The 57,671-nt window shown below is 56.7% G+C and carries 51 protein-coding genes and 3 tRNA genes (2 of these 54 only partly in view); 12 read left to right on the top strand and 42 right to left on the bottom strand.

All coding sequences use genetic code 11. The annotated features are described in order from the left end of the window. A protein-coding gene (gene pfkB / locus ACYZT7_RS05270; RefSeq protein ID WP_462040223.1) for a 1-phosphofructokinase crosses the window boundary here: on the bottom strand, window positions 1-588 show its 5' portion. 354 nt of this gene lie to the left of the window's left edge; the window shows 588 of its 942 coding nt (coding positions 1-588); the start codon lies at window positions 586-588; its stop codon lies beyond the left edge, outside the window. Further along, the gene (gene ptsP, locus ACYZT7_RS05265; protein ID WP_462040222.1) at window positions 588-3,449 is read right to left on the bottom strand and encodes a phosphoenolpyruvate--protein phosphotransferase; all 2,862 of its coding nucleotides are present in this window, start codon (window positions 3,447-3,449) and stop codon (window positions 588-590) included. Before ptsP ends, pfkB begins: the two co-directional genes overlap by 1 nt. Before the next feature lie 302 nt (window positions 3,450-3,751). Here ptsP and cra point away from each other — a divergent pair, with 302 nt between their 5' ends. Both cra and ACYZT7_RS05255 read left to right on the top strand, forming a co-directional pair. Next, complete coding sequence (gene cra, locus ACYZT7_RS05260; protein ID WP_462040221.1) at window positions 3,752-4,747, top strand: catabolite repressor/activator; 996 nt, start codon at window positions 3,752-3,754, stop codon at window positions 4,745-4,747. A gap of 3 nt (window positions 4,748-4,750) precedes the next feature. Beyond that, window positions 4,751-5,530 carry a TatD family hydrolase gene (locus ACYZT7_RS05255; protein WP_462040220.1) on the top strand — a complete coding sequence of 260 codons (780 nt, stop codon included), beginning with the start codon at window positions 4,751-4,753 and terminating at the stop codon, window positions 5,528-5,530. On the opposite strand, the gene ACYZT7_RS05250 is transcribed toward ACYZT7_RS05255, so the two are convergent. The 4 genes from ACYZT7_RS05250 to ACYZT7_RS05235 form a co-directional block, all read right to left on the bottom strand. After that, the gene (locus tag ACYZT7_RS05250; RefSeq protein WP_462040219.1) at window positions 5,531-7,561 is read right to left on the bottom strand and encodes a methyl-accepting chemotaxis protein; all 2,031 of its coding nucleotides are present in this window, start codon (window positions 7,559-7,561) and stop codon (window positions 5,531-5,533) included. 280 nt (window positions 7,562-7,841) lie between these two features. Beyond that, the gene (ampE, locus tag ACYZT7_RS05245) at window positions 7,842-8,678 is read right to left on the bottom strand and encodes a regulatory signaling modulator protein AmpE (protein ID WP_461976915.1); all 837 of its coding nucleotides are present in this window, start codon (window positions 8,676-8,678) and stop codon (window positions 7,842-7,844) included. Further along, window positions 8,675-9,235: a 1,6-anhydro-N-acetylmuramyl-L-alanine amidase AmpD gene (gene ampD / locus ACYZT7_RS05240; RefSeq protein WP_462040218.1), complete on the bottom strand. Its 561-nt coding sequence runs from the start codon at window positions 9,233-9,235 to the stop codon at window positions 8,675-8,677. The genes ampE and ampD overlap by 4 nt, the downstream gene beginning before the upstream one ends. Before the next feature lie 64 nt (window positions 9,236-9,299). Next, entirely contained in the window at window positions 9,300-11,510 is a 2,211-nt protein-coding gene (locus ACYZT7_RS05235) for a DUF1631 domain-containing protein (protein ID WP_462040217.1), read from the bottom strand. A gap of 285 nt (window positions 11,511-11,795) precedes the next feature. Between ACYZT7_RS05235 and nadC the strand changes: the two genes are divergently transcribed. Further along, window positions 11,796-12,644 (top strand): carboxylating nicotinate-nucleotide diphosphorylase, encoded by an 849-nt coding sequence (gene nadC, locus ACYZT7_RS05230; RefSeq protein WP_462040216.1) that lies wholly within the window; start codon window positions 11,796-11,798, stop codon window positions 12,642-12,644. A 100-nt stretch (window positions 12,645-12,744) separates the two neighbouring features. Here the strand turns inward: nadC and ACYZT7_RS05225 are convergent, their stop codons facing one another. Both ACYZT7_RS05225 and ACYZT7_RS05220 read right to left on the bottom strand, forming a co-directional pair. Next, the gene (locus tag ACYZT7_RS05225) at window positions 12,745-13,050 is read right to left on the bottom strand and encodes a DUF6388 family protein (RefSeq protein WP_462040215.1); all 306 of its coding nucleotides are present in this window, start codon (window positions 13,048-13,050) and stop codon (window positions 12,745-12,747) included. 567 nt (window positions 13,051-13,617) lie between these two features. Next, window positions 13,618-14,439, bottom strand: coding sequence for an abortive infection family protein (locus ACYZT7_RS05220; protein WP_462040214.1), 822 nt, complete (start codon window positions 14,437-14,439; stop codon window positions 13,618-13,620). Between the two features lie 356 nt (window positions 14,440-14,795). Between ACYZT7_RS05220 and ACYZT7_RS05215 the strand changes: the two genes are divergently transcribed. The 3 genes from ACYZT7_RS05215 to ACYZT7_RS05205 all read left to right on the top strand — a co-directional run bounded on the left by ACYZT7_RS05215 (window position 14,796) and on the right by ACYZT7_RS05205 (window position 18,376). Then, the gene (locus ACYZT7_RS05215) at window positions 14,796-16,781 is read left to right on the top strand and encodes a DEAD/DEAH box helicase (RefSeq protein ID WP_462040213.1); all 1,986 of its coding nucleotides are present in this window, start codon (window positions 14,796-14,798) and stop codon (window positions 16,779-16,781) included. Next, a complete protein-coding gene (locus ACYZT7_RS05210) occupies window positions 16,778-17,422 on the top strand; it encodes a hypothetical protein (protein ID WP_462040212.1) in 645 nt (214 codons plus the stop codon). Before ACYZT7_RS05215 ends, ACYZT7_RS05210 begins: the two co-directional genes overlap by 4 nt. A 387-nt stretch (window positions 17,423-17,809) precedes the next feature. Continuing rightward, window positions 17,810-18,376 carry a recombinase family protein gene (locus tag ACYZT7_RS05205; protein WP_462040211.1) on the top strand — a complete coding sequence of 189 codons (567 nt, stop codon included), beginning with the start codon at window positions 17,810-17,812 and terminating at the stop codon, window positions 18,374-18,376. 94 nt (window positions 18,377-18,470) lie between these two features. Here ACYZT7_RS05205 and ACYZT7_RS05200 read toward each other — a convergent pair whose 3' ends face one another. From ACYZT7_RS05200 to ACYZT7_RS05180, 5 genes are all read right to left on the bottom strand, one after another. Beyond that, window positions 18,471-19,292: a hypothetical protein gene (locus tag ACYZT7_RS05200; protein ID WP_462040210.1), complete on the bottom strand. Its 822-nt coding sequence runs from the start codon at window positions 19,290-19,292 to the stop codon at window positions 18,471-18,473. A 92-nt stretch (window positions 19,293-19,384) separates the two neighbouring features. Further along, window positions 19,385-19,600 (bottom strand): hypothetical protein, encoded by a 216-nt coding sequence (locus ACYZT7_RS05195; protein ID WP_462040209.1) that lies wholly within the window; start codon window positions 19,598-19,600, stop codon window positions 19,385-19,387. Then, a complete protein-coding gene (locus tag ACYZT7_RS05190; RefSeq protein WP_462040208.1) occupies window positions 19,587-19,757 on the bottom strand; it encodes a hypothetical protein in 171 nt (56 codons plus the stop codon). Before ACYZT7_RS05190 ends, ACYZT7_RS05195 begins: the two co-directional genes overlap by 14 nt. A 648-nt stretch (window positions 19,758-20,405) precedes the next feature. Then, window positions 20,406-22,343, bottom strand: coding sequence for a hypothetical protein (locus ACYZT7_RS05185; RefSeq protein WP_462040207.1), 1,938 nt, complete (start codon window positions 22,341-22,343; stop codon window positions 20,406-20,408). Then, on the bottom strand, window positions 22,340-22,669 hold the full coding sequence (locus tag ACYZT7_RS05180) for a hypothetical protein (protein ID WP_462040206.1): 330 nt from the start codon (window positions 22,667-22,669) through the stop codon (window positions 22,340-22,342). Before ACYZT7_RS05180 ends, ACYZT7_RS05185 begins: the two co-directional genes overlap by 4 nt. 635 nt (window positions 22,670-23,304) lie before the next feature. Between ACYZT7_RS05180 and ACYZT7_RS05175 the strand changes: the two genes are divergently transcribed. From ACYZT7_RS05175 to ACYZT7_RS05165, 3 genes are read left to right on the top strand one after another with little or no spacing between them, the layout of a single operon-like run. Then, window positions 23,305-23,547: a hypothetical protein gene (locus ACYZT7_RS05175; RefSeq protein WP_131060772.1), complete on the top strand. Its 243-nt coding sequence runs from the start codon at window positions 23,305-23,307 to the stop codon at window positions 23,545-23,547. Between the two features lie 2 nt (window positions 23,548-23,549). After that, the gene (locus ACYZT7_RS05170; RefSeq protein WP_462040205.1) at window positions 23,550-24,479 is read left to right on the top strand and encodes a site-specific integrase; all 930 of its coding nucleotides are present in this window, start codon (window positions 23,550-23,552) and stop codon (window positions 24,477-24,479) included. 32 nt (window positions 24,480-24,511) lie between these two features. Next, entirely contained in the window at window positions 24,512-24,811 is a 300-nt protein-coding gene (locus tag ACYZT7_RS05165) for a hypothetical protein (RefSeq protein ID WP_462040204.1), read from the top strand. Between the two features lie 337 nt (window positions 24,812-25,148). Here ACYZT7_RS05165 and ACYZT7_RS05160 read toward each other — a convergent pair whose 3' ends face one another. The 20 genes from ACYZT7_RS05160 to rlmE form a co-directional block, all read right to left on the bottom strand. Continuing rightward, the gene (locus ACYZT7_RS05160) at window positions 25,149-26,102 is read right to left on the bottom strand and encodes a replication initiator protein A (RefSeq protein WP_462040203.1); all 954 of its coding nucleotides are present in this window, start codon (window positions 26,100-26,102) and stop codon (window positions 25,149-25,151) included. A 6-nt stretch (window positions 26,103-26,108) separates the two neighbouring features. Further along, window positions 26,109-26,312 carry a helix-turn-helix transcriptional regulator gene (locus tag ACYZT7_RS05155; protein WP_169881232.1) on the bottom strand — a complete coding sequence of 68 codons (204 nt, stop codon included), beginning with the start codon at window positions 26,310-26,312 and terminating at the stop codon, window positions 26,109-26,111. A 121-nt stretch (window positions 26,313-26,433) separates the two neighbouring features. Continuing rightward, a complete protein-coding gene (locus tag ACYZT7_RS05150; protein WP_462040202.1) occupies window positions 26,434-27,177 on the bottom strand; it encodes a hypothetical protein in 744 nt (247 codons plus the stop codon). After that, complete coding sequence (locus ACYZT7_RS05145) at window positions 27,174-28,391, bottom strand: tyrosine-type recombinase/integrase (protein ID WP_462040201.1); 1,218 nt, start codon at window positions 28,389-28,391, stop codon at window positions 27,174-27,176. Before ACYZT7_RS05145 ends, ACYZT7_RS05150 begins: the two co-directional genes overlap by 4 nt. A gap of 165 nt (window positions 28,392-28,556) precedes the next feature. Further along, a tRNA-Thr gene (locus tag ACYZT7_RS05140) sits at window positions 28,557-28,632 on the bottom strand. Between the two features lie 140 nt (window positions 28,633-28,772). After that, window positions 28,773-30,878, bottom strand: coding sequence for a polyribonucleotide nucleotidyltransferase (gene pnp / locus ACYZT7_RS05135; RefSeq protein ID WP_462040200.1), 2,106 nt, complete (start codon window positions 30,876-30,878; stop codon window positions 28,773-28,775). Between the two features lie 195 nt (window positions 30,879-31,073). Further along, window positions 31,074-31,343 (bottom strand): 30S ribosomal protein S15, encoded by a 270-nt coding sequence (gene rpsO, locus ACYZT7_RS05130; protein ID WP_282374990.1) that lies wholly within the window; start codon window positions 31,341-31,343, stop codon window positions 31,074-31,076. Window positions 31,344-31,462: 119 nt separating this feature from the next. Beyond that, a complete protein-coding gene (gene truB, locus ACYZT7_RS05125; RefSeq protein ID WP_123405159.1) occupies window positions 31,463-32,380 on the bottom strand; it encodes a tRNA pseudouridine(55) synthase TruB in 918 nt (305 codons plus the stop codon). 3 nt (window positions 32,381-32,383) lie between these two features. Next, window positions 32,384-32,785 (bottom strand): 30S ribosome-binding factor RbfA, encoded by a 402-nt coding sequence (gene rbfA / locus ACYZT7_RS05120; RefSeq protein WP_007942872.1) that lies wholly within the window; start codon window positions 32,783-32,785, stop codon window positions 32,384-32,386. A gap of 159 nt (window positions 32,786-32,944) precedes the next feature. After that, window positions 32,945-35,470, bottom strand: a complete 2,526-nt coding sequence (gene infB / locus ACYZT7_RS05115; protein ID WP_462040199.1) for a translation initiation factor IF-2 — start codon at window positions 35,468-35,470, stop codon at window positions 32,945-32,947. Between the two features lie 27 nt (window positions 35,471-35,497). Beyond that, entirely contained in the window at window positions 35,498-36,979 is a 1,482-nt protein-coding gene (gene nusA, locus ACYZT7_RS05110; RefSeq protein ID WP_201194346.1) for a transcription termination factor NusA, read from the bottom strand. 47 nt (window positions 36,980-37,026) lie between these two features. Further along, on the bottom strand, window positions 37,027-37,485 hold the full coding sequence (rimP, locus tag ACYZT7_RS05105) for a ribosome maturation factor RimP (RefSeq protein ID WP_010463487.1): 459 nt from the start codon (window positions 37,483-37,485) through the stop codon (window positions 37,027-37,029). Window positions 37,486-37,623: 138 nt separating this feature from the next. Beyond that, window positions 37,624-37,700: transfer RNA gene (locus ACYZT7_RS05100), tRNA-Met, on the bottom strand. Window positions 37,701-37,796: 96 nt separating this feature from the next. Next, window positions 37,797-37,882, bottom strand: a tRNA-Leu gene (locus ACYZT7_RS05095). A 22-nt stretch (window positions 37,883-37,904) separates the two neighbouring features. Beyond that, entirely contained in the window at window positions 37,905-38,288 is a 384-nt protein-coding gene (secG, locus tag ACYZT7_RS05090; RefSeq protein ID WP_010463489.1) for a preprotein translocase subunit SecG, read from the bottom strand. A 4-nt stretch (window positions 38,289-38,292) separates the two neighbouring features. Then, a complete protein-coding gene (gene tpiA / locus ACYZT7_RS05085; RefSeq protein WP_462040198.1) occupies window positions 38,293-39,048 on the bottom strand; it encodes a triose-phosphate isomerase in 756 nt (251 codons plus the stop codon). A gap of 66 nt (window positions 39,049-39,114) precedes the next feature. Continuing rightward, window positions 39,115-40,452 carry a phosphoglucosamine mutase gene (gene glmM / locus ACYZT7_RS05080; protein WP_462040197.1) on the bottom strand — a complete coding sequence of 446 codons (1,338 nt, stop codon included), beginning with the start codon at window positions 40,450-40,452 and terminating at the stop codon, window positions 39,115-39,117. A gap of 16 nt (window positions 40,453-40,468) precedes the next feature. Then, window positions 40,469-41,320, bottom strand: a complete 852-nt coding sequence (folP, locus tag ACYZT7_RS05075) for a dihydropteroate synthase (protein ID WP_462040196.1) — start codon at window positions 41,318-41,320, stop codon at window positions 40,469-40,471. 8 nt (window positions 41,321-41,328) lie between these two features. Continuing rightward, window positions 41,329-43,242 carry an ATP-dependent zinc metalloprotease FtsH gene (ftsH, locus tag ACYZT7_RS05070; protein WP_462040195.1) on the bottom strand — a complete coding sequence of 638 codons (1,914 nt, stop codon included), beginning with the start codon at window positions 43,240-43,242 and terminating at the stop codon, window positions 41,329-41,331. Between the two features lie 203 nt (window positions 43,243-43,445). Further along, window positions 43,446-44,075, bottom strand: a complete 630-nt coding sequence (gene rlmE / locus ACYZT7_RS05065) for a 23S rRNA (uridine(2552)-2'-O)-methyltransferase RlmE (protein ID WP_008005470.1) — start codon at window positions 44,073-44,075, stop codon at window positions 43,446-43,448. Window positions 44,076-44,180: 105 nt separating this feature from the next. Here rlmE and ACYZT7_RS05060 point away from each other — a divergent pair, with 105 nt between their 5' ends. Beyond that, window positions 44,181-44,489 (top strand): YhbY family RNA-binding protein, encoded by a 309-nt coding sequence (locus ACYZT7_RS05060; RefSeq protein ID WP_282374969.1) that lies wholly within the window; start codon window positions 44,181-44,183, stop codon window positions 44,487-44,489. 9 nt (window positions 44,490-44,498) lie between these two features. Here the strand turns inward: ACYZT7_RS05060 and ACYZT7_RS05055 are convergent, their stop codons facing one another. From ACYZT7_RS05055 to grpE, 8 genes are all read right to left on the bottom strand, one after another. Then, on the bottom strand, window positions 44,499-44,882 hold the full coding sequence (locus tag ACYZT7_RS05055; protein ID WP_462040194.1) for an MFS transporter: 384 nt from the start codon (window positions 44,880-44,882) through the stop codon (window positions 44,499-44,501). Window positions 44,883-44,931: 49 nt separating this feature from the next. Then, window positions 44,932-45,408: a transcription elongation factor GreA gene (greA, locus tag ACYZT7_RS05050; protein WP_046045786.1), complete on the bottom strand. Its 477-nt coding sequence runs from the start codon at window positions 45,406-45,408 to the stop codon at window positions 44,932-44,934. Further along, window positions 45,405-48,626, bottom strand: coding sequence for a carbamoyl-phosphate synthase large subunit (gene carB / locus ACYZT7_RS05045; protein ID WP_462040193.1), 3,222 nt, complete (start codon window positions 48,624-48,626; stop codon window positions 45,405-45,407). Before carB ends, greA begins: the two co-directional genes overlap by 4 nt. A gap of 117 nt (window positions 48,627-48,743) precedes the next feature. Beyond that, window positions 48,744-49,880, bottom strand: coding sequence for a glutamine-hydrolyzing carbamoyl-phosphate synthase small subunit (carA, locus tag ACYZT7_RS05040; RefSeq protein WP_449643159.1), 1,137 nt, complete (start codon window positions 49,878-49,880; stop codon window positions 48,744-48,746). A 259-nt stretch (window positions 49,881-50,139) separates the two neighbouring features. Further along, window positions 50,140-50,946: a 4-hydroxy-tetrahydrodipicolinate reductase gene (gene dapB / locus ACYZT7_RS05035; protein WP_462040192.1), complete on the bottom strand. Its 807-nt coding sequence runs from the start codon at window positions 50,944-50,946 to the stop codon at window positions 50,140-50,142. A gap of 9 nt (window positions 50,947-50,955) precedes the next feature. After that, window positions 50,956-52,080: a molecular chaperone DnaJ gene (gene dnaJ, locus ACYZT7_RS05030; protein ID WP_282374958.1), complete on the bottom strand. Its 1,125-nt coding sequence runs from the start codon at window positions 52,078-52,080 to the stop codon at window positions 50,956-50,958. 297 nt (window positions 52,081-52,377) lie between these two features. Then, complete coding sequence (gene dnaK, locus ACYZT7_RS05025) at window positions 52,378-54,294, bottom strand: molecular chaperone DnaK (protein WP_131060791.1); 1,917 nt, start codon at window positions 54,292-54,294, stop codon at window positions 52,378-52,380. A 102-nt stretch (window positions 54,295-54,396) separates the two neighbouring features. Beyond that, the gene (gene grpE, locus ACYZT7_RS05020) at window positions 54,397-54,963 is read right to left on the bottom strand and encodes a nucleotide exchange factor GrpE (RefSeq protein ID WP_449643156.1); all 567 of its coding nucleotides are present in this window, start codon (window positions 54,961-54,963) and stop codon (window positions 54,397-54,399) included. Between the two features lie 241 nt (window positions 54,964-55,204). On the opposite strand from grpE, the gene recN reads away from it, so the two are divergent. Further along, window positions 55,205-56,878: a DNA repair protein RecN gene (recN, locus tag ACYZT7_RS05015; protein ID WP_462040191.1), complete on the top strand. Its 1,674-nt coding sequence runs from the start codon at window positions 55,205-55,207 to the stop codon at window positions 56,876-56,878. Window positions 56,879-56,953: 75 nt separating this feature from the next. Here recN and fur read toward each other — a convergent pair whose 3' ends face one another. Then, entirely contained in the window at window positions 56,954-57,358 is a 405-nt protein-coding gene (gene fur, locus ACYZT7_RS05010; RefSeq protein WP_003197684.1) for a ferric iron uptake transcriptional regulator, read from the bottom strand. A gap of 97 nt (window positions 57,359-57,455) precedes the next feature. On the opposite strand from fur, the gene ACYZT7_RS05005 reads away from it, so the two are divergent. Further along, window positions 57,456-57,671: the beginning of an outer membrane protein assembly factor BamE gene (locus tag ACYZT7_RS05005; protein WP_461976875.1), read on the top strand. It continues 312 nt past the right edge of the window; only the first 216 of its 528 coding nucleotides appear in the window; its start codon is at window positions 57,456-57,458; its stop codon lies beyond the right edge, outside the window.

Here is a 57,671-nt window from a genome sequence, read left to right as displayed (position 1 = left end):
GCAGCCCAGCACGTCGGCCAGCTCTTCGGTGTTCGGCTTTATCAACCACGGACCGGCCTGGAGCGCGGCCCGCAACGCTTCGCCGCTGGTGTCCAGCGCCACGTTCAAACCGAGATTTTTCAAACGCACAATCAACGCCTGCAACCATTGCGGGCTGATGCCTTGAGGCAGGCTGCCGGCAACGACGACCGCGTCATGCCCCGGCGCAATCTGGTCGAGGCGATCGAGCAACGCCTGCTGCGCTGCCTCACTCACCAAGGGTCCGGGACCGTTGATGTCGGTGATGCGCCCATCGCTTTCCGCCAGTTTGATGTTGCTGCGAGTCTCACCCGGAACACGGATGAACGCGTCGATAAAACCGCGTTTGGCGAACAGGGTTTCGAACGCTTGAAGGTTGTCCTCCCCGAGGAAACCGCTGACCGTGAGCTGATGCCCGAGGTCCGTCAGCACCTGCGCCACGTTCACGCCTTTACCGGCGGCGTGGGTGTGCATCTCGTCGCTACGGTTGACCTGACCGGGTACAAGAACCGGCAACTGGACGGTGAGGTCCAGCGCCGGGTTGAGGGTCAGGGTTAGGATCTTGGCCATTACAGGGCCTCCACTAATGCGCGCACTTCGTTTGCGCTGCCCACGGCCAGGGCCTGCTGGGCAAGGATTTGGGTCTGGGCCAGGTTGAGTTCGCGAATCCGCGCCTTGACCTCGGCAATGCTGCGACCCGACACACTCAACTCATCCACACCGAGACCGACCAGCACCGGCACCGCCAGCGGATCGGCCGCCAACTCGCCGCACACGCCGACCCACTTGCCGTTGGCATGCGCCGCGCGCACGGTGATGTCGATCAGTTGCAACACCGCCGGATGCAAGCCGTCAGCCTGGGCCGACAAGGTTGGATGACCACGGTCGATGGCCAGGGTGTATTGGGTCAGGTCATTGGTGCCGACGCTGAAGAAGTCGACCTCTTTGGCCAGCACCGGCGCCAGCAATGCAGCCGACGGCACTTCAATCATGATCCCCAGTTGCAGGTCGGCAACCGGAATTTCCAGACGCAGACGTTCGGTCATGTCCCGAGCCTGGCGCCATTCGTCGACGCTGCCGACCATGGGAAACATGATCCGCAGCGGGCGGTTGTCGGCAGCACGCAGCAAGGCACGCAATTGCGCTTCCATGATCTGCGGACGTTGCAGGGTCAGGCGAATGCCGCGCACGCCGAGGAACGGGTTTTCTTCTTTCGCAATCGGCCAGTACGGCAGCGGTTTGTCGCCGCCGACGTCGAGGGTGCGAACGACCAAGGGACGACCGGCCAGGCCATCAAGGACGCGGCGGTATTCGACTTCCTGGGTCGCCTCGTCCGGCGCTTGCGAGTGGGCCATGAAAATCAGTTCGGTGCGCAGCAGGCCAATCCCTTCGGCGCCTTGCTCTACCGCGCTGGTGACACCCGCGCTTTCACCAATATTGGCGAACACTTCGACCGCATGACCGTCGGTGGTCAGCGCCGGTTGATGGCGTTGTTCGGCGGCCGCTTTGAGACGTTGCTCGCGGGTGTCGCGCTCTTCGGTAGCGCGCTGCAAGGTCGCCGCGTCGGCGTCCACGTGCAGGCGGCCGCGTTGACCATCAATCAGTAATGGCGTGCCCGGCGCCAGCAGCAACACGGCCGGGCCGGCACCGACCAGCGCCGGAATCCCCAGGGCTCGGGCGACAATTGCGCTGTGAGCGGTGGCGCCGCCACGGGCGGTGAGAATGCCGGCGACGCGGGCCGGATCAAGGCGGGCGACATCGGACGGACCGACTTCATCCATCACCAGAATGTACGGTTGCTCAGGCTCGCTCGGGGTTTGGACGCCACTCAACTGCGCCAATACCCGACGACCGATATCACGCAAGTCGGCGGCGCGCTCCGCGAGCAAGGCGTCCTGCAGCGACTCCTGTTGTTTGGCCGCCGCTTCAATCACCGCCATCCACGCCGCTTCGGCGCTTTCGCCTTGCTTGAGACGGGTGTCGACTTCATCGGTCAATTCCGGGTCGTCGAGCATTTCCTGGTGAGTGATGAAAATCTCGCGAATGGCCTTGGACTTGCTGCGTTCGATCAGGCCTTCAATGTCGCGACGCACGTCCGCCAACGCCTGTTTGAGGCGCTCTCGCTCGATGGCGGCAGACTCACCCCGCAGCGGGTAATCAATGGTTTGCAGCACTTGAATGTGCGCCGGGCCGATGGCGATGCCCGGTGCGGCGGCAATGGCCTGAACCAGACTGCCGGAGGCTGGCGCGAGGATCACCTCGGCCACATCGGCGATCACTTCGCGCTGTTGACTCACGGCTGGCAGCGGTTCGACTTCTTCACCGAGGCCTTCTTCAATAGCGGCCAACAAGGCGGGCAAGGCATCGGCGGCGATGCTCGGTTCCGCGATGAACTCCAGCACCTGACCGCGACGGGCGCCGAGGCTGAGCAGTTTGCTCAAGCTCTTCACTGACACGGCGCTGTCCTGGCCATCAACGATGCGTACGCGGATTTCGCCTTCAAAACTCTTCGCCAGTTGCGCGAGGATCTTCGCCGGGCGCGCGTGCAACCCGTGGGCGTTGGCCAGCGCGATGCGAGCGCTGGGCCAATCGGCCGGCAGCTCACCGCCCAGGACTTCGAGGACTTTGCGGCTGCTGGTGGCGCGGCCCAATTCATGGCCGCGACCTTCGATCAGCAACGCACAAAGGCGTTCGAGCAATGCCTGATGGGCTTCACCGAGGCTGGCCAGGCAGAACAGGCCACTGAGCGGCTGGCCGAGGTAGCGTATGGGTTTGTCCGGCGTAACGAAGGCCAGACCCGGACGCTTGACCGTTTGCTCACTGTGCAACCACCACAGGCCATCGCCCAGCGGCAGCGCTTCGACTTGTTGCAACACAGCAGAGAAACCGTTGCTCACACAGTCGGCCTGACGCAGCAAACGTGCACCGCGCCAAACCAGTTCCTCGAAATCATCGGCGGATACACCGAGGCCGATCATCTGCGCATCCAGCGCCAGTTCTTGCGGCGCGCCTTGCAACAGTTTCAACAAGGCTTCGGCGGAACTGGCGCGGCGCAGCGCCTGGCCCAGGTCGGTTTCACCGAGGGCACGGGTCAGCAGTTGCAACAGGCGCAGGTGCTCATCGGATTTGGCCGCAATACCAATCGCCAGGTAGACGATCTGGCCGTCGCCCCAATCCACACCCTCGGGGAACTGCATCAGCCGCACGCCGGTGGAAAACACCTGATCGCGGGTTTCCGGCGTACCGTGGGGGATGGCAATACCTTGACCGAGAAAGGTCGAGCCCTGTACTTCGCGCGCCTGCAACCCGGCGAGATAACCGTCGTCCACCAGGCCATCGGCGACCAGATGCTGGGCCAGCAGGTGCAACGCTGCGGACTTATCCACAGCCGACTGGCCCATGGAAATCTGCTCTATGGTGAGCTCGAGCATACTTTCTCCTTTTTGGCGTCTTGTGACGCCAGGTATTGTTTTGAATGATTCAGCTTAGGCTCAATAAGCAAACCTTTTCAGGAGGCAGATTTGGCGGTTTCACGGCAGAACCGACAATGGAGCCTAGAACGTAGAAAATACGCCTGCTGAAACGTTTAATCTAGAATGATTGGCACGTTACTCGATAATGTCTCATCCTTGAAGTCCAATTGTCGGATGCGTTGCGACAATGGTCGTCTGCCTGAATCGGGTAGGATTGGTGAAAATGTCGGACAAGCTCGAAAAAACAAGGAAATCCCGGGTTGAAACTCAGTGATATTGCCCAGTTGGCCGGTGTGTCCGTTACCACCGCCAGCTATGTCATCAATGGCAAGGCAGAACAGCAACGTATCAGCAGTGCCACCGTCGAGCGTGTGCGCGCGGTCGTCGAACAACATGGCTTTACGCCCAATCCCCAGGCTGCCGGGCTGCGCAGTCGGCACACCCGCACCTTGGGTTTCATTCTGCCGGACCTGGAAAACCCCAGTTACGCACGAATCGCCAAACTGCTGGAACAAGGCGCCCGGGCTCGCGGCTATCAGTTGCTGATCGCCAGTTCCGACGATGCGCCGGACAGCGAACGGCAGTTGCTGCAACTGTTCCGGGCTCGACGCTGCGATGCGTTGATCGTTGCCAGTTGCCTGCCGGCCGGCGATGACAGCTATCGCCAATTGCAGGCCAAGGGCACTCCAATCATCGCGATCGACCGGGTCATGGCGCCTGAGCATTTCTGCTCGGTGATCAGCGATGACCGCGAGGCCAGCCTGCAACTGACCCGCAGTCTACTGGACCCGCTGCCCAAGCAGATCGCACTGATCGGCGCACGCCCCGAACTGAGCATCAGCCAGGAACGGGCGGCGGGTTTCAAAGAGGCTTTGGAGGGGTTCAATGGCGAGGCGCTGATCGAGCACGGCGAGTCGTTCAGCCGTGAGTGCGGCAAGCAGTTGATGAACGAATTGCTACAGCGTCTGGGCCATTTGCCGGATGCGCTGGTGACCACGTCCTACGTGCTGCTGCAGGGCGTATTCGATGCGTTGCACGATTTCCCGCTCAAAACCCGTCCGCTGCGCCTCGGCACGTTCGGCGACACGCAGTTGCTGGATTTCCTGCCGCTGCCGGTCAATGCCATGGCCCAGCAGCATCAGCTCATCGCCGATAAAGCCCTGGAACTGGCCCTGGCTGCCATCGAGCAATCAGATTACCAACCCGGCGTGCAGGCCATCGCGCGGACCTTCAAGCAGCGTATTCGCCAGGACTGAACCGTGGAGCTGATTGACAGCCACACTCATCTGGATTTTCCGGTCTTCGACGCCGATCGCTCGGCGCTGCTGGCCGAGAGCCGCGCCCTCTGCGTGCGGCGGATGGTGGTGCTGGGGGTTTATCAGGGCAATTGGCAGCGGGTCTGGGATCTGGTGCAAAGCGATCCCGACCTGCATGCGGCATTCGGTTTGCACCCGGTGTATCTGGATGATCATCGCCCTGAAGACCTGATGGAACTCGGCGACTGGCTGACTCGGCTGGCCGGCCATCGGCAACTGTGTGCGGTGGGCGAAATCGGTCTGGATTACTTCATCGAAACCCTCGATCGCGAGCGCCAGCAGGCGTTGTTCGATGCGCAGCTGCAACTGGCGGAGGACTTCAATCTGCCAGCGCTGGTTCATGTGCGACGCAGCCATGCGGCGGTGATTGCCGCGCTTAAACGGTTCAAGTTGAAACGCGCGGGGATCATCCACGCCTTCGCCGGCAGCAAGGAAGAGGCTCGTGAGTACATCAAGCTTGGTTTCAAGCTTGGTTTGGGCGGTGCTGCGACTTGGCCGCAGGCGCTGCGCATGCATCGCGTACTTGCTGAACTGCCGCTTGAATCGGTAGTGCTGGAAACCGACTCCCCGGACATGGCGCCCGTCATGTTTCCCGGTCAACGCAACAGTCCGGCTCACTTGCCGGCGATCTGCTCCGCATTGGCCGGGATCATGGCGATCACGCCCGAGCAATTGGCCGCTGCCAGCACGGCCAATGCCTGTGAGCTGTTCAACTGGCGTTGATCACACCCGAAACGCGCTGATCAGCTGTTTGAGCTCCACCACCTGAGCCGACAACGCACGACTGGCATCCTCGGTCTGATGCGCCCCTTCGGCGGTGCGTTCACCCGCGCGGTTGATCTCGACAATATTCTGGTCAATGTCGTGAGCCACAGCAGTCTGTTGCTCCACCGCCGCGGCGATTTGCTGGTTCTGATCGACGATCATGCCGACGGCGCCGAGGATGTTCTCCAGCGCTTGCTGAACCTTCTCCGACTGCCCCACGGTACCGTTGGCCATCTGATGACTGGTACCCATGGCCTTCACCGCAGCGCCGACACCGCTGTGCAGCTTGGCGATCATTTGCTCGATTTCTTCGGTCGATTGCTGGGTACGTTTGGCCAGGGTCCGGACCTCATCCGCCACCACCGCAAAACCACGCCCCTGCTCACCGGCCCGAGCGGCTTCGATGGCCGCGTTGAGCGCCAGCAGGTTGGTTTGCTCGGCGATGCTTTTGATGACTTCCAGCACGCGGCTGATGGACTGGCTGTCACTCGCCAGTTGATTGATCACCAGCACCGACTGATCGATCTCAGTGGCAAGGGCTGCGATGCTGCCCTGCTGAGACTGCACCAGACCGCGACCGCTGATGGTCTCGTCATTGACGCTATGGGCACTGCTGACCGCTGCCGCGGCACTGCGTGCAACTTCAAGCGAGGTGGCCGACATCTGGTTCATGGCCGTCGCGACCTGCTCGATCTGCGTGCGCTGCCCCGCCACGGCCTGGTTGCTCTGGGCGGAGACGTTCTGCACCTGCCCGGCTTGGCGCTCGACCTCGCCGACGGTCTGCCCCACTCGCTCGATCAGGTCATGGATTTTCTTCACGGTGCCGTTGAACACCTCACCCAACTCGCCCAATTCATCGCGGCTGTTAGCGCTGAAGGTCTGCGTCATGTCACCCGCCGCCACCTTGTCCATCACTGCGCCAAGACGCTTGAGGGTGGTGCGGGTCGAGGCGTAGAAGCCGCCGTAAAGGTAAAAAATCAACACAAACACCACCGACAACGCAACCGCCTGCAAGACCATGTGGGTGCGGTTCTGCTCCAGTCGCTGTTGTAACTGGGTGCCGAGAAAGCTCAGGGTGGCTTCATTAAGTTGGTAGGTCTGGTCCATCAAGCCCGTGACCTGGTCGTAAAAGCCCTGCCAAGGCGTATCGAGCGTGTCGGCCATCACAACCTGCTCTTCGAACAGTTCACTGGCCTTTTTCAACGACGCCTTGCTGCTATCGGCCTGAGCAGCCAGGATTTCCCGTGCCGCTTTGCTGGAACCGAGCGCGTCCTGCAACTTCAGCGCATATTCGGCCTGCAGTTTTTCGATCTGCACTAGCAACTCATCAAAACGGGTACTCGATGCCGAGTTGAGAAAGCCCTGCCCCAGCGAAAAAGAACCCATCGCCCGGCCTTCGCCCAGAAGCTGGGTAACGGGCGGGGTGACATTGGTAATGAGTTCGCTCAGCTGGCGCATGTCGCTCTGAGTGTCGCGGCTGAGGCCGGCCTGACTGGCGATGATCTGACTGAAAATCTGCGCATTGCCGAGCAACTTGCCGATCATCCCACTTTTACTTTGCAGGGAGCTTTCTGCTTGTTGGGCCTTGAACGCGGCGATCATTTCATCGCGTTTACCCTCGAAAACGATGATCTGCTCGGGGTCAGTGGTCATCGCCGTCAGCCCTTGCAAACGGGTCAGCACACTTTGCTCCAGGGTACTGATCTGCGACTCGACATTGCCGGCCTTGCCGGACTGACCGAGGGTGACGTTGATCTGTACCAGGTTGTTCAGGGTTTCCAGATCGCGCCGTAACGTCAGGCTGCTACCCAGCAGGTCGAGGCTTTGCAGTTCGACGCGGGTGCCCTGGAATTCTCGATAAGAATCGCGCACCAGATAGAAGTTGGTCACCAGCATCGGCACAAGGAACAGCACGCTGATCAGGCTGAACTTCATGCCAAAGCTCAGGCGGTTCATCAGCGCGACAGCGGGATAGAGCAAGCTCTTCACTGGAGATCTCCCTTTGATTTCTTATTTTTATTGGCAGGCGCGGATCGAAAGCAGATAGCCACTATTCGGCGCTAGCTCTGTATAGCTTAAATCGGCGGGAGGTTTTGTAACTTAAGGTTAACGGGGGGTGCACTCGGTCATAGCAGCTGCCGAAGGCTGCGTCCGGCTGCGCAGCAGTCGTAAATCCTGATCACGCGGTGAGTCAGCCAAACCGCGGTGACTGAGTTGGCGACTGCTGCGCAGCCGGACGCAGCCTTCGGCAGCTGCAGGGTCAGTGTGCTTACGGAAGGACGGTCCACAACGCAAAACCGGCGTACCAGAGCACCGCCGCGCGCAGCAGCAGTTCCCAGATCCGGTCGAGGCTGTTGATGCCGTCAGGCCCGACCACCGGCGCTGGAATTTCACCGGCCACCAGCCCGACCTTCTCGATCAATTGGGCAGCGCTGATGTTCCAGTTCAGCAGCTCGTGCACCATCACCCGGCCGACGGCGACAAAGTTACCGACCAGCGCAAAACTTGCCGCCAGCAGACGCACCGGCACCCAGTCGAACGCATGACGCAGTTGTGCGGCGCGCTCGACCACGGCAGGGTTCTGCCCGTGTTCTTCGGCCAGGGCCAGCAGTCGATAGCTCAGGGCAGCGACCGGACCCAACAGGAAGTACCAGAAAATCACCGCGAAAAAGCTCTGATAGGCCTCCCACAGCAGATGCCCTTCGACCCGTTCCAGCAGTTGTTCGCCGCTATCGGCGCAGATACCCAGGTCGCGGTCCGCTACATGAGCGGCAGCTTGCAGGTCTTCCCGGCGCCAGGCATCGCGAAACGGCCCAAGACCGGCCAGCAGATCGCCGCGGCCCAAACTGTAAATCACCACCAGCAGGTGCACCGGCAACGCCAGCAGACCGTAAGCCACCGGGTCCAGCACGAGCAGCAGCAAACCCAGCAGTGCCACTGGCAACAACACCAGTATCACCAAGATCAGCCACGGACTTTTCGCCAGACGCGGACTGACCTCAAGCTTGTTCAGCTCGCGGACCCAACCGCCATCGCGCTGAACCCGATGACGCAGGGCCGAGAACTTCTCGATCCAGACCGCCAACAGCAACACCAGAAAACTCATTGTTGTTCCTCTTTTGCCAGGGCAGCGCGATAGCGTGCCCAGTCGAACGCGGGCCCCGGATCGGTTTTACGCCCGGGTGCGATGTCGCTATGCCCGCAGATGCGCTGTGCGGTGATGGCCGTGAAGGCGCTTTGCAGCTGCCGGGTCAGGGTCGTCAATGTTTGATACTGAGCGTCGGTGAACGGCAGATCATCCGTGCCCTCAAGTTCGATGCCCAGGGAAAAATCGTTACAGGTTTCCCGCCCTTCGAAACTCGAAACGCCAGCATGCCAGGCACGCTCAAGACAAGAGACAAACTGAGTGACTGTGCCGTCACGTTCGATCAGAAAGTGCGCAGACACACGCAGATCGGCGATCCCTTCAAAGTAGGGATGCTCCGTGACATCCAGACAATTCTGGAAAAATTCCTGCACCTTGCCGGTGGCGAATTGCGCTGGCGGCAAACTGATGTTGTGGATCACCAGCAGGGAAATTTCGCCCGTGGGGCGCGCATTGAAGTTGGGCGAGGGGCATAAACGCACACCCTGACACCAACCGCTCGCGGGGTCCAACTGCATACAGGCTCCTTCAACGACGACTGTGATGGCGCCCAGTATGCCGTGATAGACCCTCGGGGCGCGATCACTTGCCGCGATTGAGGCGCCGCAGGTTACCGATCACCGACTCCAGCGCCCGGTCGAACAGCAACGTGTCGTCCAGCGCTCGCACCGCGCCACGATGGAATTCCAACGCCAGACCGGTGCGACTGCGCTCCAACACTTTCATTCCGGTGCGGCTGACGAAAATGTACTTGCCGGTGGCTTCAATGATCGCCGCCAGCTTGCAGCGAAGGGTGTTTTCCTCGTCTTCCTGAAACTCGACCCAGCACCCCAACCGCAGCTGATCGACCTGAAGCAGACCGGCATCGTTCTCCGGCACACGCACTGACGCCGTATCGACCGGCCCTTCGTCGGCGGTTCGCAGGACGACTTCCTGCAGCACTTCGACCATTACCGGCGTATCGACAGACTGTTCAAGCTTTTGCCCTCGACGTTCGAACAGATGAACGTGCAAGGCTTCCAGCTCACTGAAGAACTCGCTGGTGGCGAACGGATCGAATGCCGAACTGCTCAGCCCGTCTCGCAACGACTTGAGCAACCCCGGCACCAGCGCCAACAAGCGCAGGCTCGCATCGGGCTCGTCATGGCGTTGTACGCTCCAGATCAATTGCTCCATGGTCTGCACATCGGCGTGCCACTCGGCCGACTGATCGCCGTGCTTGAGGCACGTCAGCAGCAACACTGTGCTCCAGGCTTCCTGGACAAACACCACCACCCGTTGCGGCAATATTTTGCCCAACAGGGCCTGATTCAGCACCTGTTCGACGCACTGGCGGGCCAGTTCAGTCCTGGCGCGGCCTTCTTCGGCATCACGGGTTCGTTGCTCCAGCAGCTCACTGCGACGGCGCTCGTCGCTGGTGAAGGCGAGAAAATCCGCCAGCAATTCGGAAAAGACCGCCGGGTCATCGACAAAATCGTTCAGCAACCGTTGCACCACTTGCTCGATGCGCAGATACAGACTGTCGCGCTCATGGTCATCGCACTCGCCCCAGCCCATGGCTGCGGTCGCGATTTCGTTGAGCAGGCGCCGGGCCGGGTGGCTGCTGCGGCTGAAGAAGCTCTTGTCGAGCACCGCCACTTTCAGCATCGGGATCTGCAAACGGCCAATCAGCGCCTTGAGCGAATCCGGCAGGTTGCGGTCATCGAGGATGCATTCGAAGAGCATCGCGATCAGGTTGATCACGTCTTCGTCAGCCACCCCGACCACGCGTGACTTGCCACTTTTAACGCTGACCCGGGTCAGCAGTTGTTCGAGCTGGTTTCGCAGATCGAAGTCGTCCTGGGCTGCCGGTGCCGGCACGTATTGCTGCAAGTGCGAGAGCAGGCGCAGCAGGTCGCGGGTGGAAATCGGCTGTGTCTGAGCACTGGCTTCAAGCGTCGGCGCGACACTGCCCCGCACGTGAAACAGCAATTGCTGCAATGCGGCGAAGACTTCCTGCACGCTGTCGTCGACCGGCGGGGTACCGGCGCGGGTGCTGGCCGACGCGGATTCAACACCGACGTTGGCAGCCGCACGATCCACGGCCCGACGTGCAGGAGCAGGTTTGAGGTCGGGCAGAACACCGGTGGCAATCAGCAACTGATTGGCTTCGGCGTAGAGCTGATTGGCGTCCCTGAGCACGTAACGTTCGAACAGTTTGAGGATGATCAGCTTGACCTTGATCTCCACCCCCAGGCTGCGCCCGGCCTGCAAAAAGTACTCGCAGAGCATCGCCGGCCCCATGGGATTGTGTTGATCGAGCAGCTCCCTGCCCAGCAGGGCGCTGAGTCGGGCAGTCAGTTGGTCCAGCGCGAAGCCGCCGCGGTTCAGCACTTTGTTGACCATCGCTTCCACTGCCACGCTGCGCTCCATGTCGTCATTGGACAGCGCCGCCGCGGCGTCGAAGGCCAGCGCCTGGGAGAAGGCAGACTGGGTGGTGTCGTACTGTGTGAGGCGAACAAAAGCCTCGACGAATTGTTCGAGAAAGCCGCGTTCGATGTTTTTTCGCTTGAGGCGCAAGTCGCGCATGGCTTCGAAGAAGAGACTCTGATCGACGTCATTGCGGGCCCGGTCGGCCATTTCGAACAGCGTGTCGTCGGCGTTATCGAACAGTTCCTGCAATCCATGCCTGAGCTGTTGAGCGGCCTTGTCGCGAACCTGAAGCAGAATCACAGGCAGGCGGGCGAGCGGCGAGTGAGTCGCCTGGTCGGTAGTCACCTTGTGCAAAGGCACTACATTCCCGTCGTTGTGCATTCAGGCCTCCTGAAACGGTGAGTCTTCGAATGGTCGACAATTCAAATCCACGTCAAAGCCATGACGTCAAAAGCAAGGCGGATTATCTTGCAAAAGATGTCCCCTGTACCAGCAGACTCTGCGTTTCCCATTGAAATAGACGCTTATGGAAGGCGTTGACTTAGTGCCGATTGCCCAAGCGAATCGACCAAATGCAGGTTTCACAGCGATGGGAAAGCGTCTGATGCCTTGGGTTGCCCAGCGCCATGGCCCTATAATCGGGCCACTTTGTTTGTGGAGTCCGTTATGCCGAATCTACGTCTCGCCGATTTGACCGCCGAAATCGAAGCCAACGTGCGCCGTGCGTTGCTCGAAGACATCGGCAGCGGCGACATCACCGCACAGCTGATCCCGGCCGAACGCCTGGCCAAAGCCACCATCATTACCCGCGACGCTGCCGTCATCTGCGGCACAGCCTGGGTTGAAGCAGTGTTTCGGCAGCTGGACCCACGTGTTGCGGTGCACTGGCAGGTGCGTGATGGCGAGCGGGTGAAACCCAATCAGGCGCTGTTCCACCTCGAAGGCCCGGCGCGCTCGCTGCTGACGGGCGAACGCAGTGCACTGAACTTCCTGCAATTGCTTTCTGGCGTGGCCACACGCGCGCAGTACTTGGCGGATTACGTTGCCGAGACTCAGGTGAAGTTGCTCGACACCCGTAAAACCTTGCCGGGGCTGCGTCTGGCGCAGAAGTACGCCGTGACCTGCGGCGGTTGCCACAACCACCGCATCGGTCTGTACGACGCGTTCCTGATCAAGGAAAACCATATTGCAGCCTGCGGCGGCATCCCGGAGGCCATCAAAGCCGCGCACAAGATTGCCCCGGGCAAACCGGTGGAGATCGAAGTGGAAAGCCTGGAGGAGCTGAAGGAAGCCCTGGCAGCCGGTGCCGACATCATCATGCTCGACGAGTTGAGCCTGGATGACATGCGCGAAGCCGTGCGTCTGAACGCAGGCAAGGCGAAACTGGAGGCCAGCGGCGGTATCAACGAAAGTACGCTGCTACCGATCGCCGAAACCGGTGTGGATTACATCTCGATTGGTGCAATGACCAAGGATGTGAAGGCTGTCGATCTGTCGATGCGTCTGAGTCTTTGATTGAAAAATGTGGGAGCGAGCTTGCTCGCGAAGAGGGCGTATCAGTCGACGTAATTGTCGCCTGACTCATCGCTTTCGCGAGCAAGCTCGCTCCCACAGGTCAGACCACCAGATTATTCATCTCGCAGTACTCTTCCCACTCGACGCCCAACACCTCGGCAGCCTCCTTGTGCAGGACAAGGCGCGCAGCCTCGAACTCTTCGGGGGGCGAGGTGTACTTGAGCGTCAGCTCCCACGGCTGCAAGCCCTGAGACTCTGCCTCATCCTCGAACGCCCACTGGATCTGATCTTTCTGATCATCGGCTGGCAAGTCCTTGATCTCTTCGGCTAGCTGGGGCGAATCCAGCAAGTACTTTTTCAGCGCTTCTTCGTGTCTGGCTTCTTGGGTCAATTCTTTAACGGTCATGGCGTTCTCTTTGATCTGGGGAATGGAAGATGGATCTGGATCATCAAGGATCTCTCTGACGCAAAAAACCGTTGGAAAACCCGGCTTATCTGGCCTTCAGAACCATTCGGGATCATCTGAAAACAACGTGTCGCTCGTGCCCGAGACAGGAATCGAACCAATCGACCCAAATCCCGTATAAACGGAGAACCTTAAAGCTACAACAATCAAAAAGGTACTCATTAAGGAACTCAGTAAAAACCGAAGCTAGCGTCGGCATCTAACTACGGTGACGTCTCAGCTTAGCCCAAGCGCTGCGCTTGAGCCACTGCTCGGAAAGCCTAGATAATGTGGAGAAAACCATTCTCACTAACCATTGACGACGCAGCGTGCCAGTGAGATTACGGACCTGTTGCCGCACCGGTGATGCCCTCTAGGCTGTGCAACCTATGGCTGATCACGACATCGAGATTCGCCTCGGCGCCCAAGCATAAGGCTGATCCTAGACGCGTCGAAAGCCCGTTTCTGGCTGACTCCAGCCCCTCGTGTCAGGCAGGGAGCAGCGAGGAGACACATGCTCTTCCTGTTTTAGAGGTTATCCAGCATCAGGCTAGCGATATTGCCCATAGATTCTATTGCAAACCGTGCCTGGCTAGGTGTGACGCTATCAAGCCACGGCCGACCATGCCCAGTCCCCTCTTTATTGCGAAGCGCGTTGAGTGCACACCCCAGCTCATAGGCTGATCTCTCCACGCGTTTTTTCGCAGGCTCCCCTTTCTGCACCGGATCCGTCGGGGTTGCCAAGTTCAACGCGGTAAACGCCTGTCCCAGCAGTGTTGGAAAGTTAGAGTGGGTCGGATAGTTGCCCCACTTTTCAACCAATACATGGGCAGCAGTAGCCTCCAAAAGATCTTTAGCTGTACCTGCCAACAGCGGGCTGTCCAATGCACCCCGCCGAGCCCTATTCGCATAGGACTCAAGAGCGACTGTGAGCTGTCGCCCTCCCATTGCCTCAAGGACTCGGGGCGCCAGATTGCCGTCTGATGACAGGTCCCATCCATGGTTGGCAATCGCAGCAATAAGATTTGTTACGGCCTCTGACCCACAGTAATTGGCGGATTGAGGTCTAAAACCACCGTAACCCTGCACTGTAGAGATCAGCGCCTGGACGAACGCTTCGCCTCCTTGTTGGTTGTTGGCTAGCGCCCAACCCAGCGCCCCGCGGATGCGCTTCGCTTTACCCATAGGCCTGCCCCCAGGGCCAGGTTTATCGCCTGCCGTCATATTAGCTTGAGCAAACAACACATCGAGGTCGTAGTGGGTAGGTTCGCGCTTATCCAACTGAGAGTCGTCTATCAATCGTGCTAAAGCCACAATAACTGTATCAGTGAGCGGTGGATTGTTAGCCATTTCCCTGTACTTCCTTTTCTGTGGACATGGTTGACGTACGGCTGGGTGACTGGGGTGACGCAGATTATAGCCGGGGGATTTTAACTGTGAGCTGTCAGGCAGATTCGTTTGTGAAAATACGGTTTCCGCCAGATTCTAACTTGCCTACAGGTAGCTAACGGTCGATTGGGGCCTTTCGCGACGTGAAGGAATCGGCCAGAGTCAGCCACTGACATGTCTATACATTTCGGAGCACTCAGTTCGCTGGGCTGCACACGTCGAAGGCGGAAGCTCCCGCTAACGACAAATCTAGGACTTTTAAGTATGCTCAGTCAGGTGCTTGATTATGATGATGGAATGATAGGGAGACGTTGAAAATGTCCGGTTATTGCTTTTACGCTCCTGATGCTCAGGACCTGGTAGAACTAGCGGGAATCAAGGAGATAATCGAAAGTTTTGCTGAGTCGAATAAGAGGCAGACATATGTGCTCCGCAAACCATTATCAAAGGACGATGCACAGTATGACTATGATGAAGCCGTAGCGATTTTCTCCTCAGGAATGAAACCGTGCTTCATTAATATTGGTGCCGATGATGAATCATTTGAGGACTATGTTGAGTTTTTTGTTGAAGATATTGCGTACCTCTCGGAAAAGTTTAAGTATCGAGAAAAAATCGGTCGTAAACGACACTGGCTTCCATTGTTTGAGCAATGCAACGCTGCGGGTCTTGACTTCGAAAATTTAGAAATAGACACCCCTGCCGAAAGGCGACTGGTTGACCTTATAACCTCACTAGTTGTTGGAAGCATTAACGACGTCTCCAAAATAAATTTGGAGGCAAGCGGCCTTTTAGACACAATCAAGTCCAAAATCATCTTATTTGACACAGATCAGACCAGCTTCGTATTCCGATCCGGCGCGGCGAAGAAATTCGTGATCCAAGGGCTTGCAGGCTCAGGAAAAACAGAGCTTTTACTTCATAAAATGAAGGAAATCTATTCGCGGGATTTTGAAGCTAGAATTGCTTTTACTTGCTTCAATAAAATCTTAGCTTCATCAATGAAGAGCCGTATTCCTAATTTCTTTGATTTCATGCGCGTTGAGCGTCAAATCGACTGGAGCAATAAATTATTTTGTTTCCACTCTTGGGGTAGCGGAAAAGAGCCGTACTCCGGAATGTATCGCTATATCTGCCACTACTACGGGATACCTTTTCAAAGCTTGCAGGCTGGAAGCTTCGACCAAGTCTGCCGAACAGCTATTGTCGCGATAAGACAGCTATCTGGTGAAAGAAAATTTGCGTTTGATTATGCGTTTGTGGATGAGAGTCAAGACTTCGCAAGCAGCTTTATTGAACTTTGCGAGTTAGTTACGGAAAAAAAGGTTTTCGTTGCTGGGGATGTGTTCCAAAACATATTTAGGCCAATCGATGAAGGCGTAAACCGTGCGGACATGGTGCTAAAAAAATGCTACCGCACAGACCCAAAAAATCTTATGTTTTCGCATGCCTTAGGGATGGGTTTATTTGAAAGCCCTGTCCTCAGGTGGCTTCAGCCACATGAATGGGATGCGTGCGGATATATATACAACGAGCAAAATGGAAGAGCGTTGATCTCCCGTGACCCGCTACGTCGTTTCGAGGATATACCCGCAGACTTTAAAAGCACCACCGTTCACCAGTTTACTGACGGGCTATCTATAGCTAAAAATTTAGTGCAAGTAGTAAAAGATATTCGGCGCCGACATCCAACCGTTGAGCAGGGAGATATAGCAGTAATACTATTAGATACAGCCAGCTATATTTATGACGTTATTGCTCAGTTGAAACCACTGATCGCTGAAGAGATGGGTTGGGGTGTGAACGTTTCATTTGAAACCAAGCGAAGCGATCCGGACAAAATTTTTGTTTCGAACATCAATAATGCAAAAGGCTTAGAATTCCCATTCGTGATTTGCTTTTCCTTGAACTTGCATCGACATCCTTCATTTCGAAATGCTTTGTACACGATGATGGCCCGATCTTTCTTGGAGAGCCACTTAATACTTGGAAAGAACGTAGACCAAGACGTCTTGAATAATGTCAATCAAGGGCTAGATTTTTTATCCAAAAATTCATGCATGAATATTCGAGTACCATCCCCACTTGAAATTCAACAAAGAGAGTTTATCGTCCTTGATGAACTCCCATCAATAGAAGAAATAGTACGCGCATTTTGCACGGAGAAAGAGACCAGTCCAAGCCCTCGCCTAATAGCAAAACTTATCGACAGGATGAGTTCAATTGTAGGGGAAACGGATTATGACCAAGAGTACCTTGAGGCATTATTGAACGCTGAATATCAAAGGAACAGAATGATATGAGCGCATTCTTCTTCAAGGGCATTCCTGATTACTATATGAATAAGTTCTGTGCTGTACGCGACACTTTAGACAACTTAAAGAACGTACTTCAATTAGCAGAACTTATTAATTCGTGCGGCCACTGTCGAGTAGCCGCCCATACTCAAGACTTTGATTTGGCGATATTTTCTGGCGAGTACTGCCGGGCTCTTATTAGAAAAAGTGATGGTTTTTTTTCAATGACCATTCCTTTTCAAATTATTGACGACGGGGATAATATATACTTCAATTATGACTCACTGAAAGAAGAAGTAAGCGGCCGATTTATATCAATCTTAAAGAACGCAATCCTTACCTCTAAGGGCGGATCTCATTCGCATGAAGAGATAATTTGCTCGATAGTTGATAGTTTTGGCTTAGACGTCAATGAAGCTATTCCCTACTATGATGCATTTGCAGCGCTCCTAACTGATGATCACGGCTATTTTAGATTCGATGATGACGAGCCTAATGCGAACGGCGACATACACCCAAGATACCACTTCGATTTCTTCTTCAAGAATACCTCATCCATAAAAATCGGGTCTGACGCTCCTGTCGGCATTCAGTGCTTCTATTCATTATTTGATGGCGGGCTTCCTAAGCACTATCTCAGAACCTAGGCATCTCCACAAAAAGAGCCATGGACATTTTTAAAAGTCGAGAGCTACGTGGCCGCTTTTTGGAGCTATCGTATGCCTCGACAAAGTTACTGCAAGGGGGGGGATAGTCCGGCTTAATAATCGTCAGAAACTCTCGACACTATAACATCCCATATTGCGCTTTTTTCAAACAACTGTTCAAAGCAAATTCCCTGCAAAATATTGACCGGAAGCAGCATGGATCGGACATGCGCTGTTGCTAAAAGCTGTTCTCTGCTCCAGGTCTTGTCGCTTTATTCCTAAGTTATGCGACACGCGTCATGGACCTTGATCTTCTAGCTCTGAGCTGTCGCATAAGTATGTCGCAAATGGCAATTTACCTGCGACAAGTTATGCGACAGGTGCGAGATGCAAGCCTCAGGACAACTCATTGGATACGCCAGGGTTTCGACGCAAGCTCAGGACCTGGAGCAGCAGCGACTTGCCCTAGGACAAAGCGGATGTAAGCGGATTTTCGAAGAAAAGGTCAGTGGGGCTAATCGAGACCGTCCGGAGCTGAGTCGACTGCTTGATCATCTGCGGCCAGGCGATGTTCTGATCGTAACCAGGTTGGATCGCTTGGCTCGGTCAACAACGGACCTGCTCCATATTGCAGAGCGACTCAAAGGCATAGACGCGGGCCTGCGCTCTATAGCAGAGCCTTGGGCCGATACCACCTCACCAGCTGGCCGCATGGTGTTAACGATCTTCGCGGGGATAGCTGACTTTGAGCGGTCGCTGATTGGTGAGCGCACCAGCGCCGGGAGAGCAGCTGCCAAAGCTCGCGGCGTTCGGTTTGGGCCTAAACCGGTATTAACACCGGAACAGGTCAGCCATGCGCGGCAACTGATTGCCGAAGAGCAACGGCCAGTGGCAGAGGCTGCCCGCCTCTTGGGGGTTCATAGAGCGACCCTGTATAGAGCGCTGTCCAAGTAGTGAGCGCCGTCCGTGGTTTAGATTGATTTGACGACAACCGGCGAGTGTCCTTGGGCATTCGCCGATCACAAGGCAGGTTGTTGCTACTAGGGTGTCACGGGTTACCGGCCATCTGACGGGCGTAATGACGGTCACTGAGATCCTTCTTAGGATCAGCCTTGGCCCAACGCTCCGACTTCGAACAGTCCATGCAGGTCAGTATCGTTCTGTCGGCGCTGAGGGTGTACAGGTGAGCTTTGGGGGCATCGCCGATCTTCAAGCCAGTGTCGGTGACCTCGAACCTGGGAACCTCGTGCCCCAGACGATAATCCATGTTCTCAAAGTTGAACGACCAGCTTTTGATCTGGCTTTTGCGCCAGATGGTCATAATGGTCAACGGGTCTTTTTTCGTGGTGCGTTGATAGACCCAATCGCCTTCATAAGGTGTCAGCTTCGGGGCTTCTGCATCACGTCGACCTTGCTCCAGGGCTTCCTGCTGAATTTTTTCCAGCTCGGCATTCATTGCTTCCTCATCCTTGCGAGCCTGATCCTTCAGCAGCTGCTGTACGTCATATGGCCCTTTAGGGTCATATTCCCAAACCAGATCGTCCTTCTTCAGGCCTATTACCTTGCAGTTAAGACAGTCAAGGCTTTGCTCATCGACGTTACGCCTCATGGCCAGGCGTGCAGAGCCGTTTACATCATCAAGAAGAAGTTTTTCATCTTTTACCGAAACCTTCAGTTTAGCGAGAGGCTTGATATGGCCTTTCCCATCGTCCCCAAAGATTTCTGCTTCATCGCCATGAACATTGAGAACCATTGTCCTCTGAATATTTGAGTCTTTAAACCGATAAGCCCCTGTGAAGTCTTCGCCACCACAGGCAGCAAGGCCTGAACCGGCAACAGCAACTGCCACTAACTTGAAAAAAGTGCGCATAACATCCTTTCGTTCTGTTGATGACGCTGTTTCCTAGCGCCCTGTGAGTGGATAGATGGGAGTAGCAGCCAAAAGTAAACCGTCTAAGTGTGTCATTTTGCCATCATTACCTTCCCCCTACCATTGAGCTCGCCAACAAACAATTCAGCGCGAAATGGATCCTGCCGCAGCGGCACTGGCATCCAGTACAGCCGCAGCACCGATCCATCACTCGCAACGATCACAGGCCGCGTCGAGGATGCCGACCAGACCAGCTCCGGACAGAGAAAACTGACGAGCATTAGCTCATCTAGATCAGCGCTCATCATGGTCTGCCCCCTCCCGATGCTCCAGCCACGCCGCCCAGACCCACAAAACGTTGCCCAGTACCGCCAGCGCAACAATGCCCCACAGCGGCAACCAGCGATTTGAACCGACCCAGAACCCCAGTCCACCGAAGAAAAGCGTCATCCACAGTCGCTTCATCTCACACCTCAGATTTCGTTCGCGCGACGGACGTTAATCCAACCTTCCAGTGTGTCAGCGCCGGCCGTGTAAAAATCGTCGTTTCCCCTAATGGGAATTGAGAGTTTCGAGAGGGGATACCAGGGAAGGGCAGCGGCACCAGAAAGAAAGTAATGGGCGTCACTGTGAATAGTGGTGATTTCTCAGTGGTATTTGTGTGATTACCAGTGGCTCGCAGGACTTTCCCAGCGCAGCACAGTGGGCTGACTGCATGTCCATTGTGATCCCCAGCGTAACCCAGTGGCTGCACAGAGATTTCAAGCAACTTTTAAAAGGAATGACTGAGAACTTGGGTGATTTCTCAGTGGTATTTGTAGGATTGTTGAAGACTTACTGAGTTTTTACGAAGAATAAAAATTGTAATGAGTGCCCATGGAGAGAATGGAAAGTCAGCCGTTATGATCAGTGAGGGCAAGAGGCTCACCGGCCGAGTGAGCTGGTGATGCTGAGGATGTCGGAAATCGACACACAGCATCACATGCCTATCCCTCATGATCAGAAACCAACGCACTCAATTGGATAGATGGGCCTGCGCTGCGGTGTGCCTAACCAAGCGCATCCCCCCGCCGCACCAGCTCACTCGACCGGTGAGCCTCCTGCCCTAAAACATCACTGCTTCGGTGGAACCTTCTTTGGTGGAATCAGAGCCGAGCGACGCGTTCCAATCGATCTATCTGTAGTGGGGGTCGTGGGCCAATACGCCCTTGCCACGCTACCGGAAGCATTGGGATCTCGCGCCGGACGAGCGTGTGGTGCCGAGCTAGATCCTGTAGGGCTTGGCGGGATCGGTCGTGGTGGAGTCACACCACCAGAACCACCACCAGGACTTCTCCCCTTGCCACCAGCAGCGCCTAAAGCACCTAGCCGGCTAATCGCCATAACAGTTCCCGCAGCACGTGTAACAAACCCACCGACACCACTGGCCGTGGCCATAGCCCCTGTCAGGCTGCCAGCCAGGCCGCCCACCGAAACGCCAGTCAGACTCGATGCAATCCAGGTCGTAATAGCCAGCAGAATGGCTGCAATCGCGCCCATAAACCCACGTACCGCATCAAAATCAGCACCTGATCCAGACCAACCACTAGCCGCGGCAGCCTGGCCGATGGCGACAGCGGCCATGACGAGGGATACAGCTACAATTAGTGCGTGCGCAAACAGCATCGCGATCACGGGAAAAAATAAGAGGGAGAGCCAGCTGATCAATACTCCAACGCCACGCAACGGAGCCAGCAACAGCGCCAACGGCGCAGCGAGTAATACGATCCAGAACAGCCATGCTGACAACAGCACGTATCCCGGCAGCAGGGTTTGAAGATCTAGCCAGCCAGACCAATCCTTGAACATTTGAACACTGGCAAGAATGCCAGCTCCGACTTCGGCGCCATCCGGCGAAAGGCCGGTGGTTTTCTCCAGTGATCGCGTCATGAAACGCTGCCAGGCCACGGCCGTGCTCACGGCGCCCACCTCAGCACTTACCCGCTGGCCACCTGCGATTGTTCCCCCAGCTTCTTTTAAGGCTAGGTAGGCCTGCTCAGCCCCCAACTGAGCAATTTTGTAGGCCTCTAGGCAACTGGTTGGTTGGAACATCATTGCATTATCATCAGCCCCGATAACCTGTGACTTCTGACCTGGAATCAACGTTATGGGTAGATACGAGGGTGTTGAATCCGGCTGCCCGGCGAATAGCGCTTGCCAATGGACTTTGGTCGGCAGTGCGTAACGGTCTCCCATAAAAGGCCCAGCGCTGCCCAATGCTGCTATTCCTGCCTCACGGCGCGATTGAACCGAACCAAGGTCTACCGCTTTCTCAATCCCTTTCCGGGCGGCACCTCCCCCCAGAAGGTAGTTGAGCCACCCGCCGTTTTCTTCAGCCGACCCGGTCATATAGGTCGTGATGCCGCCGCCCGCCGCCTTAGCTTGAGCAATCAGACTAATTTGCTCATCAGGAATCCCCAACCCGCCGCCGCCGAGCAGGCCGACAGCATGCATTGCCTCAATTCTCGTCGCATGCTCAGCCCCTCCCAGTTCGGCCCGACTCGGTGCACAGCTGGTGTTGTAGTCGTGTATCAATCGGGCCAAATCGGTGCCTTGATAGATCTGCGCGCCCCTCGCTGCAATGTCATCAACTGCCGCCTGTGCCGGCACAATCGATCCCGCAATTGTGTGTTCGCTGAGGACGCCATCCAGAGCAGACCTGTACATGCGATGCACGGCCATAGCCACTTTCAGGGTCGTTGCCTGCGCATCAATTAATGTAACCGAGACCCCGCTGGGCAACTGAACGGTCGCTGGTTTCATCCCTAAAAGCATGACAAAAAAAATGACCACGCCTCCCGCCAGGCCACGAGCCAGCCCGCCGTCGGCCACCCTCAACATAATCATGACCAGCCATATGATTCCCACGCTGAAGACCAGTGTTGAACTGCTGTTGTTAAGGGCGGTGAAAATCGGCTGGGTGGCTGCGAGCATCGTCATGCCTACATCTTCCCAAAGCGCAAATATCCAGCTGAACCCCGCGTACCCCTCCGGGGTTGCAGAGGCGCTCATGCGGAACGCCTCATCAGCCACCAACGCACAGCCAGAACTAGCCTCAACCCCCATAAACCGATCCACAGTACGCACAATGTGAAACCGATGAGTATCAGGTACTGGGCGAATGGAGCGACCAACACATCGCCGGTTCGCTGCACCAGATCGTACTGTTCCAGGACGCGTTTTCCATACACGCCAGGCATTAAAAACATCGCCACGATGTGGAAAAACCCAAGCACAGGCCCAAGTACGATGCCGGCCCAACCGGCCCATTTGGTGATCGCCGGCATACGCTCGTATGCCGCGTCCAAAACTCCTGCGATTTTTTGCCGTTTCGACATTCGCCATCTCCCTCATTTGTGTTGGCTTTAGCCAGCCTAAAGGGGGAGCCCCTAGCATCTCCACTCAAGTCACTGCACTTTCTATGCTGGTCAAATTTATCGGTACAAGCCCGCTACGTAACGCGCCTAACCGGCGCTTTACATAGCGGGCTTCCATAACTTTCCTCAATTTGACGCACAAATTAATGCGCAGGCAGATTTTTTTGCTAACCCCCTTCTCATAAACCTAAACTAGCCGGGCTTTAACCGCCCTGCCCGGCTGCTCCCCCCCCGTGTGATTCATGGGAGGGGCAATGGCAGAGAGGCCCTGCCCGCGTCATCGCTGGCAGAGCTTCATAGGCCTCGCGCTACGTCATCGAGCATGAAGCCATGGCCCCGACTACGCGTCGGGAACATCAACGATCAACAGAGGAGAAACAACAACCTAACCAGGTCGGCCAGACCAACAATGGCAACCGCACCTGAGCGGCCAATCAGGAACCAGCTCGGAGAATCCGAGTAGGCGTGATCAGTCCCCGCCTGCACTTCAGTGCAAAGGGGGGCGAACAGGCACAATGACCCATCCTCGGATGGTGTGTCGCTGAACCGCTACGGCGGTCAGACGTTCTTACAGATGAACTACTAGGCAATAACCCATGAGCGATTTCGATGCGGAGGCCGTCGCTGAACGCCTCAAGGCCAAGTCTCGGATGCGACGAAAAATCCGCACCTATGCCCAGCGGCAGTCGGTACTGGATGAGCATACCTTCGAGCTGCTGAAGCTCGATGTAGCTGGATGCAATGCCATTCAACTGCAAGATTGGCTCTCCGAGCGAGGTGTTGCCGTCAACACCTCGACTATCTACCGCTGGCTATACCGGAACCGCGAGAGCAAGTAGCCATGGCCAAATTTGCCAAACCGGCGACGCAGGCAGCGTCCGTGATGAAGAAGCTGCAGGGCAGCCATATCAGATCGGTAGGGACTGTACGGAACTACGAGGACCGACTGAAACAGGTCACGAAGCACCTCCAGGAAAACCGGCTCGGCAGCCTGCGGGATATGACTCCAACTCGCGCCTTGGACTACCTCCGGCAGCGTGCCGGAGTCGTTGGCCAGAAAACGCTGGACATGGAACGCCAAGCCCTCCAGGTCATGATGCAGCAAGTCACTCATCAGCTCCCACCAGGTCAAACCCTGGAGGTCATCAAGAGCACCGCACCGACAGCCCGCAAAGGGAAGGCAGGCCAGCCGACATTAGGTCGCCGACTGGCCGATCAGTCGAGGGCATACGCCCGTGAGCAAATGACCCTGATCGCCACCCGCCAGTCTCCCCACAATGCGCTCGCCACGGAAATTGCCCATGCCGCAGGCCTGCGCGCCCATGAGTTGTTAGGCCTGCGCAGAACGCACCACCAGGCGCCCGATGAACGCCCCGTGCATGAGATGAAATTTTTCGGCATCCGCGAAACAACCATCAGCTACACCGTCCATGGCAAAGGCGGACTCACCCGCGAGGTGCGCATTCCGATTCCACTGGCCAGACGCCTGGAGGCAACACGTCTGGCAGAGCCGCGTAACGTCAAAGATCGAAATATCGACTATCAGCAGTTCTACGGAATTGGGGGCGGTCAGCCCTGGAGCAAAAGTGTTAGCGCCGCTTCCAAAGCGGCTCTCGGCTGGTCAAACGGCGCGCACGGGCTACGCCACACCTATGCCCAAGAGCGCATGGCCACGCTACAACGCCACCTCCCCCGAAAGCAGGCCCTAGAGGTGGTTTCCCAGGAGATGGGGCATTTCCGCCCTGAAATTACCGAGGTCTACCTACGTTGAACCTAAACGACCCCAGCTGGATAAGCAGCAGCTTGCTGTTTGTGATCGGCGTGCTCCTGATTGTGGCAATTGTGCTGGCACTGCTGTTAATCGAGAGCAAAAAGGCGCGAGCAGAGGTCGCGGCAACCCTCGATGCCAGCGTGGCTCGTCAGAACGCCCTAAGCCAGGAGCACCGCGCCGAAATTGAAGAAATCAATAAACAGAATCTGGTCAAAATGGCTGCGGTATCCAAGGATCATCATTACGAGATGGAGAATCTAAGGGCCATTCTCTCCATCGCTGACCAGGATCTCCACGAGGCTCTGAAGGCCGCCTCTAAGGCTACACAGTAAGACATACACATGCAGCGCCAGATCGACCATGCCAACGCGTTGATGGCTTCTTGTGCGGCTGGCAACGATCTACGTGCTAACGCTGTGCAGTGAGCCCTTCAATCCGAGCACACCACAGTCAAAAATCAGCCTCTGAACCGTTGCCAGGTGAGCATCTGGCGAGGCATACGTTTTAATCTGTTTTTGAAAGATTTAAAAGATTTAGCCCGACGAAATCAAATAAAGGCCAATAATTTCAATCACTTGGCATAGCTTCATGTGTGCAATATACGGAATCTGGTGTGCAATGTACGGGAGCTGGTGTGCAATGTACGGGAGCTGGTGTGCAATATACGGGTTATCCACAGGTCGGCCCTGCGTTCCTTCGCGTCATAATTAACTGAGGCCCGGACAGGCCAACCTCTTCGTATAAATGATATTCGGGTAGATTATCAGACATAATAAGACGCCGTAGGATGCGGCAAAATCCCTTGAAACAGGTCGACCCGCTTCGCTCATATATTGTTTTAAAACCCCACTTAGCGCTGCTATTTCCTGCTGCACGCCGAGCTAAACGATAGACGAAGCGAGCGATACCTGAATCAATTAAGAAGTAGTCTTGATTAACAGTAAGAACCGCAGCACCATGACTATCGATCACTTGTTTATAGATCCAACTCGGCGCCTCAATTTCAACTCGATCTATTCGACCGCTGATAGTTACAGAAAGCACGCGATACCCACTAATTAGACTCTCACTTTTTACCTCGCGCGTAACGCTTTTTGAATTTCGCGAGGGGCGATGGAGCACGCTCTTGATCGTTGTTCCTTTCAAACGATCTAATGCTGATTCGATATTTTTCGACTGATTGCCACCATCGCCGCTCTGACAAAATTTCAGAATATCTGAGACGTGCGGCGTAAAAAGACGGCTCGGCATTGCACCTCGACCTCTTTTATAGAGATTCATCGACTCGGTTAAATGCGAAATCAGCATCAGTACAATGTCGTAGTCCCAGATCGAAGCCATACCATCTGGCCCGGCTTTCACTTCAATATATCCATCTGCCAAATCATAGCGTATGACTTCACCAGCACGACTTTCCCGTTTGGATATGCGAAACAGCGCGACATCCATAAAATGACGACTGTCTTTTGTCGAGAGGCCATCTGCCGAAACAAAAAAATCAGCTAACTCCGCCTCCTCCGTCACAGCCTTGTTTATGCTAGTTCCACGAAGCCTAGCCGTAGCTTCTTCCCAGGATTCGCCTGGACGCGCCTCAGCTTGGATACGCTGCCTAAAGGACGACAAGTTGAATCACCCCTGCGACGCATTAATTTTTTCAGCGATCCAAGCGTTCACACGCTCAGCAGGCCATGCCACAGAATTCGCGCCGAGCGAAATCCCAGCAGGGAACTCGCCCGCCCGAATCAGGCGATATATCTGGGATTTGCTCAGCCCCACCAGGGCACAGACACTAGGAAGGCGAAGCAGTAGAGGTGAGACAGATTGACTAGCCATTTGGACGGGTCTCCTTAGAACCGGATTGGATGGCTAGGGATTTAATGGCACCTCAAGCAAGCAGTCGTGGCAATTGCCAATTTTTCAGGGAAATGCCAGAAATTTTCACACCTTATGCAGACTAACCTTCATCACCTTGAAAATGTCCCTTCATGAACTTCCTAAGGGTCTTGTGACTTTTCGGCATTTCAACTTCCGCAGCCTCTGCTAGCGACAGAATTGCCAAACAGGGATCAAAATTCTTGCGTACCGAGCGGAGTCTTAACGCACGACGCTTAATAGTATCTGCCCGCTTCCCAGATGCATCATCAAGGGGCTGCTCGGTATGAGCCTTATCAACCTCCTTGATTAGATTAATCAAACCGTTGACGATCAAGCTGATGGAGCCCAACTCTTTTGCTTGAAACTTCTCCCCTCCCTTACTTCCTTTAGTTCCCTTATCTGCATTACCGATCAACATGTAATCTGGGGGTTCAATTCCCGCATCCAGAATCCACTCACCAAGGGCGACTCTAGACAAATATATAAGGCCGACTGGAATGTCTTTAGTGGAAGAATCGCTCCCACAGTATGAACGCATGAGGTCTTTATCAACCCCAAGTAGCGGATCACACAAATCATCGAAGTATTTAATCAGCCCTTCAAAAAACAGTTTATAAATCCTGTTTGAGCGTTGAGAGGAGCCTACCCTTCCGACCCAGAATATGTGATCGGGCAGCGCCACTTTTCCTTGGCGCACGCTGTACTCCAAATACAATTCTTTGATCAGCTCATGAAGAGCGTGTGCAGCCTCTTGAGTCTCAACCTCATAGTAACGAGCGTACTCAGACACCAGATCAGGTAGACGCATCAGATCATCATTCATACGGCGTTCTCCACCCCTGCGATGGAAGCTCCGGCACTGCTGCATGACAAAACATCCAAATGGTCGGCATACCACTGAAGCATCTCTCGCCGCGCCTCCAGATACTGAGCATGGTTGTAGGTGCCGCGTATGCTGTTTTTGTCCACATGCGCTAACTGGGTTTCGACCCACTCACTGGGATATCCCTGCTCATGCAAAGTGGTGGACATCGTGTGGCGAAATCCATGACCAGTGGCACGCCCGTCATAGCCGGAGCGTTTCAACAGTTGGTTAATTGCAGCTTCGCTCATGGGCTTTGCCGGATCGTTACGGCCAGTGAACGCAAGCGTGTAGCCACCAGTAATGTTTTCCAGTTCACGCAGTGCAGCCACCGCCTGCTTGGAGAGTGGGACTAGATGAGCGCGGCGCATCTTCATACGCGCAGCAGGGACCAGCCAGAGCGCCGTATCGAGGTCAAACTCCGACCAAGGAGCCCCCCTAAGCTCAGCCGTACGCACCCCCGTCAAAATCAGCAGGCGGGTGGCGATCTTAACTACATCATGCCCCGGACACGCCTGAATACTGCCTATGAGCTCCGGGATTTCTGCAATGGGCAAGAAGGGATAGTGCCGGGAGGTCGGTGCCTGAAGTGCCCCTCCGATGTCTGCGATTGGGTTGTACTCAGCACGACCAGTGGCAATCGCGAAACGGTAGACCTCTTGGCAGCGTTGCCGAACCTTGCGCAGCTTCTCCAAAGCACCTCGCGACTCTATACGGCGAAAAACCTGTAACCACTGCATGGGCTTAATGTCGGTCAGCGGCAAACTTCCTACTTGGGGAAAGATGTCCAGCTCGAAAGCCTCCATAACATCAGTGGCATAACCTACCGACCATCGTGACGACTTATGTTGGTGCCACTCCAGCGCAAGGCTCTTGAACGTATTAGCGCGCGAGATTGCCGCCTTGGCCCGCACAACCTTCCGCTCAAGCCCAGGATGCCGCCCCTGTGTCACAAGCTGGCGAGCTTCAAAAGCAAGCTGACGCGCCTGTGCGAGGGTTACCTTGTCGATGGTGCCAAGGGAAATATGAGACTGCTTGCCATCCAGACGGAATCGGAAGCGCCAAGACTTGCCGCCTGCCGCCCGAACCCAAAGGAATAGGCCACCGCCATCGGCAAGGCCATAGTCCCTCTCACGTGGAGCAGCATTCTTCACCTGCAGAGCCGTCAAAGCCATGCCGAGTACCCATAGATTATTGAATGGGCTAATAGTACTCAGGTAGGTACTCACAAAACAAGCGCTTGGATGAAACCGGATGGCACCGCATGAAATAGAAAGCCCGCGCTAGGCGGGCTTAATGAGAGTTCATGACACTGCTTGGCACTGCATGAATCTGGTCAATGGTGCCCGAGACAGGAATCGAACCTGCGACCTTCGCGTTACGAGTGCGCTGCTCTACCAACTGAGCTACACGGGCAGTGGGCTAAACCTAGCACTGACTTTGGGGTCAGGCAACTTCATGACTCGTCTCATTTTTTTGCAGGCAAAAAAATACCCCGCAGCTTTCACTGCAGGGCATTTTTTATAACGTTGAAGCGGTCAGGCGTGGGGGGGTGATTAAACGCCCGAAGCCTTGGCTGCTGCTACGTCTTTGATGGACAGCTTGATACGGCCGCGGTTGTCCACGTCCAGTACCAGTACTTCCACTTCCTGGCCTTCTTTCAGGATGTCGGTCACTTTCTCAACGCGAGCGTCGCTCAACATCGAGATGTGAACCAGACCGTCCTTACCAGGCAGGATGTTGACGAATGCGCCGAAGTCGACGATGCGCTCAACCTTACCAACGTAGATCTTGCCGATTTCAGCTTCTGCGGTGATGCCCAGAACGCGCTGACGTGCCGCTTCAGCCGCTTCCTTGGTTTCGCCGAAGATCTTGATCGAGCCGTCGTCTTCGATGTCGATCGAAGCCTTGGTCTCTTCACAGATCGCACGAATGGTCGCGCCGCCTTTACCGATGACATCACGGATTTTGTCGGTGTCGATTTTCATCGCGATCATGGTCGGAGCATTTTCCGACAGTTCGGTACGCGACTGGCCAATGATCTGGTTCATCTGACCGAGGATGTTCAGGCGCGCTTCCAGGGCTTGGCCCAGAGCGATTTCCATGATCTCTTCGGTGATGCCTTTGATCTTGATGTCCATCTGCAGCGCGGTAACACCCTTGGCGGTACCGGCTACTTTGAAGTCCATGTCGCCCAGGTGGTCTTCGTCACCCAGGATGTCGGTCAGGACGGCGAATTTCTCGCCTTCTTTAACCAGACCCATGGCGATACCGGCAACCGGTGCCTTCATCGGAACGCCGGCATCCATCAGCGCCAGGGAAGCGCCGCAGACCGAAGCCATGGAGCTCGAACCGTTGGACTCGGTGATTTCCGACACAACACGGATGGTGTACGGGAACACGTCGGCAGCAGGCAGCATGGCCTGAATCGAACGACGGGCCAGACGGCCGTGACCGATTTCGCGACGACCAGCGCCACCCATGCGACCACACTCACCTACCGAGAACGGAGGGAAGTTGTAGTGCAGCATGAACGGGTCTTTTTTCTCGCCTTCCAGGGTGTCCAGCAGCTGTGCGTCACGGGCGGTGCCCAGAGTTGCAACAACCAGAGCCTGGGTTTCGCCACGGGTGAACAGTGCCGAACCGTGGGTCTTAGGCAGAACACCGACTTCGATGTTCAAAGGACGCACGGTCTTGGTGTCGCGACCGTCGATACGTGGCTTGCCGTTTACGATGTTTTCGCGAACGGTGCGGTATTCGATTTCACCGAAAGCAGCTTTGACTTCGCTGGACGAAGGCTGACCTTCTTCACCGGACAGTTTGGCAACAACCTGGTCCTTCAGCTCACCCAGGCGAGCGTAACGGTCGGCCTTGATGGTGATGGTGTAAGCCTGGGAGATCGCGTCGCCGAACTCGGCACGGATAGCGCCCAGCAGAGCGGTAGCTTCTGGTTGTGGAGCCCAGGCCCAGGTTGGCTTGGCAGCTTCGGCAGCCAGTTCTTTAACTGCGTTGATCACAACCTGGAATTCGTCTTGAGCAAACAGTACCGCGCCCAGCATCTGGTCTTCGGTCAGCTCTTTGGCTTCCGATTCAACCATCAGAACGGCATCCGAAGTACCGGCAACGACCATGTCCAGGCTCGAAGCTTTCAGTTGTTCGTAAGTCGGGTTCAGCAGGTAGCCGGTGCTTTCGTGGAACGCAACGCGGGCAGCGCCGATCGGGCCATCGAAAGGAATGCCGGAGATGGCCAGCGCAGCCGAGGTACCGATCATCGCAGCGATGTCCGGATCGGTCTTCTTGCTGGTGGAAACGACGGTGCAGACAACCTGCACTTCGTTCATGAAGCCTTCTGGGAACAGCGGACGGATCGGGCGGTCGATCAGTCGGGAAGTCAGGGTTTCTTTCTCGGAAGGACGGCCTTCACGCTTGAAGAAACCGCCAGGGATCTTACCGGCAGCGTAAGTCTTTTCCTGGTAGTGAACGGACAGAGGGAAGAAGCCCTTGCCCGGATCGGCTTGCTTGGCGCCGACCACAGTCACCAATACGCTGACGTCGTCGTCAACGGTGACCAATACTGCGCCGGAGGCCTGACGGGCGATACGGCCAGTCTCGAGGGTAACGGTCGACTGACCGAACTGGAATTTTTTGATTACCGGGTTCACGGTGTCCTACCTTCTTTTGTGGCTCTTGGGGAACTTGTCTTCTTGCGAAATTCTTGGGCAATGTCGGGAGTCGACCCAACGCCTGTCCAGGGTAAAACGTGTATCCAGATAAAACTTGAGGCTGGGAGCCTGCCATGCGCCAGCGGGAAACCCACTGACGCACGACAGACAACCAACCTCTAGCGCAATCGCTAATTAGCGACGCAGACCCAGGCGACCGATCAGAGCGCTGTAACGGCTCACGTCTTTGCCTTTCAGGTAGTCCAGCAGCTTACGACGCTGGTTTACCATGCGGATCAGACCACGACGGGAGTGGTGATCTTTACCGTTGATCTTGAAGTGACCTTGCAGTTTGTTGATGTTGTGGGTCAGCAGTGCAACTTGCACTTCTGGCGAACCAGTGTCACCAACAGCTTGCTGGTAGTCAGCTACGATTTGAGCTTTTTCTTGAACGTCGAGAGCCATGAGGCAATCCTTTTATCAGGAAACTGTTTCAAGGAAACAGCTTCAACAGGCCAGGGACAAATCCCTGTATCTATAAAATGAGGAAGTGACCGTGCCTGTTAACAGCCACCCTCGTTCGGTCATTCTGACCGAATCAGTCGACGCGGCGCGATACGCCCGTCCTCGCTCACTTCACCGATACCGATGAAGCGACCGTTGTGATCCTGTACCCGTACCATGCCGAACTTCGGTGCATCCGGAGCCCGTACCGGTTGGCCGTTAAGCCAGTAGAACGAGCTGTGCTCCGAGAACTGCAACAGCGGCCAATCCAGCAGACCGCTGTCCGATGGCATCAGGAAGCGGTCGACCGCTTCGTTGCCGCCTTCGGCGTGTACAGCTTCCAACTCTTCAAGCGTGACCGTCTGAGCCAGCGTGAAAGGCCCGGCCTGGGTACGTCGCAATTCAGCAACGTAAGCGCCACAACCGAGTTGCTCACCGATATCTTCCACCAGGGTGCGGATATAGGTGCCTTTGCTGCAATCCACCGCAAGCCGCGCAGTATCACCCTCAAAGGCCAGCAATTCCAAGCGCGCAATAGTAACAGAACGCGGTTCGCGCTCCACTACTTCGCCTGCACGGGCCAGCTTGTACAGCGGCTGGCCATCACGCTTGAGCGCCGAGTACATCGGCGGTATCTGACTGATTTGCCCACGAAAACCCGGCAACACAGCTTCGACATCGGCGCGACCAACGGTCACCGGTCGTTCCTGCAAAACTTCACCTTCGGCATCGGCCGTGGTGGTGGTCTTGCCCAGTTGCGCCAGGGTTTCATAAGCCTTGTCGGAATCGAGCAGGTATTGCGAGAACTTGGTGGCCTCACCGAAGCACAACGGCAGCACGCCGGTGGCCAGCGGATCAAGACTGCCGGTATGCCCGGCCTTCTCGGCGTTCAGCAACCAGCGAACCTTCTGCAATGCCGCGTTGGAGGTGAACCCCAGCGGCTTGTCGAGCAGGATGATGCCGCTGACGTTACGACGGATACGTTTGACCTGAGCCACCGATTACTCCTTGGCGTCTTCGGGTTCAGCCGCTACCGGGTGCTGATTGTCTTCAGCCACCGCACGCTCGATCAGGGCCGACAGGTGCGCGCCACGCACGACGCTCTCGTCGTAGTGGAAGTGCAACTGTGGAACGCTGCGCAACTTCATTTCGCGAGCCAACTGCATACGCAGGAAACCGGCGGCAGAGTTGAGCACCTTGATGCTTTGCGCGATGTCTTCGGCGTTGTCCTGCCCCATCACGGTGATGAAGATCTTGGCGTGACCGACGTCGCGACTGACTTCAACAGCGGTAATGGTGACCAGGCCTACGCGCGGGTCTTTGACTTCACGACGGATCAGCTGTGCCAGCTCACGCTGCATCTGATCGCCGATACGTTGGGTACGGCTGTATTCTTTTGCCATGTCTTGTTACCTGTTACTGCCACACGGTGAAACCCGTGGGGTCTGAAAGCGGCAAACGCCCGGCCTGACAAAAGCCAGACCGGGCGTTGCGTTTAGAGTCCGACTGATGCGCCGCGCAGTTGCACGCGGCCGGCCATCACGGCTCTTGAAGTGCGCGAGTTAGAGGCTGCGAGCAACCTGAACCTTCTCGAAGACTTCGATCTTGTCGCCGACTTTGACGTCGTTGTAGCTCTTCACGCCGATACCGCATTCCATGCCGGCACGTACTTCGGAAGCGTCATCCTTGAAGCGGCGCAGGGATTCCAGCTCGCCTTCGAAGATAACGATGTCTTCACGCAGTACACGGATTGGACGGTTACGGTGAACAACACCTTCGATAACCATGCAACCGGCGATCGCGCCAAACTTCGGCGAACGGAACACGTCACGCACTTCAGCGGTACCCAGGATGTTCTCGCGAACATCGCTGCCCAACATACCGGTAAGGGCTTTTTTGACGTCTTCGATGATGTCGTAGATCACGTTGTAGTAACGCATATCCAGACCTTCCTGCTCGACGATCTTGCGAGCGCCAGCATCGGCACGCACGTTGAAGCCAAACAGTACAGCGCTGGAGGCCAGTGCCAGGTTGGCGTCGGATTCGGTGATACCACCGACACCGCCACCGACAACACGCACTTGCACTTCGTCGTTACCCAGGCCGTTCAAGGCACCGTTCAACGCTTCCAGCGAACCACGGACGTCGGATTTGAGGACGATGTTGAGCGTCTTCTTCTCTTCCTGACCCATGTTCTCGAAGATGTTTTCAAGCTTGCCGGCGTGAGCACGGGCCAGTTTGACTTCGCGGTACTTGCCTTGACGGAACAGAGCCACTTCACGGGCTTTCTTCTCGTCACCAATAACGCTCATCTCGTCGCCAGCGTCCGGGGTACCGTCCAGGCCGAGGATCTCGACAGGGATGGAAGGACCGGCTTCCTTGATTGGCTTGCCGTTCTCGTCGAGCATGGCGCGAACGCGGCCATAGTTCGAACCGACCAGCACCATGTCGCCTTGGCGCAGAGTACCGTCTTGAACCAGAACGGTAGCAACCGGGCCACGACCTTTGTCGAGACGCGATTCAACCACGACGCCACGGCCAGGAGCTGAAGGAGTCGCTTTCAGTTCCAGAACTTCAGCCTGCAGCAGAACAGCTTCGAGTAACTCGTCCACGCCAGTACCGACTTTCGCCGAAACCGATACGAACGGGGTGTCGCCGCCCCACTCTTCCGACGTCACGCCGTGAACCGACAGTTCGCTACGGATGCGATCGAGATCAGCGCCCGGCTTGTCGATTTTGTTCACTGCAACAACCAGCGGAACACCGGCAGCCTTGGCGTGCTGGACCGCTTCAATGGTCTGCGGCATTACACCGTCGTCCGCTGCAACGACCAGGATCACGATGTCAGTCGCCTTGGCACCACGGGCACGCATTGCGGTAAACGCGGCGTGACCCGGGGTATCGAGGAAAGTGACCATGCCGCGATCAGTTTCAACGTGGTACGCACCGATGTGCTGGGTGATACCGCCGGCTTCGCCTGCAGCTACCTTGGCACGACGGATGTAGTCGAGCAGAGAGGTCTTACCGTGGTCAACGTGGCCCATTACGGTCACAACCGGTGCACGGGAGAACGATTCACCTTCAAACTTCAGGGACTCGGCCAGGGAATCTTCCAGGGCGGTGTCGCTGACCAGGGTCACTTTGTGGCCCAGCTCTTCGGCAACCAGTTGGGCAGTTTCCTGATCCAATACCTGGTTGATGGTCGCTGGAGTACCCAGTTTGAACATGAACTTGATGATTTCAGCAGCCTTGACCGACATCTGCTGGGCAAGATCGCCAACAGTGATGGTCTCGCCGATCTTCACTTCGCGCACTACAGGGCCGGTTGGGCTCTGGAAACCGTGAGCGTTGCGTTTCTTCAGCTTGGCCTTGCCGCGACCACCACGACGGAAGCCATCGCTTTCTTCGTCGGTAGTACGTGGAGCAACGCGTGGAGCAGGCGCCTTTTCCTTGACCGAAGCACGATGCGGAGCGTTTTTGCGCTCACCATCACCACTGCCACGACGATTGTTATCGTCGGCACGTGGTTTGTCCGGACGGCGCTGTTCGTTTTGCTTGCGAGCGTCGGCAGACGGTGCTGGTGCAGCGGCCACAACCGGTGCGCTTTGGCGTACTGGCTCGGCAACTGCAGCAGGTGCTGCAACCGCGTCGTTAGTAGCAGTTTGCGCAGCAGCAGGCTGGCGACGTGCTTCTTCTTCGGCGCGACGCTTGGCTTCTTCTTCAGCCTTCTGACGAGCAGCATTTTCCACTGCGCGACGTTCTTCCAGTTCGCGTTTGCGCTCGGCTTCGATTTCTTCCGGGCTGCGCTGTACGAAGACTTTCTTCTTGCGTACTTCAACGCTGATGCTTTTGCTGCCAGCAACACGCAGGGTGCTGGTGGTTTTGCGCTGCAGTGTAATCTTGCGCGGTTCTTCCACTTTCGCCTTGTGGCTGCTCTTCAAGTGAGTCAGCAAAGACTGCTTCTCACTATCGCTCACACCTTCATCGGCGGCGGTGTGCGGCAGACCTGCCTCACGCATCTGCTGCAACAGGCGCTCTACCGGTGTTTTGACCTCATCGGCCAGTTGTTTCACCGTGACTTGCGTCATGCACTTCTCTCCTCAGGCCGCGCCTAATTACTCGAACCAGTGGGCTCGGGCGGCCATGATCAACTTGCCGGCACGATCATCGTCAATGCCGTCGATGTCGAGCAGATCGTCAATAGACTGCTCGGCCAGGTCTTCGCGGGTAATTACGCCGCGCACCGCCAGTTCCATCGCCAAATCCTTGTCCATACCCTCAAGCGAGAGCAGGTCTTCGGCCGGATGGGCGTCTGCCAGCTTTTCCTCAGTAGCGATGGCTTTGGTCAACAAACGATCCTTGGCGCGAGCGCGAAGCTCGTTGACGGTTTCTTCGTCAAAGCCGTCGATGTTGAGCATTTCTTCCAACGGTACGTAGGCAATCTCTTCCAGGCTGGTGAAGCCTTCATCTACCAGCACCTGTGCCAGGTCTTCGTCGACTTCCAGCTCGTCGATGAAGTTGCGCAGGATGTCGCCGGTTTCTGCTTGCTGCTTAGCCTGGATGTCCGATTCGGTCATCACGTTCAGGGTCCAGCCAGTCAACTGGCTAGCCAGACGCACGTTCTGACCACCGCGACCGATGGCCTGAGCCAGATTGTCTGCGCCAACGGCGATGTCCATTGCATGGGCATCTTCGTCAACGATAATTGCCGCCACTTCAGCCGGCGACATTGCATTGATCACGAACTGTGCCGGGTTGTCGTCCCAGAGGACGATATCAACACGCTCACCGCCCAACTCACCCGACACTGCCTGGACGCGCGAACCGCGCATACCGATGCAAGCGCCTTGCGGGTCGATGCGTTTGTCCTTGGAGCGGACCGCGATCTTGGCGCGCGAACCCGGGTCACGGGATGCTGCCATTACTTCGATCAGGCCTTCAGCGATTTCCGGCACTTCGATGCGGAACAACTCGATCAGCATTTCCGGCGCGGTACGCGACAGGATCAGCTGCGGGCCGCGGTTCTCGGTGCGGATTTCCTTGAGCAGCGCACGCAGACGCACGCCAACCCGGAAAGTTTCGCGAGAGATGATGTCTTCACGAGCCAGCAACGCCTCAGCATTGTTGCCCAGGTCGACGATCACATTGTCGCGGGTGACTTTCTTCACGGTGCCGGAGATGATTTCCCCCAGGCGCTCGCGATAGGCATCAACGACTTGAGCACGCTCGGCTTCGCGAACTTTCTGCACGATGACTTGCTTGGCAGTCTGTGCAGCGATCCGGCCGAACTCAATGGATTCGATCTTTTCTTCGACTACATCACCGACCTGAGCACCCGGATGCGTTTCGGCAACCTTGCTCGGCCAGGTTTCGATGGCCGGATCGTCCAGGTTTGCTTCTTCGACGACCGTCCAGCGACGGAATGTCTCATAAGCACCCGTGTGGCGATTGATTTCCACACGCAGATCGACTTCGTCCTCGAACCGCTTTTTGGTAGCAGTGGCCAGAGCCAGCTCCAGCGCTTCAAAAATTACGTTTGCCGGTACGCCCTTTTCATTGGATACCGACTCAACAACCAGCAGTACTTCTTTGCTCATCGTACGCCTCGCCTTTCGCAAGCCATTGGATCCGCGGGATCCGCGTCTCAGTCAAAACTGGGAATAATGTTGGCCTTGTCGATCATATCGATCGGCAACAGGAACTCATGGTCTTCTACCTGCACCACGACGTCCTGCTCTTCTACACCGCGCAGAAGGCCCTGAAAGTTGCGTCGGCCTTCAAAAGGCGAGCGCAACTTGATCTTCACTTGTTCACCGGCAAATTTTGCAAACTGCTCAATAGTGAACAGTGGGCGTTCCATGCCAGGCGAGGAAACTTCAAGGGTGTACTCAACGGCGATCGGATCTTCAACATCCAGGACACCGCTGATCTGACGGCTGACGATGGCACAATCGTCCACCAGCACACCGCCCTCTTTATCAATATAAACGCGCAACATTGAGTGCCGACCTTGAGCCGAAAACTCAATACCCCAGCATTCATAGCCTAGGGCCACGACCACCGGGGCCAGCAAGGCCTGCAACTCTTCTAGCTTGCTCGACACCTGAACCCCCTCGTGCATGTATGTGCATGCTGTGCAAAATAAAAAAATGGGCGAAACGCCCATCCTTGAAACGCCGTCGAACAGCGGCGTTGAAAGTGTCCAGCTAACAAAAAGCCCCTTAAAAGGGGCTCCTTAAACTGGTTGCGGGGGCCGGATTTGAACCGACGACCTTCGGGTTATGAGCCCGACGAGCTACCAGACTGCTCCACCCCGCGACAAAGCTGGGGCGGAAGTATACGACCGATCCCTGACAGGGTCAATGTAACCTTCCACCTACAAGAAAGCCCGCAACAGCGGGCTCTCCTGATAATTGGTACCGAGAAGGGGACTCGAACCCCTACACCCTATGGGCACAACCACCTCAAGGTTGCGTGTCTACCAATTCCACCACCTCGGCAATACTACGTTTGAAACCCTTCTTACTTCTGCTCTTGAGCTGGAGGCACGTCAGTCGCTGGAGTAGCCGACTTTTGCTCTTGAAGCACCGGTACATCATCAGAAGCCGGTTGTTGCTTTGGAACTTCCAACACTGCCGGGTTTGGCAAACCTACTTGAGTCAGCTGTTGAGCCTTCTCTTTAGCAAAGTAACCTAACCCTAAGCTGGTTATGAAGAAACCGGCGGCAAGTATAGCAGTAAACTTACTAAGAAAGGTAGAGGAACCTTGGCTTCCGAACACAGTATTTGAAGCACCTGCTCCGAAAGACGCGCCAGCATCCGCACCTTTACCCTGCTGCAGCAATACCAGAGCAACTACGCCCAATGCACCCAGCAGATGAAAAACGACTACGACTGTTTCCAGCATTTTTTCAGTTTCCCGCGGCGCGACAAATCGCACCGAACTCATCTGCATTCAGGGAAGCTCCACCAATGAGCCCCCCATCGATATCCGGCATGCCGAACAGTTCGACCGCATTGGCCGCCTTCACGCTGCCGCCGTATAGAAGTCGCACACCTTGTGCGACTTCAGAATTCTCTGCCGCCAACTGGGCGCGGATGGCTGCGTGCACATCCTGCGCCTGTTGCGGCGAAGCAGTCAGCCCGGTGCCAATGGCCCAGACCGGCTCGTAAGCGATTACTGCCTTTGCAAAGGCACCAACACCCAGCTCCTCTATGATACTGCCCAGCTGACACCCGACAACCTCAAGAGTTTTACCGGCTTCACGCTGCTCAAGGGTTTCCCCTACGCACAACACCGGAATCAAGCCACATGCCTGCGCCGCTGCGAACTTGCGAATCAGCATACCGTCCTGCTCGCCCATAATCTGACGACGTTCGGAGTGCCCGACAAGTACCAGGGAACAACCTGCATCCACCAATTGACTCGGCGCGATTTCACCGGTCAGTGCACCTTGCATGGATTCCACCGCAGAGTTCTGCGCGCCGACCGAAATCGACTTTTCCTTCAAGCCATCAATCACTTGATTGATATGCAAGCAAGGCGGGAATACCGCTACATCAACACCGCTCGGCAAGGCCAGATGACGAAGGCCATTGATCAGCTCAGCGACGCTGGCGCGGGTACCGTGCATCTTCCAGTTACCAGCTACCATAGGGCGACGCATGCTGTACCTCGTCGGTCAAAGTGGGCGCAGATGTTACCCAACACAATCATGGCTGGCAAGCCGAATTCAGGCAGAAACTTCAGTAACCAGTTTTGCCAGCTCTTCGGCGTAACCGCGAACCTGTGTTTCGTCCTCGCCTTCGACCATGACCCGCACCAGCGGCTCCGTCCCGGACTTGCGCAACAGCACGCGCCCACGACCAGCCATAGCCTTGGTAACGCGCTCGCTTGCCTCCTTGACGGATGGATGATCAAGAGGGCTCGCACCGCCGCCGAATCGTACATTGATCAGCACCTGAGGGCACTTGCGCAGCGCCTGACGCGATTGCGCCAGCCCCTCGGAGCGGGTCTTCAGCGCCATCAATACCTGCAATGCGGCAATGATCGCGTCACCAGTGGTGGTGTGGTTGAAGCAGACAATGTGGCCCGAATTTTCACCACCCACCAGCCAATCGCGCTCCAGCAACTCGGAGATTACGTACCGGTCGCCAACATTGGCCCGCACAAAAGGAATTGCCAGATCCGCCAGGGCCAATTCCAACCCCAGGTTACTCATCAGCGTACCGACCACACCGCCCTGCAACTTGCCATGCTCATGCAGGTCGCGAGCAATGATGAACAGCAACTCATCACCGTCGACAACAGTACCGGTATGATCAACCATCTGAACGCGGTCACCATCACCATCAAAGGCAATACCCAAATCAGCATGCTCGGCCAATACAGCAGCTTGCAGCGGCCCCATATGGGTCGAACCGCAATTCTCATTGATGTTCAGGCCGTTAGGATGAGCAGAAAGCACAACAACATCGGCTCCCAGCTCACGGAATACACTAGGCGCCACCTTGTAGGTCGCACCGTGAGCGCAGTCGATCACGATCTTCAGGCCCGCGAAGCTGGTGCCGGTCGGGACGCTGCTTTTGCAGAATTCGATATAGCGGCCTGAAGCATCGTTGATGCGCGATACCTTGCCGATCTTGCTCGACTCAACCACAGTCATCGGGGTGTCAAGCAATTCTTCGATCATATGCTCGATTTCATCAGGAAGCTTGGTGCCCTTCCCGGAAAAAAACTTGATGCCATTGTCATCGTGAGGGTTGTGCGAGGCACTGATCACGATGCCCGCTTCGGCCTGGAAGGTACGAGTCAGGTAGGCGATGGCCGGTGTCGGCATCGGGCCCAGGAGCATGACATCGGCACCTGCCGACGTAAGTCCGGCCTCGAGCGCAGATTCGAACATATAGCCGGAGATCCGAGTGTCCTTGCCCACCAATACCTTGCAGGCGCCCATTTTGCGGAACGCCATACCAGCAGCCCAGCCGAGCTTGAGCATGAAGTCAGGAGTAATCGGATATTCGCCGACCCGACCACGAATGCCGTCGGTGCCAAAGTATTTTTTAGTCATAAGTGCTCCATCATTCTTATTCGGCTGATTCCACTGCAGCGATCATCCGCACCACATCGACGGTTTCGGCCACATCATGGACGCGCAATATACGCGCCCCCTTGACCGAAGCCAGCGCCGCAAGCGCCAGACCACCATACAGACGCTCTCCAACCGGACGGTTCAAGGCCTGACCTATCATGCTCTTTCGCGAAACCCCGACCAACAGGGGCCGCCCCAAGGCATGCAGGGCCTCCATATGTTTGAACAAGCTTAGATTGTGCTGCAAGTTTTTCGCGAAGCCGAAACCCGGATCAAGAATGATCCGTTCAGCCGGGATCCCCACCGACGCACACTGTGCCATCCGTTCGGTGAGAAACTCGCCCACCTCTTTCGTGACGTCCTGATAATGCGGATTGTCCTGCATGTCGCCCGGCTCACCAAGCATATGCATCAGACACACCGGCAGCCCCGTGGCAGCGGCCGCATCAAGAGCGCCATCGCGCCGCAACGATCGCACATCATTGATCAATCCAGCACCAAGTCGTGCGGTTTCGCGCATGACAGCTGGCGTGGACGTATCGACCGAGATAATCACATCCAGTTCGCGATGAATTCGCTCGACGATGGGTGCAACGCGCTCCAGCTCTTCCAGCGGTGAAACCGCCCTGGCACCCGGCCGGGTCGATTCACCACCGACGTCGACCAGGGTCGCGCCGGCTGCCACCATAGCCTCAGCATGGCGCAAGGCCGCATCGAGCTGGCTGTATTGGCCGCCGTCAGAGAAGGAATCGGGAGTGACATTGAGAATGCCCATGACATGCGTCCGGGCCAAATCAAGAACCCGGTTGCCGCAAGGCAACCGGGTCGAGGACAGAACAGAAGTCATTTCAAACCTTAAACGTCAGCAGCCGGACCGCCGATAGGTGTCTCCGGACGCTCATCCTGCACCGTCGGAGGTGTTCCAGAGGTACCGGTGCTGTCTCCTGACCAGTCGCGAGGCTCGCGAGGTGTACGACCCGCCATGATGTCGTCGATCTGATCGGCATCGATCGTTTCGTACTTCATCAAGGCATCAGCCATTGCGTCGAGCTTGTCACGGTTATCCGTGAGGATCTGCTTTGCCGTGCCGTAGCACTGATCAATGATACTGCGCACTTCGGAATCAATCAGCTTGGCTGTCTCACCGGAGAAGCTTGCACCCTGACCACCACCGCCGCGACCGAGGAACACTTCGCCCTCTTCTTCGGCGTACATCAACGGGCCGAGTTTTTCCGACAAGCCCCACTTGGTCACCATGTTCCGTGCAATCTGGCTGGCACGCATGATGTCGTTTGACGCACCGGTAGTGACGCCGTCGAAGCCCAAGGTCATTTCTTCAGCAATACGGCCGCCGTACAGCGAGCAGATCTGGCTGATCAACGCACGCTTGGACAGGCTGTAGCGATCTTCTTCCGGCAGGAACATAGTCACACCCAGCGCACGACCGCGCGGAATGATTGACACCTTGTAGACCGGATCATGCTCGGGTACCACGCGGCCAACAATAGCGTGACCTGCTTCGTGGTAAGCAGTGTTCTGCTTCTCTTTCTCCGACATGACCATGGATTTGCGCTCGGCACCCATCATGATCTTGTCTTTGGCCAACTCGAACTCTTTCATTTCGACGATGCGCTTGCCGGTACGGGCTGCGAACAACGACGCCTCGTTCACCAGGTTAGCCAGGTCGGCACCGGAGAAACCAGGAGTACCACGAGCGATCACGGCCGGAGCGACGTCGTCACCCAATGGCACTTTGCGCATGTGAACCTTGAGAATTTGCTCGCGACCACGGATATCCGGCAGACCGACGACAACCTGACGGTCGAAACGGCCTGGACGCAGTAGTGCCGGGTCCAGTACGTCTGGTCGGTTGGTTGCGGCGATGACGATGATGCCGTCATTCATTTCGAAGCCGTCCATCTCTACCAGTAACTGGTTGAGAGTCTGCTCGCGCTCGTCGTGACCGCCACCCATGCCGGCGCCACGGTGGCGACCGACGGCGTCGATTTCATCGATGAAAATGATGCATGGAGCGTGTTTCTTGGCCTGTTCAAACATGTCGCGAACACGGCTGGCACCGACACCGACGAACATTTCGACGAAATCGGAACCTGAAATGGTGAAGAACGGCACCTTGGCTTCGCCGGCAATCGCCTTGGCCAGCAAGGTTTTACCGGTACCAGGAGGACCAACCATCAGTACGCCGCGAGGAATGCGACCGCCCAGACGCTGGAACTTGCCCGGATCACGCAGGAACTCGACCAGTTCACCGACCTCTTCCTTGGCTTCGTCGCAACCGGCAACGTCACCCAGAGTGGTTTTCACCTGATCTTCGGAGAGCAGGCGCGCCTTGCTCTTGCCGAAGCTCATCGGCCCGCCCTTGCCGCCGGCACCGCCCTGCATCTGCCGCATGAAGAACATGAACACGGCGATGATCACCAGGATCGGGAAGCTTGCAACCAGGAGTTGAGTCCAGATGCTTTGCTGCTCAGGCTGCTTGCCTTCGACCACAACGTGGTTATCCACGAGGTCGCCGATCAGACCGTTGTCCTGGATTGCAGGACGAATGGTCTTGAAGCTGTCGCCATCGTTGCGTTTGCCGGTAATCACATAGCCGTCAACTGCTACGCGCTCGACCTTGCCATCCTTGACCTGCTGGATGAAGTCGGAATAGTTGAGGGTCTGCGGCTCATTAGGGCTGGAGAAGTTGTTCATCACTGTCACCAGGACAGCCGCGATGATCAACCACAGGATCAGATTCTTTGCCATATCGTTCAATTAACTACCCTCTGAAGCAAGCTCCGCTAATGGCGCGCGCTTCGCATGATATTCACCGGCCTAACTTACTACATTACCTACGGCTCTGGCAGGCGCCGTCTGTAACCCTTTGTGAAACACTTTCTACACACTATTCGCTAATGCTCACGGGGCGAAATACGAAAATCCTATCGACCCGCAAAAAAAACCTCGATTTACTCACTACGGCCGCGGTAGCCCCAAGCCAGCATGTACTGCTCTCGGGAACTGCCACGGGAAGAGTCCGGCTTGATCATCTGGACCTTGTCGAATTTCTGACGAGCGTCCTTCACGTAAGCATCAAACCCCTCGCCCTGAAACACCTTGATCACGAAATTACCACCCGGCTTGAGTATCCGAGCCGCCAGATCAAGAGCCAGCTCACATAGAAACATGGCTTTTGGCATGTCCACCTCAGGCGTACCACTCATATTGGGGGCCATATCGGAAATCACAAGGTCCACCTGCGAATTACCCACGGCTTCAAGGATCTGAGCGAGCACTTCGTCCTGGGTGAAGTCACCCTGAATGAAAGTCACGTCCGGAATGCTGTCCATTTCCAGGATGTCCGAGGCGATCAGACGCCCCTGACCACCGATCAGCCGACTAGTGACCTGCGACCAGCCGCCGGGCGCTGCACCCAGGTCGACAACGCTCATACCCGGACGGATCAGCTTGTATTTCTCCTGGACCTCCAGAAGCTTGTAACTCGCACGCGAGCGGTAACCATCCTTCTGCGCCTGCTTCACATAGGGATCATTGACATGTCTTTGCAGCCATTTAAGGCTTGTCTTGGAACGGGCCACGGGCCACCTCGAAAATAAAACGGGTCGTGATTAACTGGGCGGTCCCGGACTCGCTCGGGTAAACTGGCCGCCGCTTTTTACAAGATCAGACGCAGGGGTCAGATTATGCCGCTCACTCAAGAGCAGAAGAAACAGTACAAATCCATTGGCCACCATCTGAAACCAGTTTTGACTGTGGCTGACAACGGTTTGACTGAAGGTGTGTTAGCCGAACTTGAACGCGCTTTGGCGGATCACGAGCTGATCAAAATCAAGCTCAACATCCTCGATCGCGAATCGCGCCTGGCGACCATTGCAGAACTCTGCAAGGTCGGCAAAGGGGATCTGGTTCAAGTCATCGGCAAGATGGCACTGATTTACCGCAAGAACTTCAGCGTCAACAAGCAGCTGTCGAACGTCCATCGCTTCAAGTGATGACAAGGGTCAAGGGTGTGCTTCGCGCACCCTGCCACTCCATCCAGGCACTGGCTGCAACACCAGCACCAGCCCGGAAAAGCCCAGAACAAGATAGCTGAACACCTGCCAACGCACCGCATCCGGCCAGCCGATACGCACCGCGACATACATCGCACACGCATACAGCGCCATCAGCAGCAGCTGCCCGCGAATATCGCGCCATAGACTGGCAAGGCCCTCGGCCTGAATCAGCACCAAAGCCTGAAAAATCACACACGCTGTGGCGAAACCCACCATCAGCGTATTCAGCATGCCTGCAATTTCGTCGATCAGCAGCGGCGCCAGACCTATCTGGCCCAGCGCCGGCAGCAGCCCGATGTGTAACAGCCACAGGCCGCCAACCCACAACATCTGAGTCAGCTGTCAAAGCATGGCGCCCGCACGGAGCGGGCGCCTGCGTTTAGATGTGGCGAACTTCGACAATCTCGTACTCGATAACGCCACCTGGCGTTTTCACGGCAACCACATCACCCTCTTCCTTGGCAATCAAGGCGCGGGCCAGTGGCGAACCCACCGAAATCTTGCCAAGTTTGAAGTCAGCCTCATCCTCACCAACGATGTGGTAAGTGACGCTTTCATCAGTCTCGACGTTGGCGATTTCAACGGTGGTGCCGAAGATCACTTTGCCGGTGTGAGGAATGGTCGTGACATCAATGATCACCGCGTTCTGCATGCGGCCTTCGATGTCGCGGATCCGAGCCTCGACCATACCCTGCTGCTCGCGAGCAGCGTGGTATTCGGCGTTTTCTTTCAAGTCGCCCAACTCGCGGGCCGTACCGATGTCCTGGCTGAGCTTCGGACGGACGACTTTGGTCAGGTGAGCGTGCTCTTCTTCCAGGGCTTTTGCGCCCTTCACGGTCATTGGGTATTTGATCATGCCTTCAATCCTGCGTGTAGATCCTGCAAGCGGCGCACGGTCTTCTCGGGACCGAACTTCAGCGCTTCGCAGATGGCTTCGCCAGCAGCAATGGTGGTGGTGCAGTAGATCTTGTGCTGCAAGGCATTACGACGAATGGAATACGAATCAGCGATCGACTGACGACCTTCGGTGGTGTTGATGATCAGGGTGACTTCGTCATTCTTGATCATGTCGACCACGTGCGGACGACCTTCTGTCACCTTGTTCACGCGACGCACTTTCAGGCCTGCGGCTTCGATCAGCTTGGCAGTACCGGCAGTGGCGACCACTTCGAAGCCCAAGTTGATCAGATCACGGGCCACGCCTGCAACCAGTGGCTTGTCGTCATCACGCACGCTGATGAACGCGGTACCGCCAGTCGGCAGCACTTCGCTGGCGCCCATTTGGGCTTTGGCAAACGCTTCACCGAAGGTGTCACCCACGCCCATCACTTCACCGGTGGACTTCATCTCCGGGCCCAGGATCGGGTCCACACCAGGGAACTTGGCGAATGGGAATACCGCCTCTTTCACGCTGTAGAAGTTCGGAATGATTTCTTTGGTGAAACCGATTTCCTTCAGGGTTTTACCTGCCATGACGCGAGCCGCGATCATCGCCAGGGAAACGCCGATGCACTTGGACACGAAAGGTACGGTACGGGAAGCGCGCGGGTTGACTTCGATGACGTAGATGTCTTCGCCTTGCAGCGCCAACTGAACGTTCATCAGGCCGACAACGCCCAGCTCCAGGGCCATTTTCTTGACCTGTTCGCGCATCTCGTCCTGGATGTGTGCAGGCAGCGAGTACGGCGGCAGGGAGCATGCGGAGTCACCGGAGTGAACACCGGCCTGCTCGATGTGCTGCATGATCGCGCCGATCACCACGTCGGTGCCGTCGCAAACTGCATCCACGTCCATTTCGATGGCGCAGTTGAGGAAGTGGTCGAGCAGCACCGGGCTGTCGTTGGACACTTTCACCGCGTCACGCAGGTAGCGCTTGAGTTCTTCTTCTTCGTAGACGATTTCCATCGCACGACCGCCCAACACGTAGGACGGGCGAACCACCAGCGGGTAACCGATCTTGCTGGCGGCACGAATCGCTTCGTCTTCGCTGCGCACGGTGGCGTTTGGCGGCTGACGCAGGTTCAGGCGCTCAACCATCTGCTGGAAGCGCTCACGGTCTTCGGCACGGTCGATGGCGTCAGGACTGGTGCCGATGATCGGCACGCCGGCTTCTTCCAGGGCGCGAGCCAGTTTCAGCGGGGTCTGGCCGCCGTACTGGACGATCACGCCTTTCGGCTTCTCGACGCGGACGATTTCCAGTACGTCTTCCAGGGTCACTGGTTCGAAGTACAGGCGATCGGAGGTGTCGTAGTCGGTGGAAACGGTTTCCGGGTTGCAGTTGACCATGATGGTCTCGTAACCGTCTTCGCGCAGCGCCAGTGCCGCGTGTACGCAGCAGTAGTCGAACTCGATGCCCTGACCGATACGGTTTGGACCGCCGCCGAGGATCATGATCTTGTCGCGGCTAGACGGCGCGGCTTCGCACTCTTCCTCGTAAGTCGAGTACATGTAGGCGGTGTCGGTGGCGAACTCGGCCGCGCAGGTATCAACGCGCTTGTAGACCGGGTAAACCTCGAGCTTGTGACGGTGGCGCCGCAGAGCCTTCTCGGTCACGCCCAGCAGCTTGGCCAGACGCATGTCGGAGAAGCCTTTGCGCTTGAGCTTGAACATCAAGTCGCGGTCGATGCTGGCCAGACCCAGGGTCTTGACCTTCTCTTCTTCCTTGATCAGATCTTCGATCTGCACCAGGAACCACGGGTCGATCATGTTCATGCCGAAGATGTCTTCGACCGACAGGCCGGCGCGGAAGGCATCAGCCACGTACCAGATACGCTCGGCGCCCGGCACGGTCAGTTCGCGCTTGAGCACGCTCATGCTTTCCGGATTGCTCAGGTCGAGCTTCTCGTCCAGGCCGCAAACGCCCACTTCCAGGCCGCGCAGGGCTTTCTGCAGGGATTCCTGGAAGGTCCGGCCGATGGCCATGACTTCACCGACCGACTTCATCTGAGTGGTCAGGCGTGCGTCGGCTTTCGGGAATTTCTCGAAAGCGAAACGTGGCAGCTTGGTCACGACGTAGTCGATCGACGGCTCGAAGGATGCAGGAGTAGCGCCGCCGGTGATTTCGTTCTGCAGTTCGTCCAGGGTGTAGCCGATCGCCAGCTTGGCAGCGATACGCGCAATCGGGAAACCAGTGGCTTTCGAGGCCAGTGCCGAGGAGCGGGAAACGCGCGGGTTCATCTCGATCACGACCATACGGCCAGTGTCCGGGCAGATGCCAAACTGAACGTTGGAGCCGCCGGTTTCAACGCCGATCTCACGCAGTACCGCCAACGAGGCGTTACGCATGATCTGGTATTCCTTGTCCGTCAGGGTTTGTGCCGGAGCAACAGTGATCGAGTCACCTGTGTGCACGCCCATCGGGTCAAAGTTTTCGATAGAGCAGACGATGATGCAGTTGTCCTTCTTATCACGGACAACCTCCATCTCGTATTCTTTCCAGCCGATCAGGGATTCGTCGATCAGCAGCTCTTTGGTCGGCGACAGGTCGAGGCCGCGGGCGCAGATTTCTTCGAACTCTTCACGGTTGTAAGCGATACCGCCACCGGTGCCGCCCATGGTGAAGGACGGACGAATGATGCACGGGAAGCCAAGCTTTTCGAGGACCGCGTTGGCCTCTTCCATGCTGTGGGCGATACCCGAACGCGGGCAGTCCAGACCGATGGATTTCATCGCCTTGTCGAAGCGCGAACGGTCTTCCGCCTTGTCGATGGTGTCAGCGTTGGCGCCGATCATCTCTACGCCGAACTTCTCCAGAACGCCTTCGCGCTCCAGGTCCAGTGCGCAGTTCAGAGCGGTCTGGCCACCCATGGTCGGCAGCAGCGCGTCCGGACGCTCTTTCTCGATGATCTTGGCAACGGTCTGCCACTTGATCGGCTCGATGTACGTAGCGTCAGCCATGTCCGGGTCGGTCATGATGGTCGCTGGGTTGGAGTTCACCAGGATGACGCGGTAACCCTCCTCGCGCAGGGCTTTACAGGCCTGGGCGCCGGAGTAGTCGAATTCGCAGGCCTGGCCGATCACGATCGGGCCAGCGCCGAGAATCAGGATGCTTTTAATGTCTGTACGTTTTGGCATGGGTTGTCACTCAAATCCGCAGGTCAGTCGGCAAGCCGTCTTGTTCAATCTTTGAAGCCTTGAGGGGGCCACCGACATCGGGACCGCCCTCACGCTTTGCTACATCACGGCGAGCGATCAGCGTCGCTTGGCCATCTCATTGATGAAGCGATCAAACAGTGGTGCTACGTCGTTCGGGCCAGGGCTGGCTTCAGGGTGACCCTGGAAGCTGAAGGCGCTCTTGTCGGTGCGCTCGATACCTTGGAGGGTGCCGTCGAACAGCGATTTGTGAATCGCGCGAACGTTGGCTGGCAAGGTCGCTTCGTCTACCGCAAAACCGTGGTTCTGGCTGGTGATCATCACAACACCGCTGTCCAGATCCTGAACCGGGTGGTTGGCGCCGTGGTGGCCGTGCCCCATTTTCAGGGTCTTGGCGCCGGAGGCCAGGGCCAGCAGCTGGTGACCTAGGCAGATACCGAAGACCGGAATCTCGGTTTCAAGCACATCCTTGATCGCCTGGATCGCATAGTCGCAAGGCTCCGGGTCACCAGGACCGTTGGACAGGAACACGCCGTCCGGCTTCAGAGCCAGGGCTTCAGCAGCGGGTGTCTGTGCCGGCACCACGGTGACGCGGCAACCGCGCTCGACCAGCATGCGCAGGATGTTCAGCTTGACGCCGTAGTCGTAGGCAACCACGTGGTAGGGCAGCTCGGAGGCTGAGAGGGTCGCGTGGCTGTCGGTTTTCAGGTCCCAGACAGTCGAGCGCCACTCGTACTTCTCTTTGGTGCTGACAACCTTCGCCAGGTCCATGCCTTTGAGGCCAGGGAAACCCTGGGCTGCAGCGATGGCGGCTTCTTCGGAGATGTTGTCACCGGCCATGATGCAGCCGTTCTGCGCGCCTTTTTCACGCAGGATGCGCGTCAGGCGGCGAGTGTCGATACCGGCGATTGCCACAACGTTGTTGGCTTTCAGGTAGTCGGACAGGGACATCGTGTTACGCCAGTTGCTCGCGACCAGCGGCAGGTCACGGATGACCAGGCCAGCGGACCATACGCGGTCAGACTCGGCGTCTTCCGGTGTGGTGCCGGTGTTGCCGATGTGCGGGTAAGTCAGGGTAACGATCTGTTGGGCGTAGGAAGGATCGGTAAGGATTTCCTGATAGCCGGTCATGGCGGTGTTAAACACCACCTCACCAACGGTTTGACCGTCGGCTCCAATGGCTTCGCCGCGAAAAATGCTGCCATCAGCAAGGGCGAGTATGGCTGGCTTAGTCAAGAAGACCTCCCGTAAATAAAGCCTGAAAGGGCGATCGCAGGTTGTAAAAAAGCGGAGTGACGTATGGACACGTCACCCCGCTTCTTCACCGAATAATTCTGCGCGCTTTTAGTGGACACACTAAAGCTGTAGCTTACAGAAAAAGGCATTTTTGGTCTACCGCCAATGAGCCTTAAAGGCCGAGGAATGCGACAGGACGTCGCTTGGCGTAATAAAACCGGGCCCAAACAGTGTGTTGGAACCCGGTTTCGGGCGCATCTTAACGCAGATCGAGCACGTCTTGCATGTCGTAAAGACCCGGCTCACGACCCTCCAGCCACAACGCAGCACGTACCGCGCCCTTGGCGAAGGTCATGCGACTGGACGCTTTATGCGTGATCTCCAGTCGCTCACCCTCACAAGCGAACAGCACCGTATGATCGCCAACCACATCACCACCACGAACAGTGGCAAAGCCGATTGTTTCACGCTCACGCGCACCGGTGTAGCCTTCACGCCCGTAAACCGCAACCTTTTGCAGATCACGATCCAGGGCGCTTGCGATGACCTCGCCCATGCGCAGGGCCGTACCTGAAGGCGCATCGATCTTGTGCCGATGATGAGCCTCGATGATTTCAATATCCGCCTCATCGCCCAACACACGAGCCGTCATATCGAGCAGCTTCAGCGACAGGTTCACACCAACACTGAAATTGGCTGCGAACACAATGGGAATGTCCTTGCCCGCCTCCACCAGCAACTGCTTCTGTGCAGCGTCCAAACCGGTAGTGCCGATCACCATGGCCTTGCCCGTCTTGCGGCAGAACGCCAGGTTTTTCAGCATGACTTCCGGGAGTGTGAAGTCGATCAGCACGTCGAACTCATCAGCCACCGCCTCCACATGACCGGACAACGGCACGCCGATACGCCCGAGCGAAGCCAGCTCACCGGCATCCACGCCAATCAGCGTGCTGCCGGGACGCACGATGGCTGCCGTCAGACCGGTCAGCGGCGCGCGTTGCTGCACTGCCTCGACCAGGATCTTGCCCATGCGCCCGGCAGCGCCCATCACAGCTATACGTCGCATGCCGACTCCTTACAAATCGCCAAAGAAGCGCTTCACGCCTTCGAACCAACCGGTGGTTTTAGGCGAATGGCTGTTGTCATCCGCCAGGGAGCTGCGGAACTCTTCCAGCAACTCACGCTGACGACGACCCAGGTTGACCGGGGTTTCGACCGCCACACGGCACATCAAATCACCAGCACCGCCGCCGCGCACTGGCGCAACGCCCTTGCCGCGAACACGGAACTGTTTGCCGGTCTGAGTCCCTTCAGGGATTTTCAGTTTGACTCGACCATCTAGGGTCGGAATCTCCAGCTCGCCACCCAGCGCAGCATCGACAAAACTGATCGGCACTTCGCAGAACAGGTGCTTGCCGTCGCGCTGGAAGATCGCGTGCTCGCGCACGTTGATCACCACGTACAGGTCGCCAGTCGGACCACCCTGAGCACCCGCCTCGCCTTCGCCGGACAGACGAATGCGATCACCGGTATCGACACCGGCCGGCACTTTCACCGAGAGGGTTTTGTACTCTTCGACACGGCCTTGGCCGTGGCAGGAATCGCACGGATCGGAAATGATCTTGCCCTGACCATGGCAGCGCGGGCAGGTTTGCTGCACCGAGAAGAAGCCTTGCTGCATGCGCACCTGGCCGATACCGCCGCAAGTCGGGCAGGTGATCGGCGCAGATCCTTTCTTGGCACCCGAACCGTCGCACGGCTTGCAGTTGACCAGTGTCGGAACACGGATATTCACGGTCGTACCGCGCACCGCTTCTTCCAGATTCAGCTCCAGGGTGTAACGCAGGTCGCTGCCGCGCTGAGCGCCGCCACGAGCACCGCCGCGACCGCCGCCGAAGAAGTCACTGAAGACATCACCAAAGATATCGGAGAAGTTCTGACCGCCAAACCCGGCACCGCCGCCGCCCATGCTCGGGTCGACACCGGCATGACCATACTGGTCGTAGGCCGCGCGCTTGCTGGAATCAGACAGCACTTCGTAGGCCTCGTTGGCCTCTTTGAACATATCTTCCGACGCTTTGTCATCGGGATTACGGTCCGGGTGATGCTTCATTGCCAGGCGACGGTAGGCCTTTTTCAGGTCCGCTTCGCTTGAGCCGCGCTCAACACCCAATACTTCGTAATAGTCACGCTTTGCCATAAGTCTTTGCACTCTTAAGGACGTTCGGCAAACCTCTCCTGAGCCTCGCCAAACTCGTTGAGCCCCAATACAGGCCCGGACCCAACTCACGTCAATTCAACGATCCTGGTCTTTGATTCAATGCGGTACTTTCAGCTCGAAAAGCAGGAGCATTCCCGGCCATACCGTCAACACACGAGCCTTGTCGCATGCTGTAAAAATTCGCTAACTCCAGACACGCCAACGCGGGAGCAAGCTCCCGCGCGGCGACATCCTACCAGTCACCGCCTGAAGGCAGTCAACCGGGCGACCAACAACTTACTTGTGGTCTTTGACTTCTTCGAACTCAGCGTCGACAACGTCGTCAGCCTTTTCAGCTTTTTCGTCGTGCGGTGCAGCGCCTTCAGCTGGCTGAGCCTGCTCGGCGTACATTTTCTGAGCCACTGGCGCGGAGACTTTCGACAGCTCTTCTACCTTGGCGTCGATAGCAGCCTTGTCGTCGCCTTTGACGGCGGCTTCCAAGGCAACTACTGCCGCTTCGATTGCAGTCTTCTCTTCAGCGGTCACTTTGTCGCCAGCGTCAGCGACCATTTTGCGCGTCGAGTGAACCAGAGCATCGCCCTGGTTACGAGCAGCTGCCAGCTCTTCGAACTGGCGATCTGCGTCGACGTTGGCTTCAGCATCGCGAATCATCTGCTGAATCTCTTCCTCCGACAGACCGGAGTTAGCCTTGATCACGATCGACTGAGTCTTGCCGGTAGCCTTGTCTTTGGCGCCCACGTGCAGAATGCCGTTGGCGTCGATGTCGAAGGTCACTTCAATTTGTGGCACGCCACGTGGCGCTGGCGGAATCTCGGCCAGGTCGAACTTGCCCAGAGACTTGTTCTGAGCAGCTTGCTTACGCTCACCTTGCAGCACGTGAATGGTCACAGCGCCCTGGTTGTCATCGGCAGTCGAGAACACTTGCGACTTCTTGGTAGGAATCGTGGTGTTTTTCTCGATCAGCGCAGTCATCACGCCACCCATGGTTTCGATACCCAGGGTCAGCGGGCTGACGTCGAGCAGCAAAACGTCTTTCACATCACCGGCCAATACTGCGCCCTGGATAGCAGCACCCATGGCAACGGCTTCGTCCGGGTTCACGTCTTTACGTGCTTCTTTACCGAAGAACTCGGTCACCAGCTTCTGAACCAGTGGCATGCGGGTCTGACCGCCCACCAGGATCACGTCATTGATCGCGCCAATGTCGATGCCGGAGTCTTTCAGAGCGATGCGGCAAGGTTCGATGGTGCGTTGAACCAGGTCTTCTACCAGCGCTTCGAGCTTGGCGCGGGAGATTTTCACATTCAAGTGCTTAGGACCGGTGGCGTCTGCAGTGATGTACGGCAGGTTCACGTCGGTCGAATTGCTCGAAGACAGTTCGATCTTGGCTTTTTCAGCGGCTTCTTTCAGGCGCTGCATGGCCAGCGGGTCACCTTTAAGGTTCATGCCGCTTTCTTTCTTGAATTCGTCGACGAGGTAGTCGATCAGACGAATGTCAAAGTCTTCACCGCCCAGGAACGTGTCGCCGTTGGTGGCCAACACTTCGAACTGGTGCTCGCCATCGACTTCAGCGATTTCGATCACGGAAACGTCGAAAGTACCGCCGCCCAAGTCATAAACGATCACGGTGTGATCGCCTTTCGCCTTGTCCATACCGTAAGCCAGAGCAGCTGCGGTTGGTTCGTTGATGATACGTTTTACGTCCAGACCAGCAATACGACCGGCGTCTTTGGTCGCTTGACGCTGGCTGTCGTTGAAGTAGGCCGGAACAGTGATCACTGCTTCGGTCACTGGCTCGCCGAGGTAATCTTCGGCGGTTTTCTTCATTTTCTTCAGAATTTCAGCCGAGATTTGTGGCGGCGACATTTTCTGGCCGTTCACTTCAACCCAAGCGTCACCGTTATCAGCCTTGGCGATTTTGTACGGGACCATCTTGATGTCTTTCTGTACGACTTCTTCGTCGAACTTACGACCGATCAGACGCTTCACCGCATACAGGGTGTTGTGCGGGTTGGTCACTGCCTGACGCTTGGCCGATTGACCAACGAGGATTTCACCATCGTTGGCATAAGCGATGATCGACGGCGTGGTACGCGTGCCTTCAGCGTTTTCAATAACTTTGGCTACGCCGTTTTCCATCACGGAGACGCAGGAGTTGGTAGTCCCCAGGTCGATACCGATAATTTTGCCCATGTTCACTCTCCCGAAACTTTGGATTTGGATGCCGCAGCAGTGGTGGCTAACTGCGGTAGCACTTAAACGCTTGACTTCTAAATGGGGGCCTTGCGGCTAATTTCAAGCCTGCTCGTCAATCGAAGGCGAAACCGGCGCCGGGGCCTTGCTGACCACGACCATGGCCGGACGCAGCAAGCGACCGTTGAGCTGATAGCCCTTCTGGAACACCTTGAGCACGCTGTTCGGCTCGACGTCGGCGCTTTCCTGCATGGCCATTGCCTGATGCTGAACGGCATTGAACGGTTCGCCATGCGGATCGATCGCTTCCAGCTGATAACGCTTCAGGGTGTCCTGGAACATTTTCAGGGTCAGCTCAATGCCTTCGCGCATTGGACGGATGCTTTCGTCATCCGGATTGGACAACTCCAGACCGCGCTCCAGGCTGTCGATGATTGGCAACAAGTCACCGGCGAATTTTTCCAGCGCGAACTTGTGAGCCTTTTCGACATCCTGTTCGGCGCGACGGCGGACGTTCTGCAGATCAGCCGCTACACGCAAAGCCTGATCATGAGCGCCAGCCAATTGCTCTTCGAGCACTTGAACACGAGTCGCCAGTTCATCACCCGAATCCTGGGCAGCCTGATCGGCGTCTAGATTTTGCGTATCCACTGTCTGTTCGTCAGCCATAGATTTCTCCTTTCAATATCTTCCGCGAGCTCAACTCGCGCTTCTGCCCAGCTATATGGGGCCGCAAAATTCAGCTTCAAGGGGCGCTTATTTATTAACCTTACAAAAAACAGCTGCATTGTCATTCCCGAGCGCACTAAGGATTTCGTCGGATCAAGCAAATCGAGCTAAAGCAGGGCATTGTCAGCCAGAAACAAAACACTGTATAAATAACCAGACCTAAAGCCTGGGAGCGGCCTTTATGCTGGTGCACCTGTCCGTACATAACTACGCCATCGTTGAACATCTCGATCTCGAACTCGATCGCGGGATGAGCGTGATCACAGGGGAGACCGGCGCCGGCAAGTCGATCATGCTCGACGCCCTGGGCCTGACCCTGGGTGATCGCGCCGACAGCGGCGTGGTCCGCCCCGGCGCAGACAAGGCCGATATCCTGGCAACCTTCGACCTGGTCGACATTCCGGAAGCCAGCGCCTGGCTGGCCGAACGCGACCTGGAGAGTGACGGCCCGTGCATCCTGCGCCGGGTGATTACCGCCGAAGGGCGCTCGCGCGGCTACATCAATGGCACGCCCTGCCCCCTCGGCGATCTCAAGGCCCTGGGCGAGTTGCTGATCGACATCCACAGCCAGCATGAACACCAATCCCTGCTCAAGACCGACACACACCGCCGTCTGCTCGACGAGTACGCCGGCGCAACGGACCTTGCCCGTCACGTACATCTGGCCGCCCAACGCTGGCGCCAGACCCGCCAGGAACTGGAACGCCTCTCCAATTCCGGCGACGAACAACGCGCTCGCCATCAATTGCTCAGCTATCAACTCGAAGAGCTGGAAAACCTCGGCCTCGGCGAAAACGAGCTGGAGCAGTTGGAACAGGAACACAAGAACCTGACCAACGCCGAAACCCTGCTGGGCATTTGCCGGCAAGTGGTCGAGCAATGCAGCGAAAGTGATTCCGGCAATGTGCTGAACGCCCTCACCGCCAGCCTCAACCGCCTTTCGAGCGTCAACAATTCGATTGGGGCGCTGGGTGAAGCCAGCAGCCTGCTGACCAGTGCGCAGATCCAGGTCGAAGAAGCCGTGGGGGAACTGAACCGCTTCCTTGATAACTTCGACGCCGATCCGGCGCGTCTTCAGTACCTGGAAGAACGCCTTGATGCGATATACACCATGGCGCGCAAACACCGCATCCAGCCTACCGAAGTGGCGGAGATGCAGCAGAAGTTGCTCGATGAAATCGAGACCCTGAATGCCAACGACGAATCCATCGAGCGCCTGAGCGATGAACTGGCCTCCTATGCCCGTCATTATCAGGAAAAGGCTCGTGAGCTGAGCGATTTACGCCATCAGGCGTCGAGCAGCCTGGCTAGCGCCGTGGAGCAGGAAATTCAGCGTCTGGGCATGCCCGGCGGTCGTTTCACCATCGAACTGCGCCCCAACAGCAGCGATGAACTGCTGCCCAATGGCCTTGAACAGGTAGAACTGCTCGTGAGCGCCAACCCCGGGCAACCACTGAAAGCCCTGGCAAAAGTCGCATCCGGCGGCGAGCTGTCACGGATCAGCCTGGCGATTCAAGTGATCACCGCGCAAACCTCGCGTGTACCGACCCTGGTGTTCGACGAAGTGGACGTGGGCATCGGCGGCCCGACCGCCGAGATCGTCGGCCAGTTGCTGCGTCGACTGGGGGAGCGCGGGCAAGTTCTGACCGTGACTCACTTGCCGCAAGTAGCAGCGCAGGGGCATCAGCATCTATTCGTGCACAAAGTGCGCGGTGAGGATGCCACTCGCACAGCCGTCTCCAAACTCAGCAAGAATGATCGTGTCGAAGAAGTGGCGCGGATGCTGGGAGGCATCGACCTCACCAAGGAATCTCTGGCTCATGCCAGGAAAATGGTCGTCACTGCGAAAATTTAAGATCCGCAGAAAGCACGAAGGCGACCCTGGGGTCGCCTTCGCTCGTTTCGCGAACCTTAAGTTCGCGCGACATGCTTACTTTTTCTTGCGCACGTACAGTACAAGGTTGTGATCAACCATCTCGAAGCCATACTTGTCGACGATTGCCTTCTGCAGACGCTCGATTTCTTCGTCGAAGAATTCGATCACTTCACTGGTCTCGACGTTGACCATATGGTCGTGATGCTTGCCGTCGTCCAGCTCGAAGACCGCATGGCCCCCGTCGAAGTTGTGCCGCACCACAAGGCCAGCTGCCTCGAACTGAGTCAGAACACGGTAAACCGTGGCCAGACCGACGTCCTCACCAGCCTCCATCAGCGCCTTGTAGACATCCTCGGCACTCATGTGGCGTTGCTCGGCGGAATCGAGCATTTGCAGAATTTTGACCCGTGGAAGGGTCACTTTGAGGCCGGCTTTGCGTAGTTCGCTATTTTCAACCATGGTCAGCTTTCTCGCGATGCTGCTTCGCAGCTTCTCTTAATGCGGGTATGATCGGCGTTTACGTTGTCCCAGCCAAGATAGTGGAAGTCGCCCACCGATGCAAAACACCAAGCTCTTGCTAACCAGTTTCACCTTTGTGGGACTGCTCGCACTCGCCGGTTGTTCATTCCCCGGGGTTTACAAAATCGACATCCAGCAGGGCAATGTCGTCACGCAGGACATGATAGACCAGTTACGCCCGGGAATGACCCGTCGGCAAGTACGGTTTATCATGGGCAACCCTCTGCTGACTGACACGTTCCATGCCGATCGC

The organism is Pseudomonas sp. RT4P38, from assembly GCF_054897765.1.
Note: the sequence above shows the minus strand (reverse complement) of the source record. Positions and strands in the feature narration are given on the sequence as shown.

What these genes read in the sequence shown, in the direction of transcription:
- tpiA (WP_462040198.1), bottom strand. Translation starts at nt 39,048, where the DNA reads ATGCGTCGCCCTATGGTAGCTGGTAACTGGAAGATGCACGGTACCCGC.
- ampD (WP_462040218.1), bottom strand. Translation starts at nt 9,235, where the DNA reads ATGCAGTTGGACCCCGCGAGCGGTTGGTGTCAGGGTGTGCGTTTATGC.
- dapB (WP_462040192.1), bottom strand. Translation starts at nt 50,946, where the DNA reads ATGCGACGTATAGCTGTGATGGGCGCTGCCGGGCGCATGGGCAAGATC.
- infB (WP_462040199.1), bottom strand. Translation starts at nt 35,470, where the DNA reads ATGACGCAAGTCACGGTGAAACAACTGGCCGATGAGGTCAAAACACCG.
- ACYZT7_RS05170 (WP_462040205.1), top strand. Translation starts at nt 23,550, where the DNA reads ATGGCCAAATTTGCCAAACCGGCGACGCAGGCAGCGTCCGTGATGAAG.
- ACYZT7_RS05225 (WP_462040215.1), bottom strand. Translation starts at nt 13,050, where the DNA reads ATGACCGTTAAAGAATTGACCCAAGAAGCCAGACACGAAGAAGCGCTG.
- ACYZT7_RS05060 (WP_282374969.1), top strand. Translation starts at nt 44,181, where the DNA reads ATGCCGCTCACTCAAGAGCAGAAGAAACAGTACAAATCCATTGGCCAC.
- fur (WP_003197684.1), bottom strand. Translation starts at nt 57,358, where the DNA reads ATGGTTGAAAATAGCGAACTACGCAAAGCCGGCCTCAAAGTGACCCTT.
- ACYZT7_RS05155 (WP_169881232.1), bottom strand. Translation starts at nt 26,312, where the DNA reads ATGGCTAGTCAATCTGTCTCACCTCTACTGCTTCGCCTTCCTAGTGTC.
- ftsH (WP_462040195.1), bottom strand. Translation starts at nt 43,242, where the DNA reads ATGGCAAAGAATCTGATCCTGTGGTTGATCATCGCGGCTGTCCTGGTG.
- ACYZT7_RS05185 (WP_462040207.1), bottom strand. Translation starts at nt 22,343, where the DNA reads ATGAGCGCCTCTGCAACCCCGGAGGGGTACGCGGGGTTCAGCTGGATA.
- dnaK (WP_131060791.1), bottom strand. Translation starts at nt 54,294, where the DNA reads ATGGGCAAAATTATCGGTATCGACCTGGGGACTACCAACTCCTGCGTC.
- rbfA (WP_007942872.1), bottom strand. Translation starts at nt 32,785, where the DNA reads ATGGCAAAAGAATACAGCCGTACCCAACGTATCGGCGATCAGATGCAG.
- ACYZT7_RS05175 (WP_131060772.1), top strand. Translation starts at nt 23,305, where the DNA reads ATGAGCGATTTCGATGCGGAGGCCGTCGCTGAACGCCTCAAGGCCAAG.
- ACYZT7_RS05195 (WP_462040209.1), bottom strand. Translation starts at nt 19,600, where the DNA reads ATGATGAGCGCTGATCTAGATGAGCTAATGCTCGTCAGTTTTCTCTGT.
- ACYZT7_RS05220 (WP_462040214.1), bottom strand. Translation starts at nt 14,439, where the DNA reads ATGGCTAACAATCCACCGCTCACTGATACAGTTATTGTGGCTTTAGCA.
- ACYZT7_RS05145 (WP_462040201.1), bottom strand. Translation starts at nt 28,391, where the DNA reads ATGGCTTTGACGGCTCTGCAGGTGAAGAATGCTGCTCCACGTGAGAGG.
- ACYZT7_RS05205 (WP_462040211.1), top strand. Translation starts at nt 17,810, where the DNA reads ATGCAAGCCTCAGGACAACTCATTGGATACGCCAGGGTTTCGACGCAA.
- nusA (WP_201194346.1), bottom strand. Translation starts at nt 36,979, where the DNA reads ATGAGCAAAGAAGTACTGCTGGTTGTTGAGTCGGTATCCAATGAAAAG.
- dnaJ (WP_282374958.1), bottom strand. Translation starts at nt 52,080, where the DNA reads ATGGCAAAGCGTGACTATTACGAAGTATTGGGTGTTGAGCGCGGCTCA.
- ampE (WP_461976915.1), bottom strand. Translation starts at nt 8,678, where the DNA reads ATGAGTTTTCTGGTGTTGCTGTTGGCGGTCTGGATCGAGAAGTTCTCG.
- ACYZT7_RS05180 (WP_462040206.1), bottom strand. Translation starts at nt 22,669, where the DNA reads ATGTCGAAACGGCAAAAAATCGCAGGAGTTTTGGACGCGGCATACGAG.
- nadC (WP_462040216.1), top strand. Translation starts at nt 11,796, where the DNA reads ATGCCGAATCTACGTCTCGCCGATTTGACCGCCGAAATCGAAGCCAAC.
- glmM (WP_462040197.1), bottom strand. Translation starts at nt 40,452, where the DNA reads ATGACTAAAAAATACTTTGGCACCGACGGCATTCGTGGTCGGGTCGGC.
- ACYZT7_RS05235 (WP_462040217.1), bottom strand. Translation starts at nt 11,510, where the DNA reads ATGCACAACGACGGGAATGTAGTGCCTTTGCACAAGGTGACTACCGAC.
- ACYZT7_RS05055 (WP_462040194.1), bottom strand. Translation starts at nt 44,882, where the DNA reads ATGTTGTGGGTTGGCGGCCTGTGGCTGTTACACATCGGGCTGCTGCCG.
- carB (WP_462040193.1), bottom strand. Translation starts at nt 48,626, where the DNA reads ATGCCAAAACGTACAGACATTAAAAGCATCCTGATTCTCGGCGCTGGC.
- ACYZT7_RS05190 (WP_462040208.1), bottom strand. Translation starts at nt 19,757, where the DNA reads ATGAAGCGACTGTGGATGACGCTTTTCTTCGGTGGACTGGGGTTCTGG.
- ptsP (WP_462040222.1), bottom strand. Translation starts at nt 3,449, where the DNA reads ATGCTCGAGCTCACCATAGAGCAGATTTCCATGGGCCAGTCGGCTGTG.
- secG (WP_010463489.1), bottom strand. Translation starts at nt 38,288, where the DNA reads ATGCTGGAAACAGTCGTAGTCGTTTTTCATCTGCTGGGTGCATTGGGC.
- ACYZT7_RS05215 (WP_462040213.1), top strand. Translation starts at nt 14,796, where the DNA reads ATGTCCGGTTATTGCTTTTACGCTCCTGATGCTCAGGACCTGGTAGAA.
- recN (WP_462040191.1), top strand. Translation starts at nt 55,205, where the DNA reads ATGCTGGTGCACCTGTCCGTACATAACTACGCCATCGTTGAACATCTC.
- grpE (WP_449643156.1), bottom strand. Translation starts at nt 54,963, where the DNA reads ATGGCTGACGAACAGACAGTGGATACGCAAAATCTAGACGCCGATCAG.
- rpsO (WP_282374990.1), bottom strand. Translation starts at nt 31,343, where the DNA reads ATGGCTCTCGACGTTCAAGAAAAAGCTCAAATCGTAGCTGACTACCAG.
- ACYZT7_RS05200 (WP_462040210.1), bottom strand. Translation starts at nt 19,292, where the DNA reads ATGCGCACTTTTTTCAAGTTAGTGGCAGTTGCTGTTGCCGGTTCAGGC.
- ACYZT7_RS05210 (WP_462040212.1), top strand. Translation starts at nt 16,778, where the DNA reads ATGAGCGCATTCTTCTTCAAGGGCATTCCTGATTACTATATGAATAAG.
- greA (WP_046045786.1), bottom strand. Translation starts at nt 45,408, where the DNA reads ATGATCAAATACCCAATGACCGTGAAGGGCGCAAAAGCCCTGGAAGAA.
- folP (WP_462040196.1), bottom strand. Translation starts at nt 41,320, where the DNA reads ATGACTTCTGTTCTGTCCTCGACCCGGTTGCCTTGCGGCAACCGGGTT.
- ACYZT7_RS05150 (WP_462040202.1), bottom strand. Translation starts at nt 27,177, where the DNA reads ATGAATGATGATCTGATGCGTCTACCTGATCTGGTGTCTGAGTACGCT.